Annotated in this window: 48 protein-coding genes and 3 pseudogenes (1 of these 51 cut by a window edge); 26 read left to right on the forward strand and 25 right to left on the reverse strand. The window is 71.4% G+C overall.

The genetic code is table 11. From position 1 onward, the window contains the following. Nucleotides 1-1,539: FAD-dependent oxidoreductase (locus AB0A61_RS17465; protein ID WP_361292551.1), on the reverse strand; the 1,539-nt coding region annotated here is incomplete at its 3' end. A 173-nt stretch (nt 1,540-1,712) separates the two neighbouring features. Here AB0A61_RS17465 and AB0A61_RS17470 point away from each other — a divergent pair. Next, nucleotides 1,713-2,669: an LLM class F420-dependent oxidoreductase gene (locus AB0A61_RS17470; protein WP_361292553.1), complete on the forward strand. Its 957-nt coding sequence runs from the start codon at nt 1,713-1,715 to the stop codon at nt 2,667-2,669. 143 nt (nt 2,670-2,812) lie between these two features. Here the strand turns inward: AB0A61_RS17470 and AB0A61_RS17475 are convergent, their stop codons facing one another. After that, on the reverse strand, nt 2,813-3,298 hold the full coding sequence (locus tag AB0A61_RS17475; RefSeq protein WP_361292555.1) for a phage holin family protein: 486 nt from the start codon (nt 3,296-3,298) through the stop codon (nt 2,813-2,815). Nucleotides 3,299-3,420: 122 nt separating this feature from the next. Between AB0A61_RS17475 and AB0A61_RS17480 the strand changes: the two genes are divergently transcribed. Continuing rightward, on the forward strand, nt 3,421-3,765 hold the full coding sequence (locus AB0A61_RS17480; RefSeq protein ID WP_361292557.1) for a VOC family protein: 345 nt from the start codon (nt 3,421-3,423) through the stop codon (nt 3,763-3,765). 53 nt (nt 3,766-3,818) lie between these two features. Here the strand turns inward: AB0A61_RS17480 and AB0A61_RS17485 are convergent, their stop codons facing one another. The 13 genes from AB0A61_RS17485 to AB0A61_RS17545 form a co-directional block, all read right to left on the reverse strand. Then, the gene (locus AB0A61_RS17485) at nt 3,819-5,783 is read right to left on the reverse strand and encodes a DUF5107 domain-containing protein (RefSeq protein WP_361292559.1); all 1,965 of its coding nucleotides are present in this window, start codon (nt 5,781-5,783) and stop codon (nt 3,819-3,821) included. 147 nt (nt 5,784-5,930) lie between these two features. Beyond that, a complete protein-coding gene (locus tag AB0A61_RS17490) occupies nt 5,931-6,482 on the reverse strand; it encodes a GNAT family protein (RefSeq protein WP_361292561.1) in 552 nt (183 codons plus the stop codon). 34 nt (nt 6,483-6,516) lie between these two features. Continuing rightward, a complete protein-coding gene (locus AB0A61_RS17495; protein WP_361292563.1) occupies nt 6,517-8,304 on the reverse strand; it encodes a CocE/NonD family hydrolase in 1,788 nt (595 codons plus the stop codon). 209 nt (nt 8,305-8,513) lie between these two features. Beyond that, entirely contained in the window at nt 8,514-9,464 is a 951-nt protein-coding gene (locus AB0A61_RS17500; protein ID WP_361292565.1) for an LD-carboxypeptidase, read from the reverse strand. Next, nucleotides 9,464-11,482, reverse strand: coding sequence for an LpqB family beta-propeller domain-containing protein (locus AB0A61_RS17505; protein WP_361292567.1), 2,019 nt, complete (start codon nt 11,480-11,482; stop codon nt 9,464-9,466). Before AB0A61_RS17505 ends, AB0A61_RS17500 begins: the two co-directional genes overlap by 1 nt. A 4-nt stretch (nt 11,483-11,486) precedes the next feature. Next, nucleotides 11,487-12,791 (reverse strand): M20/M25/M40 family metallo-hydrolase, encoded by a 1,305-nt coding sequence (locus tag AB0A61_RS17510; protein WP_361292569.1) that lies wholly within the window; start codon nt 12,789-12,791, stop codon nt 11,487-11,489. After that, complete coding sequence (locus AB0A61_RS17515) at nt 12,784-13,617, reverse strand: M55 family metallopeptidase (protein WP_361292571.1); 834 nt, start codon at nt 13,615-13,617, stop codon at nt 12,784-12,786. Before AB0A61_RS17515 ends, AB0A61_RS17510 begins: the two co-directional genes overlap by 8 nt. Before the next feature lie 115 nt (nt 13,618-13,732). Further along, complete coding sequence (locus AB0A61_RS17520; protein WP_361292573.1) at nt 13,733-14,866, reverse strand: glycosyltransferase family 4 protein; 1,134 nt, start codon at nt 14,864-14,866, stop codon at nt 13,733-13,735. Then, entirely contained in the window at nt 14,863-17,745 is a 2,883-nt protein-coding gene (locus AB0A61_RS17525) for a bifunctional glycosyltransferase family 2 protein/CDP-glycerol:glycerophosphate glycerophosphotransferase (RefSeq protein WP_361292575.1), read from the reverse strand. Before AB0A61_RS17525 ends, AB0A61_RS17520 begins: the two co-directional genes overlap by 4 nt. A 146-nt stretch (nt 17,746-17,891) precedes the next feature. Further along, nucleotides 17,892-18,617 carry a class I SAM-dependent methyltransferase gene (locus AB0A61_RS17530; RefSeq protein ID WP_361292577.1) on the reverse strand — a complete coding sequence of 242 codons (726 nt, stop codon included), beginning with the start codon at nt 18,615-18,617 and terminating at the stop codon, nt 17,892-17,894. 134 nt (nt 18,618-18,751) lie between these two features. Next, on the reverse strand, nt 18,752-21,340 hold the full coding sequence (locus AB0A61_RS17535) for a SpoIIE family protein phosphatase (RefSeq protein WP_361292579.1): 2,589 nt from the start codon (nt 21,338-21,340) through the stop codon (nt 18,752-18,754). Between the two features lie 165 nt (nt 21,341-21,505). After that, on the reverse strand, nt 21,506-23,905 hold the full coding sequence (locus AB0A61_RS17540; protein WP_361292581.1) for an MFS transporter: 2,400 nt from the start codon (nt 23,903-23,905) through the stop codon (nt 21,506-21,508). A 170-nt stretch (nt 23,906-24,075) separates the two neighbouring features. Beyond that, entirely contained in the window at nt 24,076-24,519 is a 444-nt protein-coding gene (locus AB0A61_RS17545; protein ID WP_361292583.1) for an SRPBCC family protein, read from the reverse strand. A gap of 204 nt (nt 24,520-24,723) precedes the next feature. Here AB0A61_RS17545 and AB0A61_RS17550 point away from each other — a divergent pair, with 204 nt between their 5' ends. The 4 genes and pseudogenes from AB0A61_RS17550 to AB0A61_RS17565 all read left to right on the forward strand — a co-directional run bounded on the left by AB0A61_RS17550 (nt 24,724) and on the right by AB0A61_RS17565 (nt 28,273). Beyond that, nucleotides 24,724-25,779 carry an Rv2578c family radical SAM protein gene (locus AB0A61_RS17550; protein WP_361292585.1) on the forward strand — a complete coding sequence of 352 codons (1,056 nt, stop codon included), beginning with the start codon at nt 24,724-24,726 and terminating at the stop codon, nt 25,777-25,779. 135 nt (nt 25,780-25,914) lie between these two features. Next, complete coding sequence (locus AB0A61_RS17555) at nt 25,915-27,519, forward strand: alpha/beta hydrolase (RefSeq protein WP_361292587.1); 1,605 nt, start codon at nt 25,915-25,917, stop codon at nt 27,517-27,519. Nucleotides 27,520-27,647: 128 nt separating this feature from the next. Beyond that, nucleotides 27,648-27,752, forward strand: a pseudogene (locus AB0A61_RS17560) (RidA family protein); the annotation flags it as partial. After that, nucleotides 27,749-28,273 carry a GNAT family N-acetyltransferase gene (locus AB0A61_RS17565; RefSeq protein WP_361292589.1) on the forward strand — a complete coding sequence of 175 codons (525 nt, stop codon included), beginning with the start codon at nt 27,749-27,751 and terminating at the stop codon, nt 28,271-28,273. The pseudogene AB0A61_RS17560 and the gene AB0A61_RS17565, both read left to right, overlap by 4 nt. 4 nt (nt 28,274-28,277) lie before the next feature. On the opposite strand, the gene AB0A61_RS17570 is transcribed toward AB0A61_RS17565, so the two are convergent. Then, nucleotides 28,278-28,853, reverse strand: coding sequence for an adenylosuccinate lyase (locus AB0A61_RS17570; RefSeq protein ID WP_361292591.1), 576 nt, complete (start codon nt 28,851-28,853; stop codon nt 28,278-28,280). A 368-nt stretch (nt 28,854-29,221) separates the two neighbouring features. On the opposite strand from AB0A61_RS17570, the gene AB0A61_RS17575 reads away from it, so the two are divergent. The 9 genes from AB0A61_RS17575 to pssA all read left to right on the forward strand — a co-directional run bounded on the left by AB0A61_RS17575 (nt 29,222) and on the right by pssA (nt 40,311). Beyond that, complete coding sequence (locus AB0A61_RS17575) at nt 29,222-31,027, forward strand: 3-hydroxybutyryl-CoA dehydrogenase (protein WP_361292593.1); 1,806 nt, start codon at nt 29,222-29,224, stop codon at nt 31,025-31,027. 241 nt (nt 31,028-31,268) lie between these two features. Next, a complete protein-coding gene (locus tag AB0A61_RS17580; protein WP_361292595.1) occupies nt 31,269-32,081 on the forward strand; it encodes a TetR family transcriptional regulator in 813 nt (270 codons plus the stop codon). 441 nt (nt 32,082-32,522) lie between these two features. Further along, nucleotides 32,523-33,860, forward strand: a complete 1,338-nt coding sequence (ccrA, locus tag AB0A61_RS17585) for a crotonyl-CoA carboxylase/reductase (protein WP_361292826.1) — start codon at nt 32,523-32,525, stop codon at nt 33,858-33,860. An 18-nt stretch (nt 33,861-33,878) separates the two neighbouring features. Then, nucleotides 33,879-35,948 carry a protein meaA gene (locus tag AB0A61_RS17590; RefSeq protein ID WP_361292597.1) on the forward strand — a complete coding sequence of 690 codons (2,070 nt, stop codon included), beginning with the start codon at nt 33,879-33,881 and terminating at the stop codon, nt 35,946-35,948. Next, nucleotides 35,945-36,907: a CoA ester lyase gene (locus AB0A61_RS17595; protein ID WP_361292599.1), complete on the forward strand. Its 963-nt coding sequence runs from the start codon at nt 35,945-35,947 to the stop codon at nt 36,905-36,907. Before AB0A61_RS17590 ends, AB0A61_RS17595 begins: the two co-directional genes overlap by 4 nt. Before the next feature lie 15 nt (nt 36,908-36,922). Next, nucleotides 36,923-37,435, forward strand: coding sequence for a MaoC family dehydratase (locus AB0A61_RS17600; RefSeq protein WP_019757884.1), 513 nt, complete (start codon nt 36,923-36,925; stop codon nt 37,433-37,435). After that, nucleotides 37,435-38,640 (forward strand): acyl-CoA dehydrogenase family protein, encoded by a 1,206-nt coding sequence (locus tag AB0A61_RS17605; protein WP_361292601.1) that lies wholly within the window; start codon nt 37,435-37,437, stop codon nt 38,638-38,640. The genes AB0A61_RS17600 and AB0A61_RS17605 overlap by 1 nt, the downstream gene beginning before the upstream one ends. 170 nt (nt 38,641-38,810) lie before the next feature. Further along, nucleotides 38,811-39,467: a phosphatidylserine decarboxylase gene (locus AB0A61_RS17610; protein WP_361292603.1), complete on the forward strand. Its 657-nt coding sequence runs from the start codon at nt 38,811-38,813 to the stop codon at nt 39,465-39,467. A gap of 22 nt (nt 39,468-39,489) precedes the next feature. After that, the gene (gene pssA / locus AB0A61_RS17615) at nt 39,490-40,311 is read left to right on the forward strand and encodes a CDP-diacylglycerol--serine O-phosphatidyltransferase (RefSeq protein ID WP_361292828.1); all 822 of its coding nucleotides are present in this window, start codon (nt 39,490-39,492) and stop codon (nt 40,309-40,311) included. Between the two features lie 30 nt (nt 40,312-40,341). Here pssA and AB0A61_RS17620 read toward each other — a convergent pair whose 3' ends face one another. Together AB0A61_RS17620 and AB0A61_RS17625 are read right to left on the reverse strand one after the other, a co-directional pair. Next, nucleotides 40,342-41,160, reverse strand: a complete 819-nt coding sequence (locus tag AB0A61_RS17620; RefSeq protein ID WP_361292605.1) for a hypothetical protein — start codon at nt 41,158-41,160, stop codon at nt 40,342-40,344. After that, nucleotides 41,091-42,209 (reverse strand): glycerate kinase, encoded by a 1,119-nt coding sequence (locus AB0A61_RS17625; RefSeq protein ID WP_361292830.1) that lies wholly within the window; start codon nt 42,207-42,209, stop codon nt 41,091-41,093. Before AB0A61_RS17625 ends, AB0A61_RS17620 begins: the two co-directional genes overlap by 70 nt. A gap of 224 nt (nt 42,210-42,433) precedes the next feature. On the opposite strand from AB0A61_RS17625, the gene AB0A61_RS17630 reads away from it, so the two are divergent. The 9 genes and pseudogenes from AB0A61_RS17630 to AB0A61_RS17670 all read left to right on the forward strand — a co-directional run. Next, nucleotides 42,434-43,645, forward strand: a complete 1,212-nt coding sequence (locus AB0A61_RS17630) for an ADP-ribosylglycohydrolase family protein (protein WP_361292607.1) — start codon at nt 42,434-42,436, stop codon at nt 43,643-43,645. A gap of 38 nt (nt 43,646-43,683) precedes the next feature. Further along, nucleotides 43,684-44,184, forward strand: coding sequence for an NUDIX hydrolase (locus AB0A61_RS17635; RefSeq protein ID WP_361292609.1), 501 nt, complete (start codon nt 43,684-43,686; stop codon nt 44,182-44,184). Between the two features lie 85 nt (nt 44,185-44,269). Next, nucleotides 44,270-44,695: an SseB family protein gene (locus AB0A61_RS17640; RefSeq protein WP_361292611.1), complete on the forward strand. Its 426-nt coding sequence runs from the start codon at nt 44,270-44,272 to the stop codon at nt 44,693-44,695. 173 nt (nt 44,696-44,868) lie between these two features. Continuing rightward, the gene (locus tag AB0A61_RS17645; protein WP_361292613.1) at nt 44,869-45,021 is read left to right on the forward strand and encodes a hypothetical protein; all 153 of its coding nucleotides are present in this window, start codon (nt 44,869-44,871) and stop codon (nt 45,019-45,021) included. 414 nt (nt 45,022-45,435) lie between these two features. After that, entirely contained in the window at nt 45,436-46,173 is a 738-nt protein-coding gene (locus AB0A61_RS17650) for a Sir2 family NAD-dependent protein deacetylase (RefSeq protein WP_361292615.1), read from the forward strand. 254 nt (nt 46,174-46,427) lie between these two features. Further along, nucleotides 46,428-46,580 (forward strand): annotated as a pseudogene (locus AB0A61_RS17655) (RHS repeat-associated core domain-containing protein); the annotation flags it as partial. A gap of 90 nt (nt 46,581-46,670) precedes the next feature. After that, nucleotides 46,671-46,934: a hypothetical protein gene (locus AB0A61_RS17660; RefSeq protein ID WP_361292617.1), complete on the forward strand. Its 264-nt coding sequence runs from the start codon at nt 46,671-46,673 to the stop codon at nt 46,932-46,934. Continuing rightward, nucleotides 46,931-47,392: a hypothetical protein gene (locus AB0A61_RS17665; protein ID WP_361292619.1), complete on the forward strand. Its 462-nt coding sequence runs from the start codon at nt 46,931-46,933 to the stop codon at nt 47,390-47,392. The genes AB0A61_RS17660 and AB0A61_RS17665 overlap by 4 nt, the downstream gene beginning before the upstream one ends. Nucleotides 47,393-47,822: 430 nt before the next feature. After that, nucleotides 47,823-47,990 (forward strand): annotated as a pseudogene (locus tag AB0A61_RS17670) (transposase); the annotation flags it as partial. Between the two features lie 79 nt (nt 47,991-48,069). Here the strand turns inward: AB0A61_RS17670 and AB0A61_RS17675 are convergent. Continuing rightward, the gene (locus tag AB0A61_RS17675) at nt 48,070-48,360 is read right to left on the reverse strand and encodes a lyase family protein (RefSeq protein ID WP_361292621.1); all 291 of its coding nucleotides are present in this window, start codon (nt 48,358-48,360) and stop codon (nt 48,070-48,072) included. Between the two features lie 563 nt (nt 48,361-48,923). Between AB0A61_RS17675 and AB0A61_RS17680 the strand changes: the two genes are divergently transcribed. Continuing rightward, entirely contained in the window at nt 48,924-49,433 is a 510-nt protein-coding gene (locus AB0A61_RS17680) for a CAP domain-containing protein (RefSeq protein ID WP_361292623.1), read from the forward strand. A 166-nt stretch (nt 49,434-49,599) separates the two neighbouring features. Here AB0A61_RS17680 and AB0A61_RS17685 read toward each other — a convergent pair whose 3' ends face one another. Then, entirely contained in the window at nt 49,600-50,085 is a 486-nt protein-coding gene (locus AB0A61_RS17685; protein ID WP_361292625.1) for a methylated-DNA--[protein]-cysteine S-methyltransferase, read from the reverse strand. Nucleotides 50,086-50,097: 12 nt separating this feature from the next. Beyond that, the gene (locus AB0A61_RS17690; protein WP_361292627.1) at nt 50,098-51,609 is read right to left on the reverse strand and encodes an AlkA N-terminal domain-containing protein; all 1,512 of its coding nucleotides are present in this window, start codon (nt 51,607-51,609) and stop codon (nt 50,098-50,100) included. A gap of 252 nt (nt 51,610-51,861) precedes the next feature. Here AB0A61_RS17690 and AB0A61_RS17695 point away from each other — a divergent pair, with 252 nt between their 5' ends. After that, on the forward strand, nt 51,862-52,920 hold the full coding sequence (locus AB0A61_RS17695; RefSeq protein ID WP_361292629.1) for an alpha/beta hydrolase-fold protein: 1,059 nt from the start codon (nt 51,862-51,864) through the stop codon (nt 52,918-52,920). Nucleotides 52,921-52,949: 29 nt separating this feature from the next. Here AB0A61_RS17695 and AB0A61_RS17700 read toward each other — a convergent pair whose 3' ends face one another. The 4 genes from AB0A61_RS17700 to AB0A61_RS17715 all read right to left on the reverse strand — a co-directional run. Then, nucleotides 52,950-53,459, reverse strand: coding sequence for an O-acetyl-ADP-ribose deacetylase (locus AB0A61_RS17700; RefSeq protein ID WP_361292631.1), 510 nt, complete (start codon nt 53,457-53,459; stop codon nt 52,950-52,952). Continuing rightward, nucleotides 53,456-54,865 (reverse strand): NAD(P)/FAD-dependent oxidoreductase, encoded by a 1,410-nt coding sequence (locus tag AB0A61_RS17705; RefSeq protein ID WP_361292633.1) that lies wholly within the window; start codon nt 54,863-54,865, stop codon nt 53,456-53,458. The genes AB0A61_RS17700 and AB0A61_RS17705 overlap by 4 nt, the downstream gene beginning before the upstream one ends. A gap of 238 nt (nt 54,866-55,103) precedes the next feature. Beyond that, on the reverse strand, nt 55,104-55,943 hold the full coding sequence (locus tag AB0A61_RS17710; protein WP_361292635.1) for an inositol monophosphatase family protein: 840 nt from the start codon (nt 55,941-55,943) through the stop codon (nt 55,104-55,106). 283 nt (nt 55,944-56,226) lie between these two features. Then, on the reverse strand, nt 56,227-57,087 hold the 3' end of the coding sequence (locus tag AB0A61_RS17715) for a gamma-glutamyltransferase (protein WP_361292637.1). 966 nt of this gene lie beyond the right edge of the window; 861 of the gene's 1,827 nt are visible here — the last part of the coding sequence; its start codon lies off the right edge, out of view — the gene reads right to left on this strand; it ends in the stop codon at nt 56,227-56,229.

A 57,087-nucleotide genomic window follows, 5' to 3' on the forward strand; every position in this document is an offset into this window, starting at 1 on the left:
GTTCTTGGCGGGCCCGGGACCCGGCCGATCGCGCGCCGGCTCGGGGCCGGCCTGGTTCTTGGCTGGCTCGGGGCCGGGCTGGTTCTTCGCGGGCTCGGGACCCGGCTGGTTCTTGGCGGGCCCGGGACCCGGCCGATCGCGCGCCGGCTCGGGGCCGGCCTGGTTCTTGGCTGGCTCGGGGCCGGGCTGGTTCTTCGCGGGCTCAGGGCCCGGCTGGTTCTTCGCCGGTTCCGGGGCCCCGGGGGACCGGACCAGTTCCGGCGACGCCGTGTCCAGGGGCACCGACCAGGACCGTACGAGGCCCAACTGGACGGCCTGGCGGGGCAGTACCCACTCCAGCAGCCAGTCGGAGGCGACCCGGACGCGGTTGCCGGGCATCGCCGCGAGGTGGTAACCACGGGCGACCGCGCTCGCCGGCGGCCCGGACAGGGGGACGCCGAGCGGGTTGGCGGCGGCCTGCACCCCGCCGAGGTCCACGACGAAGCCCAGGTCCCGGTGGTGGTAGGGGCGCCGTTCTCCGACGCCGAGCGAGGCGACGACGTTGTGCGCGGCGACCTTGCCGTGCCGCCAGGCGTGCTGGGCGGTCATCGGCGTGTACTGGCCGGGGTTGTTCAGATCGGGCACGGCGGCCGCGTCGCCGCACGCGAACACCTCGGGCCGGCCCGGTACCTGCAGGTAGGGGTCGACGATGAGCCGCCCGCGCTCCAGGGGCTGGCCGGTGTTCTCCACCAGCGGGTCCGGCCGTACGCCGACGCACCAGGCGAGCGTGCGGGTCGGCACGAACTCGCCGTCGGTCAGCAGCACCCCGTCGTGCGTGGCCTCCTTCACGGACGTACGCATGCGGACGTCCACACCCCGCTGCCGCAGCACCCGCTCCGCGGTGGCCGACAGCCGCTCGTCCATCTCGGGCATGACGCGCCGCGCGATGTCGAGGAGCATCCAGCGCGGCCGCACCCCGTGGAGCAGCGCATGCTTCCGCACCAGTTCGTCGGTGAACAGCTGCCCGTGCGCGGCGACCTCGGTGCCGGTGTAGCCGGCGCCCACCACCACGAAGGTGCAGCGGGCGGAGCAGCTGTCGCGGTCGTCCTCGGCGGCCGCCAGCTCCACCTGCCGGATGATGTGATCCCGCAGGTAGAGCGCCTCGGGCAGCCCGCGGAAACCGTGCGCGTGCTCGGCGACACCGGGGATGGGCAGCAGCTTGTTGACGCTGCCCACGGCCAGCACCAGCCGGTCGTACGTCAGGGTGCCGCCCTTGCCCTCGGGGTCGGTGTAGCGCACGGTGCGCGCGTCCATGTCGATGCCGTCCGCCTCGCCGAGCACCAGGCGCACCTGGCGCAGCGTGCCGGCCAGGGAGACGGTGACCCGACGGGGCTCCAGGATGCCTGCGGCCACCTGGGGCAGCAGCGGCACGTACAGGAAGTAGTCGGTGGGGTTCAGCAGTGTGATGGCGGCCTTGTTCCGGGTCAGCCGGGACAGGGTCCGGGCCGTCCGGTACCCGGCGAAGCCGGCACCGACTATCACGATGCGGGGTCGACTCACGGTTCGCCTCCGGCGCTGTCACGTACCTCGTACCGAGATTTCCGCGTCCCCCCGGCCGGAGCGGCCAAACGTCCGCCCGGTGGGACGCAGGTGGCGGCGCCCCGCCGGTTTCCGAGGCGGCCCCCGGGTACTCGGACGGCGCCCCACCCGCCAGGTCTCGGAGGTATACGCCCATGCCCGAGTACGGCTACTTCCTGTCGTGCGAGGAGTTCGGTCCGGCCGACCTCGTCGAGCAGGCCAGGATGGCCGAGCAGGCCGGATTCCAAGCGCTCTGGATCTCGGACCACTACCACCCCTGGAACGACGACCAGGGTCAGAGTCCTTTCGTGTGGTCGGTGATCGGTGCGCTGTCCGAGGCCGTGTCCCTGCCCATCGAGACGGCCGTGACATGTCCGACCGTGCGGATCCACCCCGCGGTGGTGGCGCAGGCCGCCGCTACCAGCGCGGTGATGACGGGCGGAAGGTTCCGTCTCGGTGTCGGCACCGGCGAGGCCCTGAACGAGCACATCCTCGGCGACCGGTGGCCGCCCCTGCACGTGCGGCTGGAGATGCTGGAAGAAGCCGTCCAGGTGATGCGCCGGCTCTTCAGCGGTGAGGTGGTCAACCACCACGGCACGCACTACACCGTTGAGAACGCCCGCCTGTACACCGTCCCCGACGAGCCCGTCCCGATCGACATCTCCGGCTTCGGCCCGAAGTCGACGTCGCTCGCCGCACGCGTGGGCGACGGCTACGTCACGATCACGCCGCAGGACGACGCGGTCACCCGCTTCCGCAAGGGCGGTGGGGGCGCGAAACCCGTGAGCGGCGGCACCAAGGTCTGCTACGGGACCGACCGCGACGAGTGCGTGCGCACCGCGCACAGGCTCTGGTACAACGAGCAGCTGCCCGGCGAGATGGGCCAGGTACTGCCCTGCCCGCGTCACTTCGAGCAGCTCCGGCCGCTGGTCACCGAGGACATGGTGCGGGACAACGTGGTGTGCGGCGAGGACGTGGACCAGCACGTGGCCGCGCTCGCCGAGTTCGCCGACGCGGGCTTCGACCGCGTCTACGTCAACCAGATCGGCCCCGAGCAGCGCGCCTTCTTCGACTTCTACCGCACGAAGGTGCTGCCGCAGCTGCCGCAGTGAGAGCGGAACGGAAACGGACCCGCGGCACCTCGAGGGTGCCGCGGGTCCGCGTTGTCGAGCCCTGTCGCTGTACCTGGCCTTCTCCTCGTCGTCGGGCTCATTGTCGTTGTCGGGTCTGTCGACTTGTCGAGGGCGTGTCCGTGTCACGCCCGGTGGTGTGTCTCGGGGTCGATGTCCCCGGGCGTGCCGGTCGCACCGGGGGGCGCGGGCGGCACCGGCGGCACCGGCGGGTAGGGCGCGTGGCCCGGCCCTCCGGCACGCGCGGCGGGTGCGGCGCCGCTACGGGCGCGGTCCCGCTCGGCGGCGAGTGCCGCGGCGCCCTCTGTCGCCCCGGCTCCGGACGGCCGGGCGGCGCCGCGCAGCACGTAGGCCACGGCGCCCAGGATCGCGGCGGTGATCAGTGCGGCCGCCCAGCCGGGCAGACCGATCGCGAGGGCCAGGCCCAGGGCGAGCGCGAGGGCCGCGCCCGCGTACAGGGCGACGGCGCCGGACGCGGCGTACAGCATCGCCGTGCGGCGCTGCCGGCGAGTCTGCTCGCGCAGTTCGTCGCGCACCGTTTCGCGCGCCACCTGCGCCAGCTCGTCGACCAGTTGCTTGTCAAGATGCTCCAGGTGATCCAAGTGCTCCATGAGCCGCGGGTACCCGCACATGCGTGTGCATAACGGCGCCCAACGCCGGACGGGACCGGGCGGGACGATCGTTTGGAAACGATCTACTTCCCCGGCTGCCGACGCCAACTAGGCTCGTGCGCATGGAGATTCTCGGAGCCACGCTGCGCGTCTGCGTCGACGATCTGGAGACCGCGGTCCCCTTCTACGAACGCCTCGCGGGCGGCAGAGCCCTCCGTTTCGAACGCGGCGGCGTCCAGGTGGCCGCGGTCGGCTGCTTCCTGCTGATGAGCGGCCCCGAGGCCGAGCTGGAAGTGCTGCGCAAGGTGGCGGCGACGATCGCCGTGAAGGACGTCGAGGAGGCGCACCGGGTGCTGACCGAGCTCGGCGCCCGCGTCGTCGCCGGTCCGCTCGCGACACCGGCGGGCCGCAACCTGATCGCCGTGCATCCGGACGGGGCGATGTACGAGTACGTGGACCGGGGCTGAGCCGGGCGCCGGGGCCCTCACGAAAGGGCGCAGGGCCTCCGGGAAAAGGCCGCTCAGGCGGAGGGCGGTCGCATCCGGAACTCGTAGCGCTCCGGCAGTTCCCCGTCATCGGCCCGCTCCCAGACCCGGCTGATCCGTTCGTCCCCCTCCCGCAGGTCGGCGACCTCGAAGCCCGCGTCGAAGAGGGCCCGCGCGTCCTCTCGCCGCCCCTCGGCGAGCAGCAGCTCGGCCTCGATCAGCCGGAACCGGCCGCGCTCCCGGATCGGGGCGTGCAGCCGTTCCCACACGGCACGCGCCTGCGCCGGACGCCGGACCCGCAGCATCGCCTCGATCGCCTCGCGGCCGAGCGCGGCGGTGGCCGCCGTCCACTGCTCCCCCTGGTCGCGGCGCTCCTGGCACAGGTCGTCGAACGCCTCGGCGTAACGGTCGGCGGCCCGCTCGTGGTGCCCCGCCTCCTGGTCGGCGACGGCCAGACAGCGCAGCAACGGCCAGATCGACGGCGCGAGTCCGAGCGCCCGCTCCCAGCTGCGCACCGCCTGCGCCCGGTCGCCCGCGTGCCACTGGGCCACGCCGAGGTGGTACTCGGTGAGCGGGGTGGCGGGCGCCGTCTCCAGCATGTCCCGCCAGTGCGGGGCGACGAGTGTCTCGCCGGGCGGCCGGACCCGGCGCGGCTCCGGGAAGGAGCCGGAGCGCAGCAGCTCGCGCCAGGGTGCCTGGGCCTCGCCGAGGGTGGACTCGGGGAAGGGCGTGCCGGGCAGCTTCCAGCCGGCGCGCAGCACTTCGAGCGCGCCCCAGCCGGAGCCGGCGGCGAGGATCTCGCCGGGTTCGGCGTCGGCGCACGCCTTCCAGGCCTCGTAGGCGGCCTCGACACCGGCGCGCGGCAGGGCGGATTCCAGCCGTGCCTCGGTCCGCCGTACGACGCCGTGCCACTCCCCCTGGGGAGGCGGCGCGGTCAGCGGGCCGTACATCTCCAGCCAGGACACCTCGCTCTCCGCCTCCAGCCGTACGTGCTCCAGCTGGGTGCGGGCGAGGCCCGCCTGGATCTCGCAGTAGCCGCCGGTGCCGGGTTCGGTGAGCCACTCCTGCCAGCGCCGCCCGCCGGGTCCGGTGCCCCAGACGAACAGCTTGCGGCCGCGCAGCACGTCGGTCGACGTCTGCACGAGACCCTGGCCGCTGTCGTCCAGCGCGGCGATCCAGCGCCTGCGGCCGTCGGGCACCTCGTAGAAGTAGTCGGCCGGGTAGGTGCTGTTCAAGGGGTACGTGCGGTCGATGCGGTCGTGGGCCGGGACCGGCACCCGGTGCAGGTGGCGCTCGTAGCCGAAGTACCACGCCTCGTCGGCGGGGGCGAGCACCCGGCGCTCCTCGGGGACGGCGATGTTGGACCACCAGTAGGTCGGCACCGGCGTCTCGTGCGGATTGCGGATGCGGACGCCGACGTGGAGGAAGTCCGAGCCCTCCGGCAGCCACAGGTCGACCTGGAAGGGCAGGTCACGCAGCCGCTCCCACTCCCAAAGGCGCAGCATCTCGCCGCCGTCGGGGGCGGGGACGCGGGCGGCGTGCAGGGGCGAGCAGGACAGGGTGGTGTGGCCGGTGGCGCCGATGTTCCATTCGATGCCGCCGGAGAACCAGGCGCCGTTGAGGGCGAAGTTGGCGGGCTGGAACACCGGGTTGCGGTAGAGGAGTTCGCGGCCGGTGGGCTTGTGGACGAGGGAGGCGACGCGGCCGCCGAGGCCGGGCAGCACGGTGACGCGCAGCCGCTCGTTCTCCAGCACGAGGGCGTCGATCCGGTGTGGTGCGCGCGCTCTGCCGTAGCCGTCGCGGACGCGCACCGGCAGCAGGCTGTGCAGCGGTGCGTGTCCGAGCTGCCGGGCCATGTCGCGCGGCAGGTCCAGCTTGTCCCGGTCCTCGATGCGGTGAACCTCGTCGAGCGGCCGCAGCGGGGGCAGCGGGTTGTCCGGCCCCAGCGGCGCGGCGGGCAGCGTCAGTACCTCACGTCGGATCGTCGTCACGATGACCATGGAAGCCGGTCACCGGTGAGCTGACCAGGGGCGCCGCCGGTCAGGATTGCGCAAAGGCGTCCCCGGCGGCGCTGCGGGACCTCGGCTGCGGCTCCCCGCAGCCGAGGTCGACCGGCAGGGCCGCGCCCGGTGACGGCGCGATGAAGATCAGCCGGAAGTCCGCATCTCGGCGGTGATCGCCCATCGCTCGTGGTCCCGCCAGGCCCCGTCGATGTAGAGCATGTCCGGCGAGAAGCCCTCCAGGCGGAAGCCGCAGCTGCGGGCGAGCGCGATGGAGGCGGTGTTGCCCGGCTGCACGTTGATCTCCAGCCGGTGCAGCCGCATCGGGCCGAAGGCGTGGCCGACGACGAGACCGAGGCCCTCGCGCATCAGCCCCCGCCCGGCGGCGTGCGCGAAGGCGCCGTAGCCCAGGGCGCCGGAGAGGAAGGCGCCCTCGACGATGTTGTTGATGTTGATGTATCCGGCGATCGCCCCGCCGTCCTTCTCGCAGACCAGGAATCCGGCCTTCGTCGGGTCCTCGATCAGCCGTGCCGCATAGGCGGTGTACGCCTCGGCGGTGGCCGGCGGGAACAGCCACGGGTGGTGCAGATCCTTGCTCTCCCGGACCCGGGCGGTGAACTCGGCGCCGTCCTCGTGGGTGAAGTGGCGTATGCCCACGCGGGGGCCCTCGGCGAGAAAGCGGGATGCGGTGTGCGGCATCCCGCCACCCTACGCGGGACCCGGCCCCGCCACCTCACCGTCGGGCTCGGCCGTCCACCACCGGCAGTTGAAGCACCCCGGTGTCGCCGGGCGCGCTGATCACCGTGACCGGTTTGACGCCCCGGTTGCCGAAGTAGGCGTCGTCACTTGCGGCGATCACGAAACGCAGCCGGTGGCCCTGTGGGTACCGGTGCACGATCCCCGGCAGGGTCACCGTGAAGGTCCGGGTCGCGTCGGGCACCCGGACGGGTGCGACCAGGCCGTGCACGAGTGTCTGGGTGCCGTCGGGCGCGACGTCGTACAGCTTGGCGAACAGGACGAGCCGGTCGGCGGCGTTCCCGGAGCCCTGTGTCCGCTCCGCCTCCGGCGAGACGACGCGGAGCGTGGCCCGGGGCGCGCCGGCCACGTCGACGGCGGCCCCGAACGGCGCGCCGGTCCAGGCGAGGTAGGTGCCTCGGGTGTCGTACGGCGCCGGGGCCGGCAGGCCGGCCCCGGTGGCCGCTGCGTTCTCCGAATGGCTGGTGGGGTTCGGCCCGTTGGTGTAGGTCCGGCTGCCGCGCACGACGTCCCCGGGGTGGCCGACGAGCCTTCCGTCGCCGGAGAGGTACAGCGTGCGGGTGAGCGCGGGAAGACGGTCGGCCGTCGCGTAGGTGCTGTTCGGGTCGGTGACCCAGTCCCGGTAGTAGGCGAACTCGGGGCCGGTGCCGACGCTCTGCCCGCGCAGGTAGCGGTCGAACCAGGCGAGGACGCGCCTGCCGACATAGCTGGTCTCCAGGTTGTCCCGGCTCAGGTCGAGTTCACCGGGTGCGGGGGCGGTGAGTCCGCTGCTGTGCCCCCCGGCCTGCCAGATGAGCTTCACGGGGGTGCGCCGGGCCTTGAGCGTCCGGTACGTGGCGGTCGCCTCGTTGAGGTTGAACAGGCTGTCGGCCTGGCCCTGGACCAGCAGGGTGGGTGCCTGGACGCGGTCGAGGTACGACATCGGCGAGACGCTGTGCTCGTAGGCCAGCAGCCGGGCGGTCCGGTCCGCCGGGTAGCTGCCTGAGTTGAGGGTGCGCACCATGTCGCAGGCCCCGGTCACGAAGTGCAGACAGGTGAGGGAGTTGATGCGGGCGGGGTCGAGGTTCGACGCCACCGGGGGCCGGCCCTCGCCGACGAGGTAGAAGCCGTTGGTCCACTGCCATTTGAAGACGCCGGGCACGTCGCCGCGGCCGACGGCGCCGGGGGCGAGCGAGTAGGCCAGGTCGTTCCAGGTGATCATCGGGACCAGCGCGTCGACGCGGTGGTCGACGGCGGCCGTGGCCAGCTGGACGGCGCCGCCGTACGAGCCGCCGATCATGCCGAGGCGCGGGTCGCCGGGGCCGTCGCGGGTGACGAAGTCGGCACGGGTGCCGTCGTCGGCGGCCCGCTTGCCGGCCAGGAAGTCGACCAGCTGCGAGGCGGCGCGGCCGTCGATCTCCGGGGCGTCGAGGGAGATCAGGCAGCCGGACTTGCCGAAGCCGAGGCCCGAGTATACGAGTGAGACGTAGCCGCGCCGGGCGAAGGCCCTGCCGACGGCGTCCGTCGCACCCTCGTTCTTGCTGCCGCCGAAGCCGTTGGTGGCGATCACGGCGGGCGCGGGGTGGGCATGGTTCACGTCGGCGGGCCGGTACAGGTCGGCGTCGATGGTGCAGGTGCGCTCACCCGCACGGACGGTGAACTTCAGGGGTGTGACGGTGTAGGGGCCGGTGGCGGCCGCGGGGGCGGTGAGCGTGAGGGGTGTGGCGAGTGCGGCGCCGAGGGCGAGGGACAGCGCGGCGCGGGATCTGGGGACACGACGGGACACGGGACCTCCACACTGAGGACAACGCGACTTACCGACCAGTAAGTACTGGCCGTTTGTCATGTTGTGACACGTGTCAGAAAGCGTCAATCACCGCTACGGGGGTTTCGTGACGGCATTTCAGTGAAGTGCGCGGCGGCTGCCCTGGCGGCGCGCCCCGGTGAAGGGACGAGTCGGCGCAGGGCCCGCCCGGGGCACGGCGCACGGCCCGCTCAGCGCAGGGCCGGCTCGTCCAGCGTCAGGGTGCCCGCGTCCGCGTCGAGTTCGGCGGCGGCTCCGAAGGGAAGTGTCAACGCCCCCTCGCAGTGCCCGAATCCGAACTCCTCGACCACGGGGACACCGAGGCCGCCGAGCCGGTCGGCGAAGACGGGGCGCAGCATGTCGTAGGGACCGCACTCCTGCCACGACCCGAGGGCGATCCCTGCCACGCCGTCCAGCCAGCCGGCGCGCAGGAGCTGGGTCAGGATCCGGTCCACGCGGTACGGCTCCTCGCCCACGTCCTCCAGCAGCAGCAGTCCGCCGCGGGCGCCGGTGCGGGCATGGGGCGTAGCGAGTTCCGCCGCGAGCAGGCTCACGCAGCCGCCGAGCGTGACACCGCGCGCCCGGCCGGGGACGAGCGCGGTGCCGCCGGAGGTGATCGTGCGGACCTGCTCCGGGGCGAACAGGGTCGCCCTGAGGTGCGCCTGGGCCCGCTCGTTCTTGATGAAGTCGATGCCGGCCGCCATCGGCCCGTGCAGAGTGACCAGGCCGAGCCGGGTGGCGAACGCCTCGTGGAGTGCGGTGATGTCGCTGAAGCCGACGAAGACCTTCGGTCCGGCGGCCCGCATCGCCTCCCAGTCCAGCAGGTCGACGACGCGCTGCGCCCCGTACCCGCCACGGGCGCACAGCACGGCGTCGACGGCCGGGTCGCACCAGGCGCTCTGCAGGTCGGCGGCGCGGTCCGCGTCGGTGCCCGCCAGATAGCCGAAGGTGCCGTGCCGGTCGAGCACATGGGGCCCCACCACCGGGTCGAGGTCCCAGCCGCGCAGCACGTCCAGCCCGGCCTGCAGGCGCTCCTCGGGCACGGGCCCGCTGGGCGCCACGACGGCCACGCGGGCACCGGGGGCGAGCCGGGAGGGACGCAGGAGTGGCTTCACGGGGCGGGCTCCGGTATCGGTCGGCATCACTGGGCGGTCTCCGGTGTCAGCTCCAGCGTCGGTATCCCCGCCGGCTCCAGGCCGAAGACCTGCGCGTACAGGGACAGCTCGGCCTCCAGTGCACGGATCATCGTATCGGCCCTGCGGAATCCATGGCCCTCGCCCTCGAAGGCGAGGTAGGCGTGCGGCACCCGGAGGCCGTTCAGCCGGGCCAGGAACCGCTCGCACTGCACGGGCGGGCAGATCACGTCGTCCAGGCCCTGCAGCAGCAGGAAGGGCACCGTGATCCGGTCGGCGTGCTGGGTGGGTGAGCGCTCCGCGTACCGGGCGGGCACCTCGGCGAGCGGCCCGACCAGCGTCTCCAGGTACCGGGACTCGAAGTCGTGGGTCTCCCCCGAGGCCCAGGTGGCCAGATCGAGGATCGGGTAGATGATCGTGCCGCAGGCGTAGACGTCGGTGGCGGTCAGGGAGGCCGCCGCGGTCCAGCCGCCCGCGCTGCCGCCCCGGACGGCGAGCCGGGCGCGGTCGGCGGTGCCCTCCTCGGCGAGGGCCAGCGCCACGGCCGCACAGTCCTCGACGTCGACGACCCCCCACTGCTCGCGCAGCCGGTTGCGGTAATCCCGGCCGTGCCCGGTCGACCCGCCGTAGTTGACCTCCGCGACCCCGATGCCCCGCGAGGTGAAGTAGGCGATCTCCAGGTCGAGCACCAGCGGGGCCCGGCTGGTGGGGCCGCCGTGCGCCCACACGACGTACGGCGGCAGCTCTCCGCCCGGGGCCACGCACCCCGGGTTGTGGGGCGGGTAGATGTGGGCGTGGATCTCGCGGCCGTCCGGCCCGGTGAAGGTGCGGATCTGCGGCTCGGGGTAGTACGCCGGGTCGACCGGGTCGTCGTGGGCCGCCCCGATCACCCGGGCCCGGCCGGTGCGTGTGTTCAGCTCGACGACCTCGTAGGCGCTGCGCGGGCTGGCGCCGACCGCGACGACCCGCTCGCCGTGCGCCGCGAGCGTCGGCTCGAACTCGGTCCACGGGCCCGCCGCGTCGACCAGCTCGCCGGTCTCCGGGTCGAGGATGCCGAGGGCGGTGGCGCCGCGGCCGTGCACGACGGCGATCAGGCCGCTGTCCAGCGGAGCGAACCAGCGCTGGCCCAGCTTCCACAGCGGTCCGCCGAACTCCTCCTCACGCGGGCACAACGCACGGCTGCCCGGTCCGTCGGGTCCGTCCGGTCCGCCCACCGGCTCGCCGTCCCGGTACAGGTTCCACCAGCCGCTGCGGTCGCTCGCGTACAGCAGCGAGCCGTCGGCGGCCCACTCCACCTGGGCGATCGATTCCTCGGGGCCGCCCGCGACGGTCCGCGGGGCGCCGAGACGGCCGTCGGCGCCCACCTGCGCCAGCACGAGTTCGGTGCCGTCCCACGGCATCCGCGGATGGTCCCAGGCCAGCCAGGCCGCACGCTGTCCGTCGGGCGAAAGGCGCGGCCCGGTCACGAACCGGTGCCGCTCGCCGGTGAGTTCACGCACCGCGCTGCGGTCCTCGGCGGCCGAGCCGTCCAGCGGTACGGCGGCCGGCACGCGCCGTACGTCGGTGGCCCCGTCGCCGGTGAACTCCTCGAGGACGCACCAGACCTCCCCGAGCTCGGGCCGCAGCTGCGGATCCGCCCAGCGCAGTCCTCCGCCCACCGGGGAGACGGGGGTGAGCGGCTGCGGCTCGCCGCCGGGTTCGTAGCGGTACAGCCGCTGGTCGGCGAAGTTCACGAACACCACCAGCGGTGCGCCCTCCCGCACGACCCCGGTCCAGGGACGGCCGCCGTACTCGATGACGCGGCTGCGCACGTTCCACTGGCCGGACAGGACGGACTCCTGCGTACCGTCGGTACGCCGCCGCACCAGGGCACGGCGCCCGCCCTCGGCGGGCCGCGGCTCGGTCCACCACACCTCGTCGCCGACGAAGTCCACGAACTCGGGCCTCCCGTCGTGCGCGGCGGCGAGGGCCGCGTCGATGGGTGAGGGCCAGGAACCGTACGGCAGGATCTGCACGCTTTCCCCCATGTGTCTAGGCCGTCCGCAGGAAGCGGTCGAGGACGCGGACGCCGAAGTGGAGCGCCTCGACGGGGACGCGCTCGTCGACGCCGTGGAACATGGCGTGGTAGTCGAAGCCCTCCGGCAGCTTCAGGGGCGAGAACCCGTACCCGGTGATGCCGAGCCGCGAGAACTGCTTGGCGTCCGTGCCGCCCGGCATGCAGAACGGCACCACGTGCCCCTCGGGGGCGAACGCCTCGACGGCGGCCCGCATGGAGGCGAACGTCGCCGAGTCCACGGGCGCCTCGAGCGCCACCTCGCGGTGCTGGAACTCCCACTCCACGTCCGGTCCGGTCAGCCGGTCGAGGGTGACCCGGAACTCCTCCTCACCGCCGGGCAGATACCGCCCGTCGACATGGGCGACGGCCGCCCCCGGGACCACGTTGATCTTGTAACCGGCCTCGACCATGGTGGGGTTGGCGCTGTTGCGGATCGTCGCCTCGACGAGTCGGGCCGCCGGTCCGAGCTTCTCCAGCAGCGCGTCCACGTCCCTGAGGCCGGCATCCAGGCCGTAGAGGTCCGCGAGTTCGGTGAGGGCTGCGCGGACGGTCGGGGTGAGCCGCAGCGGCCACTCGTACTCGCCGATCCGGGCGATCGCACCCGCGAGCCGCGTCACCGCGTTCTCCCGGTTGACCCGGGAGCCGTGTCCGGCCCGGCCGCGTGCGCTCAGCCGGAGCCAGGCCGTGCCGCGTTCGCCGGCGGCCACGGGGTAGATCTGCCGGCCGGCACCGTCGTGGAAGGTGAACGCCCCGGACTCGCCGATGCCTTCGGTGCAGCCCTCGAACAGCGCGGCGTGCCGGTCGGCGAGGAACCCGGACCCGTCCCGGGCGCTGTCCTCCTCGTCGGCGGTGAAGGCGATCACCACGTCCCGCCGGGGCCGCACGCCCAGCCGGGCCCAGGAGCGGACCACGGCGAGGATCATCGCGTCCATGTCCTTCATGTCGACCGCGCCCCGGCCCCACACGACCCCATCGCGGACCTCGCCGGAGAACGGGTGCACGCTCCAGTCGTCGGCCTGCGCGGGGACCACGTCCAGGTGGCCGTGGACGAGCAGCGCGTCCGCCGACGGGTCGCTGCCCTCGACCCGGGCGACCACATTGGTCCGGCCGGGGACACGCTCCAGGAGCTGCGGCTCCAGGCCGGCGGCGGCCAGCTGCTCGGCGGCGTACTCGGCGGCCGGGCGCTCGCGGCAGTCACCGCCACCGAGGTTGGTGGTGTCGATGCGGATCAGGTCGGAGGTGAACCGGACGACCTCGTCCAGCGCCTGCGCGTCAGCCATACTGCTCCTCCACTGCGGCCGAGGCGATCGTGGTGACCGCCTTGAAGGTGCGGATCCCCTCGTACATGGTGGCGCTCGTGTACGCCACCCTGCGCTCCTTGGTACGAGCCACGCCGGGGACGACGGTGGCCGCCATGGCAAGGTGCTCGGCGTCGAACTCGAGCGAGACGGTGAAAGGGCCGCCGCTCACCGGCTCGTGACGGACCGCCAGCGGCGCGGCCTCCTTGGCGGCCGCGCGGATGTCGGCGGCGGTGCGGGCGGGTGTACGGCACACGGCCGCGTACCGGGAGACATGGTCCTTGACGGCGACCTTCAGCGCCTCGGGCGCGTACCCGAGGGCGTCCTCGCAGGCCACGTCGTCTCCGGTGACCAGGACGACGGGCACGCCGAACTCGGCCGCCACGTGCGCGTTGAGGAGTCCCTCGCTCGCCCGTACGTCGTTCAGCCACACCCCGGTGACGGAGTTGGCGAGGTAGGTGTGCGCGAGCACGCCCTCCATGCCGGCGCCCGCGTGGTAGCCGACGAAGGCGATGCCGTCCACGTCGCCGTGCTGCACGCCCTCCACCATGGACAGCGACTTGTGCCGGCCGGTGAGCATCTGTGCTCTGTCGTCCAGCCGCTCCAGGAGGAGGTTGCGCATGGTCCAGTGCGCCTCGTTGACGAGAACCTCGTCGGCGCCGCCGTCGAAGAAACCCAGCACGGCGGCGTTGACGTCCGAGGTGAACATCGCACGGCACCGCTCCCACTGGGGCGTCCCCGGCAGCACGTCGGCAGGCCAGGTCACACCGGTGGCGCCCTCCATGTCGGCGCTGATGAGGATCTTCATGCCGTCTCACGCTACGCGTTCGCACGGATTCGCGGCCAGGCCTGTGGAAAACTCTCACCGGCCCGGACCAGTGACACCCCGGACACGGGGTGCCGGGGTGTCATGGGTGGCGTCGTCAGCGCTCCAGGAAGTCGAAGAGGTCTTCCCAGCGGCGGGTGATGACGTCCGGGTCGAAGCGCTGCACGCTGCGCAGGGCCTGTTCGCCCATGGCGTCGCGCTCCTGTTCGTCGGACATCAACCGCACCAGGTGACGGGCGAGTTCCGAGGTGTTGCCGGGACGGGCCAGCAGCCCGTCCTCCTCGTGGGTGACGATCTCCCGGACGCCGGGCGCGCAGTCGAACGCCACGCACGGCAGGCCGCAGGCCATCGCCTCCAGCAGGACCAGCGGGAAACCCTCACCGCGGGAGGACTGGACGAACAGCGAGGAGGCACGCAGCGCGCCGGGCACGTCCTCGGTCTGTCCGGCGAAGTCCACCGAGTCCTCGATCCCGAGCTCCGCGCACTGCTGCCTGAGCTCCGCCTCGGACTCTCCCCTGCCGTAGATGCGCAGGGTCCAGCCCGGCTGCTTCGGCGCGGCCTCGGCCCAGGCGTCGAGAAGCATGTCGACGCCCTTCTCGTGGGACAGCCGGCCGATGCTGGCGACCACCTTCTCGGTGCGCGCCGACGGTGTGTCGGGCACGATCGGCAGCGGGTTCGGCATGAAACCGAGATTGTTCATGCCCTCGCCCACCCAGCGGTCGGCGTCCTCCTGGGTGAGGACCAGCAGCCGGTCGACGTCCTTGTAGTACTTCTTCACCCGCTCGAAGCGCGAGGACTTGCGGGCCGTCTCGAAGGACTCGTGGGCCATGCCGATGACCCGGTGTCCGGCGGTGTCCGCGAACGCCACCCACTCCATCGCCCACACCTGGGTGACGATGATCATCGCCCCCGGACGGGCGGCGCGGAACAGCGTCGAGAGCCGGTCGGCGGCGGTCCGCATGTGGACCTCGTGGCGGCGCACGGCCGGATCGGCCTTGCCGAGCAGCCGGCGCTGCCGGGGACGGCCGGCCGGCCGCCGGGGGTAGAGCGTCACCGTCTCGAACGGCGGGTTCTCGCCGAGGTCCATCGGGTGGTTGGCCGGGGCGATGCCGACGATCGTGACCCGGTGGCCGCGACCGGCCAGCAGTTTGGCCATTTGTGCCTGCCAGCGGCCCACGCCGCCGAGCTCGTTGACCTCGTTGGCCACGAAGAAGATGTCACGCTTGGTCATCGGGCCTCTCCCGCGGGGCCGAAGAAACGGTCGACGATCTGGGCCGCGGCGTCACCGCGGTCGTACTCCCCGTACTTGTCCACGAACTCCTTCAGCCTTGCCTCGTAGGTCTGCTGTACCTGGGCCAGGTCGTCGATCGCGGCGAACAGCTCGTCCGGGGTGCGCGGGACCGGGCCCGGCGCCTCGGCGAGGAGGTCGAAGTAGGTGCCCCGGGTGTCCTTGGCGTACTCCTCCCAGTCGTAGGCGTAGAACACGATGGGGCGGTGGAGCAGCGCGTAGTCGAACATGACGGAGGAGTAGTCGGTGATCAGGCCGTCGGCGAGCAGCAGCAGCGGCGTGATGTCCGGCTCGGCGCTCACGTTGATCACACGTCCGGCCACCGACGGCGGCAGCGTCAGCCGGTTCAGGTAGTGCGCCCGGACGAGCAGCGTGTACTGGTCGCCGAAGCGGGCGGCGAAGTCCTCGACGTCGAAGGGGAACTCGAAGTCCCGTACGCGCCCGTCGGGATGGGCCCGGAACGTGGGCGCGTACAGCAGCACCCGGCGGCCGGGGTCGATGCCGAGGCGTTCGGCGAGCCGCTGCGCCTCGGGGTCGGGCGCGGCGCCCTCCCGGGCCCGCACCAGGGCGTCGTTGCGCGGGTAGCCGGTGCGCAGCAGCTTGTCCTCGGGGATGCGGTACGCGCGGGCGAGGGTGCGCACGTCGTGTTCGCCGCGGACCACGAAGTGGTCGAACCGGTCCAGCGCCTGCTGGTAGGAACGCTGATCCTGCTCGGACATCATCCGGTACGTGGGCTCGTCGAAGCCCATGCGCTTGAGTGCCGAGCCGTGCCAGGTCTGGATGTAGGTGGTCTCCGGACGCTTGGCGAGCCGCAGCGGGTAGCCCTGGTTGTCGATCCAGAACTCGGCCTGGGCGAGCGCCCGCAGGTAGCGCCAGGACCAGCGGCGCACCAGCTCGACACCCTCGGGGAAGCCTTCCGGGCGCTCACCGGCGTACGACCAGATCGGGGTGATCGGCACTCCGCGGCGCCGCAGCTCCTCGAAGACGGCCCGCGGGCTGTCGCTGTACTGCTTGCCGAGGTGGCTCTCGAAGACGACCGTGCCCTTGCGGACGGGGAGCCTGCTCAGCATCCGCTCGTAGACCTGGATCTTGCGGGCGCCGGAGTTCAGGTCCCGGCGTACGGCCCGCAGCGTGCGGTAGGCGCCCTTGGCGGCCCGCGCGGGACCGCCGTGCAGATTGCGCTCGACGGTGGCTCGCCCGCTGCGGGCGAGCCGGCCGTGCTGGGTGAGCAGGAAGGCGAGGTGGCCCTTGGCGGACACCTGCGCCTCCAGCCGGTCCGCCATGAGCCGGGTCAGCCGCGGCCGGACGGGCACGCTCTCGGCGTGCTCCAGGTCGACGGTGCCGACGGTGAGCCGGCTGGTGGTGCGCTTGCCGTCCGCGGTGAGGTGCAGCCGGACGTCCCAGACGTCGTCGATGATGCCCAGCGGCCTCAGCAGCCGGGCCAGCGGGACCTCGGCGCGCCAGGCGATCACGTCGCCCTCGTGGCGCGGCGTCGGCACCGGGAAGCGGAAGGTCTGCAGGCTGCGGCGCCGGGCGCGGAACTCCAGCTCGGCGGAGAGCCGTGCCTCGGGCGCGACGATGTGCAGCGGGTTGACGATCTCACCGGCGAGCACGACGTCGCCGCCGTTGGCCGTGTAGGTGGTGAGCCGGTTGCGCAGGGACATCTGGTTGAGCGGCTTGGCGTGGTAGCCAAGCGTGGTGACGTCCAGGACCGCGCGCATCTTCGGATCGTCCAGGTAGCGTCCGGTCCAGAAGATCCGGCCGTCCCGCTCGACCAGCGGCGCGGAGATCTTGTGCCGGTTGATCAGCGTGTCGATGGCCGGCATCAGGTCGGTCCAGTCCTCGCGCAGCAGCAGCTGGGCGCAGATGGCGTGGACGCGGTCGAGCTCGGCGTAGGCCTCCTCGGGGAAGTCCTGGACGTAGCCGCGCGCGAGTTCGGCGAAGCGGTGCCGGTAGTCGTCGTCGAGGAAGGGCAGCTCGCGCAGGTACAGCACCAGGTCGTGCTTGAGGAACTTGATGTCCTTGCGCAGCTTCAGCTCGTCCTGGCCCAGGCGGTCGAGGTTGGCGTCGATACGCCGGTGGATCTCGACCCGGTCGGCGAAGTTGCTGATCTCACCGCGCCGGTTGCTGATCGACTTGTTGGCGGTCTTCTCCACGACGTTCCAGAAGTAGACCGTGTTGGGGATCAGGGTGATCCGGCGGGCGGCCAGGTAGGCCTGTGAGGAGAAGAGCAGGTCCTCGTAGTGGATGCCGCGGGGGAAGGTGAGGTCGTTGTCGAGCAGGAAGTCGCGCCGGTAGCACTTGTTGGTCGACAGCGTGTCGAAGACGAACAGGTCCGGCAGCTCGCTGATCGATTCGAGCGTGCGGGTGCTGCGGTACAGCCAGGGGTACCACAGCACGCGCTTGTCGTGCCGGCTGTCGGTGTGCACGCGCACACACAGGCCCGAGACGAGGTCGGCGTCGGTGCGGTCGGCGGCCTCGATCATGTTGCGGCAGGCGTTGACTTCCAGGGTGTCGTCGCTGTCCAGGAACATGATGTACCGGCCGCGGGCCACCTTGACGCCCTGGTTGCGGGGCTCTCCGCAGCCGCCGCTGTTCTCGGCGAGCCGGATCGCGCGAACCCGGTCGGGGTGGGCGGCGGCGAGTGCCTTCGCGACCTCGTGGGAACCGTCCGTCGAGCAGTCGTCGGCGATGATCACCTCGACATTGCCCAGTGTTTGCTCAAGAACGGAACCCACGGCCGTCGGAAGTCGCTCTTCGTCGTTGTAGACGATGACGACAACACTGACGTCCGGTTCGGGCGCGACGGTTGACACGGTCACCTCTCGTCCTTTGTTCCGTTCGGTGCGGCAAGTGAACGCAACCCTACATGTCGTAGGGAACACCGAAACCCCGCCCCCTCAGAACCACGCCAATGCGACAATACGCCACGCCGGACACCGTACTTGCGGGTCCCGTGCCGTGACGGTCACTGCGGGCGCCCCGCCACGAACCACTTCGACGGCAGCTCGATGCGGGTGCCGTCGGGCGCGGACTCCGTCGTCATGAGAGGAAGTTCACCGCCCGCCAGGACCGTGAGACCGGCGGATCGCAGATGTGCGGGAACGGCCTCGTCGGCCACTTCGCCAGGGGCTATGCCGTGCCGGAAGACCGGCGCGAGTCTGGGCGGCGGGCCGTCCGGCCCCTGGGCCAGGCCGACCAGGATGGGGCGGGCGGCCTCGGAGAGCTCGACGAGGAGGGCCCGGCCGCGTTCGCCGAGGAGCAGGGCGAGCCCGTCGATCAGCGGCTGCCGGTCGTCCGGCCCGCACTGGTGCAGAACGCCCCGCAGGTAGACGTTGGCGTCGCCCAGCTCGGCGTGCAGTGTCTCGATCTCGCCCTTCTCCGTGGCGTTCACCACCCGGTACGTGGCCTGGCCCGCCGGGTCCCCGCGGCGGGCGTGGGCGACGGCCGCATGGGCGATGTCGACGCCGACGACGTGCGGGAAGCGATCGGCGAGACAGCGGGTCTGCGTGCCGTTGCCGCAGCCGAGATCGATCATGGGAAGGCCGGGGTCGGTCAGGTGGGGTGCGAGGAGCGGGAGGTGGACCGCCGCGGTCACCGCGGGCTCCGCGTCCCAGAACACGGCGCCCGGTTCGCCGGACGCCTCGCGCCAGAAGTCCTCCCAGGCCTGACGGTACCTACTCGTCACGCTCATGCCCAACTCCCAGGATGCGGCGCCGATCCCTCGTCGACGACAAACCAGTACGGTCTACCGCGATCGGGGCGGGGGCTCAAGCGCCTGAGATGTTCCTTCGCCCGGTCCTCGGCCTGCGCGCCCGGCCGGGCAGGTCAGCGGCGCGGCAGCGTCAGTTCGAACCAGACGGTCTTGCCGGTGTTCGTGCGGCTGGCACCCCATTCCCGCGCCAGGGTGCTGACCACGCGCAGCCCCCGCCCGGCCTCGTCGCCGGGGCCGGCGCTCACCAGCGTGGGCAGGTCGTGGTCGTCGTCGTCCACCTCGCACAGGAGCGTGTCGCCGCGGACGAGCCGCAGCTCGACGGGACGGCCGTGGGAGTGCCGTACGGCGTTGGAGACCAGCTCGCTGACCATCAGCTCGGCGGGGTCGGCGAGCCGGGTCAGGCCCCACGCCCGCAGCTGCTCCCGGATCACGGCACGGGCACGGCCCACCTCGGCCGGGTCGCGGGCGAGCCGCCACTCGGCGACGTCGTCGGGCCCGACGCCGCCGAGGCGGGCCATCAGCAGGGCCACGTCGTCCTTGCGGCCGCCGCGGGTGCCCAGCGCCCGGATGATGGTGTCGCAGGCGTCGTCCATGGACGCGGCCGGGTGGGCGGCGGACTCGCACAGTGTGGCGAGCCCCACACCGATGTCCTCGCCGCGCACCTCGACCAGACCGTCGGTGCACATCACCAGCCTGTCACCGGGCCGCACGCGCACGTGGACCGCCTCGAAGGGCACTCCGCCTACCCCGATGGGCGCGCCCGTGGGCAGGTCGAGCAGCTCGCTGCGGCCGTCCTCGGCGCGCACCAGTACGGGCGGGACGTGTCCCGCGTTGGCGAGGTGCAGCTCGCTCGCGATCGGGTCGTACACGGCGTACAGGCAGGTCGCGAGGTAGGTGTCGCCGAGCCGCTGGGCGAGGTCGTCGAGGTGGCGCAGCAGCTGGGCGGGCGGCAGGTCGAGGGCGGCCATGGTCTGTACGGCCGTGCGCAACTGACCCATCATGGCGGCCGAGTTCAGGCCGTGGCCCATGACGTCGCCGACGACCAGGGCGGTGCGCGCGCCGGGCAGCTTGACCGAGTCGAACCAGTCGCCGCCGACGCGCCCCAGGAGCGTGCCGGGCAGGTACCGGGTGGCGATGTCGCAGCCCGTCCGGCGCGGCGGGATGTGCGGCAGCATGCTGTCCTGGAGGGTCTCGGCGACGCTCTCCTGGTAGGTGTACATGCGGGCGTTGTCCAGGACGAGACCCGCGCGGGCGGCGAGCTCGGCGCCGGTGACCCGGTCCATGTCGTTGAACTCGGCGCGCTCGGGGTGGCGCAGCAGGATCATGAAGCCGAGGACCACGTCGCGCGCCTTCAGTGGCACGACCAGCATGGAGCGGCCCGTGATCAGCGGGCGGATGTCGCGCTTTTCGAACTGCGAGGCGATCGCGTGGCCCATCTCCTCGCTGATCCGCGGCACGAGCACGGGCTCGCCCGTGGTCATGCACTGGAAGAACGGGGTGTGCGCCGGGAACGGCATGGCCTCGCCGACCGGGACGACGTCGTCCCAGCGACCGGGCTCGTCGGTGTGCTCGACGGCGACCCGGTGCCACATCGTGGTCGTGTCGGGCACGCCCTCGGGAAATCCTTCACCGGCGACGACCTGTTCCCGCAGGTAGGTGCCGGCGACGTCGGTGAAACGCGGCACCACGGCCTTGCTGACCTCGACGACGGTCCGCGCCAGGTCGAGCGAGGTGCCGATTCTGCCGCTGACGTCGTTGAGGAACTCCAGTCGCTCGCGGACGGCGGCGTACTCCAGGTCCTCGCCCACGTCGTCGGCGAGTTCATCGGGCACCGGCAGTCCCTGTGCCGCGGCCCGCGCGGCGCGCTCGCGGCGGGCCCTGCGCCCGGCGCGCCGGGGCACGCCCCAGTCGGGGGTGACCGGCACCCGGTCGTGATGGCTGAACTCCAGCACCGGATAGCCCAGTTCGAGGACCTGGGCCACGATGCGGGCGCTCTCGCCGACGCTCATGCTGGGCAGGATCTCGGGCAGCCGGCGAGCGAGGCCCTCGGCGCCGGGGAAGTCGGTGTGCAGGGCGAAGGCGGGCGCGACGCGTTCGCAGGCCGCGGCCGCGCACGGCTCGTCCCCCTCGTCCCCCTCGTCCCGCTCGTCCCCCTTGTCCCCGTCGTCGTGGCGCAGTGCGCGCGTGTCGGCGGCCAGCACCAGCAGCCGCTCCCGGCCGGGGCCCACCAGCGGATAGGCCCACCACAGGATGTCGGCGCGGTCGTGCCCGGGCACGGTGAGGCGGGCGCGGCCCGCGGCCGGATAGGGCAGCCGGCCGTCGAGGGAGGACTCCAGGCCGGGGCCGGGGCCGAGTCCGTCGTGGGCGGTGTGCGTCCGGTGCGGGGCGCCGTCGGCGTTCTCCGCATTGCCAGCGTTGTCGGCGTTCTCGGCGTTCTCGGCGTTCTCGGCGTTCTCGGCTTCATCGCCTTCGTCGGGCAGTGCGCCGGAGACGGGGAGCAGGTCGACCGCGGGGCGGCCGATCGCCTCTTCCTTGGACGTGCCGAACATGCGCCGGGCGCCCCTGCTCCAGTGGGACACCAGGCCGTCGCGGTCCACGACGACCACGGCCAGCGGGACGCGTCCGACCCTGCTGTCCTCCCCCACCACGCCGTTCCCGGCTCCGCGGCTGAGAAGTGCGTCCCTCCCGGTGCCACGGTCCATGACCAGGCCCTCTCTCCCCACGGCTGCACAAGATCTGTTCCCCGTCCACCACGGTACGGCGCCGGCCGGTTGCGATGTGTGGCAATGCCGGAATTGGAGTCGGGGCGCGCACCGGCGCACACCGGAGGCGAACCGACGAGTACGCCGCGCCCCCGCCGGAACGGCTCAGTCCTCGTGCCCCAGCTGAAGATCCCGTTCCGTGCGGCCCCCGCCGGCCACCTGCAGCACGGTGGCCACCGGTGGGTAGCCGGCCGCGATCACGGTGTACTCGCCGGAGGACAGGTCGACGAACCTGAACGTTCCGTCGGGGCCCGTGGTGAGCGTGTCGACGACGTTGCCCGCGGCGTCCAGCAGCGTCACGCGCGCGTCCTCCACGGCCCGTCCGCCACTCGTCCGCACGGTTCCACGCAGCACGGCGCCGCCGGCGAGCTCGACGTCCTGGCGCGTCTCCCGCGAGGCCTGCACGCTGACCGGCAGCGCGGCCGGGCGGTACGCGGGCGCGCTGGCGGCGAGGGTGTACTCCCCGGCGACCAGCTCGGTGATGACGTAGCCGCCCTCACGTCCGCTGCGGGTGGTGGCGACGACCTCGCCGTGCACGTTGGTCAGGGTGACGGTGGCGTCCCGCACGGGGGTGCCGTCCGCGGTGCACACGCTGCCCGCGAGGCGGCCCGCGCCGCCGAGGACGACGTCGAGTTCGACGGGCCGCTCGCCGACCGTGACCGAGACCGCCTGCGGCTGGTGGCCGCCGGCCGCGGCGATCAGCACGTACGGCCCCGACCCTGGCGTGGCCAGGGCGTACCGCCCGTCCTCGCCGCTCGCGCCCCGCCCGATCTGCACACCGGTGACGTCGATGAGGGTGAGCGCCGCGCGGGGCACCACGGTGCCGTCGGCGTGCTGCACCGTGCCGCAGACGGGGACGCCGACGGCATGCGGCGAGCGGGCCGGCGGCACGGTGGCGTGCGGCTGGGCGGCCCGGCCGGGGGCTGGGGCGTTGTGGGGCGCGGAACTGTTCACCAGGGGGGTCTCCTTGAAGAAGAAGGCGATGACCAGGCCGAGGGCGAGCACCGGTACCAGGTAGAGGAAGATGCGCGGCATGGCGTCGGCGTACGCCTGTACGTAGGCGTCGCGCAGGGCCGGGGGCAGCGCGTGCACGAGCTGCGGGGTGATGGACTCGGCGTCGGGGAGCGGCGCGTCCGCGCGCGTGGGGACGCGTTCCTTCAGGGCGTCGGTGAGCCGGCCGGCGAACAGGGTGCCGAAGACCGCGGCGCCGACGCTGCCGCCGATCTGCCGGAAGTAGTTGTTGGCACTGGTCGCGGTGCCGAGGTCGGCGGGCCGTACGGAGTTCTGTACGGCGAGGATCAGGACCGGCATCACCAGGCCGATTCCGGTGCCGAGGACCGCCATCCAGACGCTGTAGTGGAGGCGCGGGGTGTCGACCCGCAGCCGGGACAGCAGCCACATGCCGAGGGCGGACAGGGCACAGCCGAGGACCGGGTAGATCCGGTAGCGGCCGGTGTGGCTGATGAGCTGCCCGGAGATGATGGACGCCCCGACGACGCCGCCCATCATGGGCAGCATCAGCAGGCCCGACTCGGTGGCCGAGGCACCGTCCACCATCTGCAGGAAGGTCGGCAGGTAGCCGGCGGCGCCGAACAGCGCGACGCCGACGACCAGGCCCACCAGGCCGCTGACGTTGAAGACGGAGTCCCTGAACAGCCGCAGCGGGATGAGGGGTTCGGCCGCGAAGCGCTCGGCGACCAGGAAGAGCACGCCGGTCACCGCGGCGCCCGCGCCGAGGCCGACGACGACGCGTGAGCCCCAGGCGTACTCGTGGCCGCCCCAGCTGGTCAGCAGCACCAGGCAGGTCGAGGCCGCCGCGAGCAGCAGGGCCCCCGGCAGGTCGAGGCGGGCTCTGGTCACGGGTTTCGGCAGCTTCAGCACGGCCGTGACGACGGCCAGCGTGACCAGGCCGAAGGGCACGTTGACGTAGAAGCACCATCTCCAGGAGAGGTGGTCGGTGAAGTAGCCGCCGAGCAGCGGTCCGGCGACGGAGGCGAGGCCGAACGCGGCGCCGATGAGACCCATGAACCGGCCGCGCCTGCGGGGCGGCACGATGTCCGCGATGATCGCCTGTACGCCGGTCATGAGTCCGCCCGCACCGACGCCCTGGACGGCACGGAAGGCGATCAGCTGGTCCATGCTCTGCGCCCGGCCGGCGAGCGCGGAGCCGGCCACGAAGACCACGATGGCGAACTGGAAGACGCCCTTGCGGCCGAGGAGGTCGCCGAGCTTGCCGTAGACCGGCAGTCCGACGGTGGCGGTGAGCAGATAGGCGGTGATCGCCCAGGACATCCTGTCCAGGCCGTGCAGCTCGCCGACCACCTTCGGCAGCGCGGTGGCGACGATCATCTGGTCCAGGGCGGCGAGGAGCAGCGCCAGCATGAGCCCGAAGAACACCAACAGCACCCGGCGCGGGCTCGGTTCGGCCGTCCGTTTCGGTGCGGCGGCAGGGAGCTCGCGGGGCACGGCGGCCGCTTCGTCCTTCACCAGAGTGATCCCGCCCATGTACCGCTCTCCTCGTCGCGCTTGCCGCACAATTCCCGCATAAGGCGACAACTACGAACAAGCGCGACGAGTTACGGCACACGTCCGGTCGAACAGGAGATCCACCCGGACCAGGGAAGCTTCAACAGCCCCTGAGGTCAGCCCTGTTGGGCGCCGCCGTACGACAGGTCCTACTTTTCGACCTCGGCCGCAAGCCTGGCCAGCATCGCGTCGTAGATCCGGGCGAGACCCTTGGGCGCGAAGGTCTTCTCGAAGAAGCCGCCGATGCCGCCGGCGCCCTTCCAGGTCGTGCTGACGACGACCCGGGACCTGCCCTCGCCGGCCGGAGTCACCCGCCAGGTGGTGACCATCGAGGAGTTGCGGTCCTTCTCCACCAGCTCGCCGTCCGTGGGCTCACTGACCTCCATGAGGCAGTCGCGGACCCGCTTGCTGGTCGCCTGGAGCTTCCAGTGGACGAGGGTGCCCTCGCCGTCTCCGCCCTCGCGCACCTCGTACTCGCTGAAGTGCTCGGGCAGCAGCCTCTCGCGGGTGCCGCTGTAGTCGGCGAGGGCGTCGAACACCTTCTCCGCGTCCGCCGTGACGACCCGCTCGGTCGTGGCTTCCACCTGCGCCATGAGTTCCTCCAGGACATCCGTTCTCGGGGTTGGGGCAAGCCAACCACCCCGCCGTACGGCCACCCAAATCGGGGTCTCGCAAGTGATCGCCCGGGGTGCGTCCGGCGATCGGAAATGGCGCCCGCGCGGTCACCCACGCGGTCACCCGCACGATCAAGGGAACACGTGTTCTATTCTGTGGCCAGGGCCTACCGAGGAGGCGTCATGCGCTGGGAGAACCTCACCGTCGACAGCGGGGCCACCGGGGACGCCGGACACGGCCGGGCCGACGCCGCGCTGTTCGGCGCGGACGCGGTGACCACCCGCACCTTCGGCACGCCGGAATTCCGCGGGATCACCTTCCACGAGATCCGGGCGCGCTCGATCATCAACCGGGTGCCGGGTGCCTCGCGCATGCCCTTCGAGTGGACGGTGAACCCCTACCGCGGCTGCACGCACGCGTGCGTGTACTGCTTCGCCCGCAAGACGCACAGCTATCTGGACCTCGACACGGGTATCGGCTTCGACACCCAGATCGTGGTCAAGGTGAACGCCCCGGACCTGCTGCGCCGCCAGCTGGCCTCGCGGCGGTGGCGGGGCGAGCACATCGCGATGGGCACCAACGTCGACTGCTACCAGCGCGCGGAGGGCCGCTACCGCCTGATGCCGGGCATCCTGGCCGCCCTGCGCGACCACGCCAACCCCTTCTCGATCCTGACCAAGGGCACCCTGATCCTGCGGGACCTCGACCTGCTGAAGCAGGCGGCCGAGGTCACGGACGTCGGCATCTCGGTCTCCGTGGGTTTCACCGACACCGAGCTGTGGCGCACCGTCGAGCCGGGCACGCCCTCACCCGAGCGCCGCCTGGACGTCGTCCGCACCCTGGGCGAGCACGGCATCGGCTGCGGTGTGCTGATGGCCCCGGTGATCCCCTTCCTGAGCGACGACCCGGCCCAACTGCGCGCCACCGTACGGGCCATCGCGGCGGCCGGGGCCACGTCCGTCACCCCGCTGACGCTGCATCTGCGGCCCGGCGCTCGCGAGTGGTTCATGTCCTGGCTCGGGCAGCACCACCCCCACCTGGTCCGCCGCTACGAGCGGCTGTACGCCGAGGGGGCCTACGCCCCGAAGTGGTACCAGCGCCGGATCACCCGTCAGGTCCACGACCTGGCACGGGAGTACGGCATCGGTCCCACGCGCGCGGGGATGCCGCGGCGTATCCGGCCGCCCGAGCCGGCCCCGCGCGCACTGTCGGAACCCACCCAACTCACGCTCATCTGAGATCGTTCGAGGGCATCCCGCGACCCAATTGGGTCAAGAATTGCCGGAACGCGTTCTTCCAGGAGGCCTTTCCGGGACGATGCGGCGAGGACCACGAGACTCGCGGTCCGCAGCCTCTCCGTCCTGGGAGCACGTATGAGAAAACGCGCTGCCGTGCTGTGCGGCGCCGCCGTCGTCGTGGCCGGATCGTTCACGGCCGTCCCCGCCGACGCGAGCACGTCCCGTACCGCCGTCACCGCTCAGGCCGCGAAGGTCGCCTGGAAGAAGTGCGGCACCACCGCCTATCCGACCCTGCAGTGCGGGTCCCTGCAGGTACCGCTCGACTACCGGCACCCGTCCGGACAGAAGATCACGCTGGCGCTGTCCCGCGTCCCGCACACCGCGACGACCTCCCAGGGACCGCTGCTGGTCAACCCGGGCGGCCCCGGTGGCAGCGGCCTGACGCTCGCCGGATTCGTCGCCTCCTCGCTGCCCAAGACGGTCGCGTCCCAGTACGACGTCATCGGCTTCGATCCGCGCGGGGTGGGCGCCGGCAAGCCGGCCCTGGACTGCAAGCCCGGCTACTTCAAGCCGGTGCGCCCGAACTCGCTGCCGAGCACGCCCGCGATCGAGAAGGCCAACCTCACGCGCGTGCAGTCCTTCGCCGCCGCCTGCGGCACCAAGTACGCGAGCCTGCTGCCGCACATCGACACGGTCGACGCCGCCACGGACATGGACTCCATCCGGCAGGCCCTCGGCGCGCAGAAGATCAGTTACTTCGGCTACTCCTACGGCACCTACCTGGGCGCGGTGTACGCCAAGCTCTTCCCGGAGCGGGTGCGACGCCTGGTCCTGGACTCGATCGTCGACCCGACCGGTGTCTGGTACGACGACAACATCCAGCAGGACTACGCCTTCAACGACCGGCACCAGGCCTTCATGGCGTGGGTCGCCAAGTACAACGCGACGTACAAGCTGGGCACCGACCCGGCCGGCGTCGAGGCAAAGTGGTACGCGATGCGGGCGGCGCTGGTCAAGAAGCCCGCGGGCGGCAAGGTCGGGGCCTCCGAGCTGGAGGACACCTTCATCCCGGGCGGCTACTACAACGGCTACTGGCCCGCTCTCGCACAGGCGTTCGCGGCCTACGTCAACGACCGGAACTCCACCCCGCTGATCCAGGCCTACGACGCGCTCGCCGCGGTCGACGCCTCGGGCGACAACGGCTACAGCATCTACACGGCCGTGCAGTGCCGGGACGCCTCCTGGCCGCGCGACTGGCAGCAGTGGCGCAAGGACAACTGGGCGGTGTACGACAAGGCCCCGTTCATGGCCTGGAACAACGCCTGGTACAACGCGCCGTGCGCGTTCTGGCCGGCCTCCGCGCAGCGTCAGCATCCGTTGAACATCGCCAACAGCAAGCTGCCGCCGGTGCTGCTGTTCCAGGCGACCGACGACGCGGCCACCCCGTACCAGGGCGGTGTCACGGTGCACCACCTGCTGGCACGCTCGGGCCTGGTGGTCGAGCAGGGTGGCGGGAACCACGGCATCACACTGAGCGGGAACGCCTGCCTGGACAAGTACCTGGCGACGTACCTGACCAACGGCGCCGTGCCGCGCGGCCACCACAGTGACGCGGACGCGGTGTGCCAGAAGCTGCCCGACCCCAAGCCGCAGAGCACGAAGGCGATGTCGGCCACCTCGACCGCCTTCGCCACCTCTCACGGCGCCACGCTCCACGAGCTGGTGGGCTTCCGCAACTGAGCGGCCTGCCGTCGGGGCCGCCCGGTGCGGCCCCGACGGCCCGTCAAGGAGCGGGCACTGTCGGACCCGTGGTCCACCATGGACGCATGAGCGAGTCGACCAGATTCCACGCCCCCGACGGAGTTGCCGTCCCCGACGACCACCTCCCGGCCGCCTCCGCCGGCCGGGTCACCTCCCTGGTCCGCCCCGGGTTCCTGATGGGGATCGAGGCATTCGCGGTGGTGAACGCATGACGGGCCTGCGAGTGCGGGACATGGCGCTCGCCGACTGCGAACGCGTCGCCGAGATCCGGGTCCGGGGCTGGCAGACCGCCTACGCGGGCTTGATGCCGCAGTCCTACCTCGACGCGCTCAGCGTGCGCCAGGATGCCGAACGACGCCGCACTTTCTGGGAGCGGGGCGACGCCTACGGGGTGAACCTGATCGCCGAACTGGACGGCGAGATCACCGGCTGGGCCTGCCACGGACCGTACCGCGACGGCGCAATACGCACCGCCGACGCCGAGTTGTACGCCCTCTACGTGCATCCGGAACGGTGGGGCCGGGGCGTCGGGCGGGCCCTGCTGACGGAGGCGGTGCGGCGGTGCGCGGATGCCGGGCACGCGCGCATGGCCCTCTGGGTCCTCGAGGAGAACACCCGGGCCCGCCGGTTCTACGAGCGTGCGGGATTCGCAGCCGACGGCGCCGCGGAGTCCTTCGAGGTGGACGGGGTCCCGGTGCCCGAGGTCCGCCACACCAAGATCCTGCGGGGCTGACGCGTCACCTCGGCCTGGGGATTCTGGCCAGGGCGTGTACCGCCGCCTCCGCGAGGGTCGGGTGGGCCAGGGCCTCGTTGAGGACGGGACGGGCGCGGGCGTCGCCCAGGGTGCCGAGGCCCTCCACGCAGGCGAGGGCCACCCGCCGGTACGGGTCGCGCGGACGCAGCCGGCGCTCCAGGGTGGCGATCAGCGCGGGCACGGATTCGGGGGCGCGCAGCTCCACCAGCAGCCGTACGGGATGGAGGGCGTAGGCCACCCGCAGTTCGTTGGTGGCGAGGGCGGCCGCCGCGCGGGCCGTACGAGGATCGCCGAGCCGGGCCAGGGCGTGGGCGGCGGAGGCACAGCGCTGGGGGTCGCGGTGGTTGAGGAGAAGCACCAGGGACTCGAAGGCCCGCCGGTCACCCGCCAGCCCCAGCCGGAACGCGGCCACCTCCCGGGCCCACAACGGCTGCCCCGGAGCCGTGAGCACATCGGCCAGCTCGTCCAGGTCCTCCGTCGCCGCCAGATGCTCGTAAGCCGCCGAACCGCCCGACTCCTGCCGTAGACGCTCCGTTAGTGATCGCAACTCTTCGTCCACGAAGCCCAGCTTAGAGGGGTTGCCGCAGACACGGGACCTACATCACAAACTCGGGGGCTGGCGCGCTCGTTACCCACGGGTTAAGCTCAGACGAGCGAGTTACCCACTCGCACCGCCTCGCAGTGGCCTGGTGACGCAGCCGCCGCGAGTGTTGTCGGTTCGGTACACCGCGTACCTCAGTACGACTCGGCTCCGGGACAGAGCCGGTCGGTCCAGCCGCTGCCCAGGGCGCGTGAGCGCCCGCGGCGAACGGCACCGGGCGTGTGCGCTCGCAGCCCGTCAACACCCGCACTCCTTCCGCGTCCGGTGCGCCCTTCGGCGTACCGGGCCGCGCTCCCAGTCGTCACCCTCATTCCTGGAGTCCCGCGATGGCCACTCCCCTCTCCGACACCCCTCTGTCCCCCCTGAAGACGATCGCCGTCGTCGGCCTCGGCACCATGGGCACCGGCATCACCGAGGTGCTCGCCCGGGCCGGCCGCGAGGTCGTCGGCATCGACATCAGCGAGGCCGCGGCCGCCAAGTCCGTCGCCGCCCTGGAGTCCGCCACCGCCCGTGCCGTCGAGCGCGGGCGCCTGACCGAACAGGAGCGCGCGGACGTCCTCGCCCGCGTGCGCACCTCCACCGACCTCCGGGCCGCGGCCGACGCCGACCTCGTGATCGAGGTGGCGCCGGAGTCCTACGAGGTCAAGCAGCAGATCTTCCGCGAGCTGGACGGCATCGTGCGGCCCGGGACGATCCTGGCCACGGGCACCAACGCGCTGTCCGTGACCCGCCTCGCCGCCGACTCGGCCCACCCGGAGCGCGTGCTCGGCCTGCACTTCTTCAACCCCGCGCAGGCGATGAAGCTGACCGAGGTGGTCTCCTCGGTGCTCACCGCGCCGCAGGCCGTCGCCGCGGTCACCGACCTCGCCCTGGAACTGGGCAAGGAGCCGGTCGCGATCGGCGACCGGCCCGGATTCGTCGCCGACGGGCTGCTGTTCGGCTACCTCAACCAGGCCGCCGCGATGTACGAGGCGAAGTACGCCTCGCGCGAGGACATCGACGCCGCCATGCGGCTCGGCTGCGGCCTGCCGATGGGCCCGCTGGCGCTGCTGGACCTGATCGGTGTCGACACCGCGCGCACGGTCCTGGAGGCCATGTACTCCGCGTCGCACGACCGGCTCCACGCCCCCGCACCGATTCTCAAGCAGCTCAGCGAGGCGGGCCTGACGGGCCGTAAGGCGGGCCGCGGCTTCTACACCTACGACGCCCCGGGCAGCGGCACCGTGGTGCGGGACGCCCTGACTCCGCTGGAGGGCGACACCCTGGTGCCCGGCCGTCCCGTCCGCTCCGTCGGTGTGGCGGGTTCGGGCACGATGGCCTCCGGGATCGCCGAGGTGTTCGCCAAGGCGGGGTACCAGGTCGTGCTCGCCGCCCGCAGCGAGGAGAAGGCACAGGCCGCCAAGGCCCGTATCGGCAAGTCCCTTTCGCGCTCTGTCGACAAGGGGCGGCTGACCGCCGAGGCCGCCGCGCAGACCCTGGACCGGATCGTCGCGACGGGCACCTACGACGACTTCGCCGACGTGGACCTGGCCGTCGAGGCCGTCGCCGAGGACCTGGCGGTCAAGCAGCAGCTGTTCGCGACCCTGGACAAGGTCTGCAAGCCGGGTGCGGTCCTGGCCACCACCACCTCCTCGCTGCCGGTGGTCGCCTGCGCCCGGGCCACCTCGCGTCCGCAGGACGTGATCGGCATGCACTTCTTCAACCCGGCGCCGGCGATGAAGCTGGTCGAGGTGGTCCGTACGGTGCTGACGGCCGACGACGTGCACGCCACGGTCCGCGAGGTGTGCGCCAAGATCAGGAAGCACGCCGTCGACTGCGGCGACCGGGCCGGGTTCATCGTCAACGCCCTGCTGTTCCCGTACCTCAACAACGCGATCAAGATGGTGCAGGAGCACTACGCGTCGCTGGACGACATCGACGCGGCGATGAAGCTCGGCGGCGGCTACCCGATGGGCCCCTTCGAGCTGCTGGACGTCGTCGGCCTGGACGTTTCGCTGGCCATCGAGAAGGTGCTCCACCGCGAGTTCCGCGACCCGGGCCTGGCCCCGGCGCCGCTGCTGGAGCATCTGGTGGCCGCGGGCTGCCTCGGCCGCAAGACGGGCCGCGGCTTCCGCGAATATGCCCGCCGCTGAACGTCCCGGCGACTGGTCCCGGGAGGAGCGGGAGTGGGGCGGACTGCTCGACCCGGGCAGGTACGCCCCGCCGGCCCGGCGGCGCTCGCCCCCGCCTTCTCCGGCCGACTCGCCCCCGCCCTCCCCGCCGGCCCGGCACGACTCCGCCCCCGCCTCGCGGCCCGGGGACGTGCCGCCCGCGGAGGGCGGGGGAAACCGGGGACATGCTCACCAAGCTGCGTACATGCAGTACGTTCGGGTCATGTCCCAGCCCGCCAGGTCCTCACGTACACCAGCCACGTCCGACGCGCCGGAAAGTGCCGCAGGCTCCCGCGCCGCCGCCCAACGGCTCAAGATGCGCCGGGAACTGGCGGCCGCCGCGATGGAGCTGTTCGCGACCAAGGGGTACGAGGCGACCACCGTCGACGAGATCGCCGCGGCGGCCGGGGTCGCCCGCCGTACCTTCTTCCGCCACTTCCGCTCCAAGGAAGAGGCGATCTTCCCCGACCACGACGACACCCTGATCCGCGCCGAGGCGGTCCTCAACGCCGCCCCCGCGCACGAGCATCCGCTCGACACGGTGTGCCGGGGCATCAAGGAGGTCATGAAGATGTACGCGGCCCGGCCGGAGATCTCGGTCGCCCGCTACAAGCTGACCCGCGAGGTGCCCACGCTGCGCGAGGCGGAGATCGCCTCCGTGGCCCGCTACGAGCGCCTCTTCACGCGCTACCTGCTCGGCCACTTCGACGAGCACGCGCACGCCGACGACGCCAACGACGACCCCCTGCTCGCCGAGGTGGCCGCGTCCGCCGTGGTCACCGCCCACAACCACGTGCTGCGGAGATGGCTGCGGGCGGGCGGTCAGGGCGACGTCGAGGCCCAGCTGGACCATGCCTTCGCGATCGTCCGCAAGACGTTCGGCACCGGGATCGGGGCGGGCCGTACCGGCACGGCGCCCAAACAGGCCGCCGCGGCGGTGTCCCAGCAGGGCGAGGTCCTGGTGACGGTCGCCCGCACCGACGCGCCCCTGGAAGAGGTCATGCGGACCATCGAGGAGGCGCTGAAGGACCGCTGAACGCCGTCCGGCGTGCTGATGGCCGGCGTCCGGCCGGTGTGAGAACGGCCACCCCACGGGGTGGCCGTTTTGGCATGTCGGAGCACGTTTTCGTACGGCTCACAGACCCCGTTCGATCGATCATCGCTCATTTGTTACGTAAAGATTTCATCTGAGAGAAAGTCCTGGCACTCAGTGCCTTGCCACCTGACACGGGGTGTCATACGTTGAAGGAGTCCGGGCGGCCGGCGTGCAGAGACCGTACGCACGCCGGCTGTCCCAGCAAGCCAATGGCCTGCGCGCCCGGACGCCTGCGTCACAGGCAACCTCCCGCGCCACAAAGCGCTGCCGAAACACCATCAGCCGAACCGACGGCAAACCCTCACCAAACCCTCAGCAGCACCGACGTAACCCTCAGCGCCCCTCCCCGGGCCGCTCATCGCCGGAGGCAACACCGTGACCGTGAAGGACATCCTGGACGCGATCCAGTCGTCGGACTCCACGTCCGCCGACTTCGCCGCTCTGCCGCTCCCCGAGTCGTACCGTGCGATCACCGTGCACAAGGACGAGACGGAGATGTTCGCGGGCATGCCCACCCGCGAGAAGGACCCGCGCAAGTCGCTGCACCTGGACGAGGTGCCGCTGCCCGAGCTGGGCCCGGGCGAGGCCCTGGTGGCCGTCATGGCCTCCTCGGTCAACTACAACTCCGTGTGGACCTCGATCTTCGAGCCGCTGTCGACCTTCGGCTTCCTGGAGCGCTACGGCAAGGTCTCGGAGCTCACCAAGCGCCATGACCTGCCGTACCACATCATCGGTTCCGACCTCGCGGGCGTCGTCCTGCGCACCGGCCCCGGCGTCAACGCCTGGAGGCCCGGTGACGAGGTCGTCGCCCACTGCCTGTCCGTCGAGCTGGAGTCCTCCGACGGCCACAACGACACCATGCTCGACCCCGAGCAGCGCATCTGGGGCTTCGAGACCAACTTCGGCGGCCTGGCGGAGATCGCCCTGGTCAAGTCCAACCAGCTGATGCCGAAGCCGAACCACCTGAGCTGGGAGGAGGCCGCGGCCCCCGGCCTGGTCAACTCCACCGCCTACCGCCAGCTGGTCTCCCGCAACGGCGCCCAGATGAAGCAGGGCGACAACGTCCTGATCTGGGGCGCCAGCGGCGGCCTCGGCAGCTACGCCACCCAGTTCGCCCTGGCCGGTGGCGCCACCCCGATCTGTGTGGTCTCCAGCGACCAGAAGGCCGAGATCTGCCGCAGGATGGGCGCCGAGCTGATCATCGACCGCAACGCCGAGGACTACCGGTTCTGGAAGGACGAGCACACCCAGGACCCCAAGGAGTGGAAGCGCTTCGGCAAGCGCATCCGCGAGCTCACCGGCGGTGAGGACGTCGACATCGTCTTCGAGCACCCGGGCCGCGAGACCTTCGGCGCCTCCGTGTACGTCACCCGCAAGGGCGGCACCATCGTCACCTGCGCCTCGACCTCGGGCTACCACCACGAGTACGACAACCGCTACCTGTGGATGTCGCTGAAGCGCATCATCGGCTCGCACTTCGCCAACTACCGTGAGGCCTGGGAGGCCAACCGGCTCATCGCCAAGGGCAAGATCCACCCGACCCTGTCGAAGGTCTACTCCCTGGAGAACACCGGCCAGGCGGCCCACGACGTGCACCGCAACGTCCACCAGGGCAAGGTCGGCGTGCTCTGCCTGGCCCCCGAGGAGGGCCTGGGCGTGCGCGACGAGGAGATGCGCGCCAAGCACATCGACGCCATCAACCGCTTCCGGAACATCTGAGGACGGCGGAGGTCATAAATGACAGAGCGTCAGCCTGCTGACCAGCGGCGGGAGTCGTCGCAGGCGCAGAGGGACCGGGACCGGCCGTGGCTCATGCGTACCTACGCAGGCCACTCCACGGCCGAGGCGTCCAACGAGCTGTACCGGCGCAACCTCGCCAAGGGCCAGACCGGTCTGTCGGTGGCGTTCGACCTGCCGACGCAGACCGGTTACGACTCCGACCACGTCCTCGCCCGCGGCGAGGTCGGCCGGGTCGGCGTCCCGATCGCGCACCTCGGTGACATGCGCCGGCTGTTCCAGGACATCCCCCTGGAGCAGATGAACACCTCGATGACGATCAACGCCACGGCCATGTGGCTGCTGGCGCTCTACCAGGTCGTCGCGGAGGAGCAGGGCGCGGACATCACCCAGCTCCAGGGCACGACCCAGAACGACATCGTCAAGGAGTACCTCTCCCGCGGCACGCACGTGTTCCCGCCGGGGCCGAGCCTGCGCCTGACGACGGACATGATCGCGTACACGGTCTCCCACATCCCGAAGTGGAACCCGATCAACATCTGCAGCTACCACCTGCAGGAGGCGGGCGCCACGCCGGTGCAGGAGATCGCGTACGCGATGTCCACCGCGATCGCCGTCCTCGACGCCGTGCGCGACGGCGGCCAGGTGCCGCAGGAGCGCATGGGCGATGTCGTCGGGCGCATCTCCTTCTTCGTGAACGCGGGCGTCCGCTTCATCGAGGAGATGTGCAAGATGCGGGCGTTCGGCCGCATCTGGGACAAGGTCACGCGTGAGCGGTACGGCATCGAGAACCCCAAGCACCGCCGCTTCCGCTACGGCGTCCAGGTCAACTCCCTCGGTCTGACCGAGGCACAGCCGGAGAACAACGTCCAGCGGATCGTGCTGGAGATGCTGGCCGTGACCCTCTCCAAGGACGCACGCGCGCGTGCCGTGCAGTTGCCCGCCTGGAACGAGGCGCTGGGTCTGCCCCGACCCTGGGACCAGCAGTGGTCGCTGCGCATCCAGCAGGTGCTGGCGTACGAGTCCGACCTGCTGGAGTACGAGGACATCTTCGAGGGCTCGAAGGTGATCGAGGCCAAGGTGGACGAGCTGGTCGAGGCGGCGCTCGCCGAGATCGACCACATCCAGGAGCTGGGCGGCGCGATGGCCGCGGTCGAGTCCGGTTACCTGAAGTCGCAGCTGGTCGCCTCGCACGCCGAGCGCCGGGCCCGGATCGAGTCGGGCCGGGAGAAGATCATCGGCGTCAACATATTCGAGGGCACCGAGCCCAACCCGCTGACGGCCGACCTGGACACCGCGATCCAGACGGTCGACCCGGCGGTCGAGGCCCGCGTCATCGCCTCGCTCCAGCAGTGGCGGGACACCCGCTACCAGCCGCCGTTCAACCACCCCCGCCCCTGCAAGGCGCTGGAGCGGCTGAAGGAGGCGGCCAAGGGCACCGACAACCTCATGGAGGCCACCCTGGAGTGCGCCCGCGCCGGGGTCACGACCGGCGAGTGGGCCGGGGCCCTGCGCGAGGTGTTCGGCGAGTTCCGCGCCCCGACCGGTGTCTCGTCCGCACCGGTCGCGGTGGCCGCCGAGGAGGGCACCGCGCTGGCCCAGGTCCGCCGCAGGGTCGACCTGACCGCCCGGGACCTCGGCGTCGGCAAACTGCGCTTCCTGGTCGGCAAGCCGGGCCTGGACGGTCACTCCAACGGCGCCGAGCAGATCGCCGTGCGGGCCCGCGACGCCGGGTTCGAGGTGGTCTACCAGGGCATCCGCCTGACCCCCGAGCAGATCGTGGACGCGGCCCTCGCCGAAGACGTGCACGCGGTCGGCCTGTCCATCCTCTCCGGCTCGCACGCGCAGCTGGTGCCGGACGTGCTCGAGCGACTGCGTGTGGCCGGTGCCACAGATATACCGGTGATCGCCGGTGGCATCATCCCGAATGGTGACGCCGAACAGCTGCGGGCCGCCGGAGTGGCCGCGGTGTTCACCCCGAAGGACTTCGACATCACCGGCATCATCGGCCGCATCGTCGACGAGATCCGGAAAGCGAACAAGCTCGACCCCCTGGAGGTCCCCGCATGACGACCGTCAACCGCCTTCGCCCCCGCCGCTCCTGCCTGGCGGTCCCGGGAAGCAACCCCCGCTTCCTGGAGAAGGCGCAGGGCCTCCCCGCCGACCAGGTCTTCCTGGACCTGGAGGACGCGTGCGCGCCGCTGGCCAAGCCCGAGGCCCGGCACACCATCGTCAAGTTCCTCAATGAGGGCGACTGGACGGGCAAGACGCGGGTCGTGCGCGTCAACGACTGGACGACCGAGTGGACGTACCGCGACGTCGTGACGGTGGTCGAGGGCGCGGGGCAGAACCTCGACTGCATCATGCTGCCGAAGGTGCAGGACGCCCAGCAGATCGTCGCCCTGGACCTGCTGCTGACCCAGATCGAGAAGACCATGGGCTTCGAGGTCGGCAAGATCGGCATCGAGGCGCAGATCGAGAACGCGCAGGGCCTGAACAACGTCAACGCGATCGCGCAGGCCTCCCCGCGCGTCGAGACGATCATCTTCGGCCCGGCCGACTTCATGGCGTCCATCAACATGAAGTCGCTGGTCGTGGGCGAGCAGCCGCCCGGCTACCCGGCGGACGCCTACCACTACATCCTGATGAAGATCCTGATGGCCGCCCGCGCCAACAACCTCCAGGCGATCGACGGCCCCTACCTGCAGATCCGCAACGTGGAGGGCTACCGCGAGGTCGCCCAGCGCGCCGCCGCCCTCGGCTTCGACGGCAAGTGGGTGCTGCACCCGGGCCAGGTCGAGGCGGCCAACGAGATCTTCTCGCCCTCCCAGGAGGACTACGACCACGCCGAGCTGATCCTGGACGCGTACGAGTACTACACGTCCGAGGCGGGCGGCAAGAAGGGCTCCGCGATGCTCGGCGACGAGATGATCGACGAGGCGAGCCGCAAGATGGCCCTGGTCATCTCCGGCAAGGGACGCGCCGCCGGCATGCAGCGCACCAGCAAGTTCGAGATCCCCGCCAACTAAGGAGCCCTGAGCACGATGCAGTTCGGACGGACCTACGAGGAGTTCGAGGTCGGGGCGACGTACAAGCACTGGCCGGGCAAGACGGTCACGGAGTACGACGACCACCTGTTCTGTCTCCTCACCATGAACCACCACCCGCTCCACATGGACACCAACTATGCGGAGAAGACGACGGACTTCGGCAAGAACGTCGTCGTGGGCAACTACATCTACTCCCTGCTGCTCGGCATGTCCGTCCCGGACATCTCCGGCAAGGCGATCGCCAACCTGGAGATCGAGTCGCTCAAGCACGTGGCGCCGACCTTCCACGGCGACACGATCTACGGCGAGACCACCGTGCTCGACAAGTGGCCGTCCAAGTCGAAGAACGACCGCGGCATCGTCTACGTCGAGACCAAGGGCTACAAGCAGGACGGCACCCTGGTGTGCGTCTTCCGCCGCAAGGTCATGGTGCCCACCGAGACCTACATCAAGGAGCGCGGCGGCGAGCAGCCCGGCCGCCCGGAGTTGAAGCAGCAGGAGAAGTAATGGCGCGCCTCGCCCAGACCGCCGGTCTGACCGACGTCCAGCAGGAGATCGTCTCCACCGTTCGGGACTTTGTCGACAAGGAGATCATCCCGGTCGCGACCGAGCTGGAGCACCGCGACGAGTACCCGCAGCAGATCGTGGACGGCCTGAAGGAGCTGGGGCTCTTCGGTCTCATGATCCCCGAGGAGTACGGGGGTCTGGGCGAGTCGCTGCTGACGTACGCCCTGTGCGTGGAGGAGATCGCCCGCGGCTGGATGTCGGTGTCCGGCATCATCAACACGCACTTCATCGTCGCGTACATGCTCAAGCAGCACGGCACGCAGGAGCAGAAGGACCACTTCCTGCCGAAGATGGCGCTCGGCGACATCCGCGGCGCCTTCTCGATGTCGGAGCCGGCTCTGGGCTCCGACGTGTCGGCGATCACGTCGAAGGCGGTCAGGGACGGCGACGAGTACGTCCTGACCGGTCAGAAGATGTGGCTGACGAACGGTGGCACGTCCTCGCTCGTGGCCGTGCTCGTCCGCAGCGACGAAGGCCACCCGGAGGGCACCGCCCCGCACAAGTCGATGACGACCTTCCTGGTCGAGAAGGAGCCCGGCTTCGGCGAGGTCCGCCCCGGCCTGACCATCCCGGGCAAGATCGACAAGATGGGCTACAAGGGCGTCGACACCACCGAGCTGATCATGGACGGCCTGCGCGTACCGGCCGATCGGGTGCTCGGCGGCGTCACGGGCCGAGGTTTTTACCAAATGATGGACGGGGTCGAGGTGGGCCGCGTCAACGTGGCCGCGCGCGGCTGCGGCGTCGCTCAGCGCGCCTTCGAGCTCGGCGTCCGGTACGCCCAGCAGCGTCACACCTTCGGCAAGCCGATCGCCCAGCACCAGGCGATCCAGTTCAAACTCGCGGAGATGGCCACCAAGGTCGAGGCCGCGCATGCGATGATGGTGAACGCAGCGCGCAAAAAGGACTCAGGAGAACGAAACGACCTTGAAGCAGGCATGGCAAAGTACCTCGCCTCCGAGTACTGCAAGGAGGTCGTCGAGGATGCCTTCCGGATCCACGGCGGCTACGGATTCTCCAAGGAGTACGAGATCGAGCGCCTCTACCGCGAGGCCCCGATGCTGCTCATCGGTGAAGGCACCGCCGAGATCCAGAAAATGATCATTGGCCGCAGGTTGCTCGAAGAGTATCGGTTCCAGGGCTGAATGTCCGGACACGGGGTGTTTTCTTCGAGAAGAAGATCACACCCCGTCAGCGGTCATCCCCCGCCGACTCGACTGCTCGACTTACCCAGTTGCGGGCCTTAGCCGCTACGATCGCCGGAAAGCCGCCGTCCCCCGTCAGAGCGCGGCATCATCCGCTACGAAGGTCATCCATGCCCCACAGCCAAACCTCTGCACCACGCGACAGCCTGGTCGGCACACGCCTCGCGCGCGGAGCATCGCCGTGGCTTCTCCCGACCGTCGCCACCGCAGCCCTCAGCCTGGCCCGTGCCCGCCGCTCGGGTGCCGCCAAGGCCGTTGCCGTCCCCGCCACCGCGCTCGCGGCGGGGATGCTGTGGTTCTTCCGTGATCCCGAGCGCGAGATCGCCCAGGGCCGGGTCATCTCCCCCGCCGACGGTGTGGTGCAGAGCATCATGCCGTGGAAGGACGGCCGCACGCGCGTCGCGATCTTCATGAGTCCGCTGAACGTCCACGTGAACCGCGCCCCGCTCTCCGGCACGGTCACGTCGGTCGAGCACATCCCCGGTGGCTTCGTTCCGGCGTTCAACAAGGAGAGCGAGAACAACGAGCGGGTCGTCTGGCACTTCGACACCGAGCTCGGCGACGTCGAGATGATCCAGATCGCCGGCGCGGTGGCCCGCCGCATCGTCCCCTACATCCCGCGGGGCACCAAGGTCGAGCAGGGCGACCGGATCGGTCTGATCCGCTTCGGCTCGCGCGTCGACCTCTACCTCCCCGAGGGCGTCGAGGTCGCGGTCGAGGTCGGCCAGAAGACCGTGGCTGGGGTGACTCGCATTGACCGTGATTGATCCCGAGACACAGGCGGGCTGGGTGCCCGAGGCCGACGAGGTGGACGACGAGGAGGAGATGCCCCTCTCGCTCCGCCTGTCGATAGCGGACACCCTCACCCTGGGCAACGCCACGTGCGGCTTCATGGCGGTGTACTTCACCACCACCGGCATCCTGATCCCCCACCTGACCGGGAACGACGAGTCCGCGGGCATGGCCCGGCACAGCGCCGCCACGGCGGTCATCCTGATGCTGTGCGCCGCGGTCTTCGACCTGTTCGACGGCCTGGTGGCCAGGAAGCTGCGCTCCTCGCCGATGGGCGCGGAGCTGGACAACCTGTCGGACCTGATCAGCTTCGGTCTGGCCCCGGCGTACTTCGTCCTCGTCTACGGCATGGTCGCGGACGACGCGCACCAGCGGATGGCCGCACTGGGCGCGATCGTGGTGCTGCTCGCCGTGGTCCTCAGACTCGCGCGCTTCTCGTGCGTGACGCCGACGAACGGCATGTTCCAGGGCATGCCCTCGCCCTTCGGCGCGCTCACCGTGGTCTCGATCGTGCTGCTGGAGCTGCCCTTCGTGGCCACGCTGCTGGCAATCCTGGGCACCGCCTGGCTCATGGTCAGCCGGGTCGAATACCCGAAACCGCGGGGCCGCCTCGCGGTGGCGATGCTGTCCTGGATCGTGCTGTCGATGGGGCTGCTGGCGGCCTGGGCCCTCGACGCCCCGAGCGGCCAGCTCCTCCTGCAGACCGGCTGCGCGCTGCAGCTGGTCATGGGCGCGGTGATCCCGCTGTTCGCCACGGCCCGCCGGGTGAACAACTTCCGCGACACCCGGCGCGAGGCGCGGGCGGCGCAGCTGCCGTAGCGCGAGCGGCGACCGCCGACGACGCCGCGGTCACACGACGGGAAGGGCCCCGAACCTTGAGGTTCGGGGCCCTTTGGCGGCTATGGGCGTTCTTGCGGTACATGCGGTTCCCGCGGTACATGCGGTTCCCGCGGTACATGCGGTTCCCGCGGTACATGCGGTTCCCGCGGTGCATGCGGTGCATGCGGTGCATGCGGTGCATCCGGCCCATGGGTCCGGTGGGGTGTCCGGGGGTGATCGGCCACTTCGGGGTGATCGGGCTGGTGCGGCGCCGCGTCGCCCCGCGAGGCGGCGAGACTGCCCAGGATCCGCAGCAGCTCGGCGTTGCGGGTCCCGGGCTCCGCGTGGAAGACCACGAGGGTGAGCCCCTCGGTACCGGGTACCGTCAATGGACAGCTTGTCCGAGTGCAGCTCGATGTCGCCGACCCGCGGATGGCTGAGCCGCCTCACCAGACCGCTCCGGGGCAGCACGTCGTGGCGGCCCCACAGCCGGCGGAAGCGGTCACTGCGGACCGACAGCTCTCCGACCAGGTCCTGCAGCCGCGGTTCGTCGACGTCCGGCCCGACCCGCGCCCGCAACGTGGCCACCGCCACCGGGCCGGAGGGGCGAAGCCCCGGGGCCCGGGCAGCCCCTGCCCCGACCGTGTGGGCCGGGCGGGCGAAACGCAGGTCGGACCAGCCCTGATCCGGGCGGCGGACCAGCAGGCCCCCGGGCGTCACACCAGCAGACCCCGGCGTCACACCAGCAGGCCCCGGCGTCACACCACCAGATCCCAGTGTCAGACCAGCAGATCCCGGCCGATGCGTTCCGCCACGCGCTCCAGAACCGCTCCCGCCTCGGCGATGCACTTCGCCACGTCCGGCTCGACCTCCGTCAGCGCGTAGGCCCGCCGGATCCCGGCCAGCGCCAGCGCCTCCGGCGCCAGTGCCAGCCGCCCGCACACCGCGACGACCTCCTTGCCCGCCGCCCGCGCGGCCGCGGCGACCCCGGCCGGCGCCTTGCCGTGCAGCGTCTGCTCGTCCAGCGAACCCTCCCCGGTGATCACCAGCGACGCCCGCTCCAGCGCCGGCGCGAATCCCAGCACCTCGAGCATCACCTCGATCCCGGCCCGGAAACGCGCCCCGAGGATCAGTGCCCCGTAACCGATACCCCCCGCGGCCCCGGCCCCGGGCGACACCGCGTACTCGGCCGCCCTGGCCCCGATCGCCCCCTGCAGCACCTTCGCGTAGTGCGCGAGCGCCGCGTCCAGCGCCTGGACGTCGTCCGGCGCGGCCCCCTTCTGCGGCCCGTACACCGCCGGCGCGCCCTGGGGTCCGGTCAGCGGATTGTCGACGTCGCCGGCCAGCACCAGGTCGACGGAGGCGAACCGCGGGTCCAGTCCGGACAGGTCCGCGTGGGCGAGCTCCGCGAGCCCGCCACCGCCAGGAGTGATCGGCTCCCCGTCGGCGCCCAGGAACCGCGCCCCCAGCGCGGACAGCATCCCGGCGCCGCCGTCCGTCGTGGCGCTCCCGCCGACGCCCAACACGATCGTCCGGGCCCCGGCGTCCAGCGCCGCCCGCAGCAGTTCTCCGGAGCCGTACGTGGACGCCGTGAGCGGTGCGAACACGCCCAACGGCAGCCGCTGCAGCCCGCTGGCCTCCGCCATCTCCACGACCGCCGTGTCACCGCGCAGTGCGAACGCGGCCGTCACCTCGTCACCGAGGGGCCCGGCGACCCGCACCTCGCGCCGCTCGAACCCGGCCGCGACCGCCGCGTCCACGGTCCCGTCGCCGCCGTCGGCGACGGGCAGCGCCTCCACCTCGACATCCGGCACGACCCGGCGCAGTCCGGCCGTCACGCACCGTGCGACCTGCACGGCCGTCAGCGACCCCTTGAACTTGTCCGCGGCGACGAGCACCCGCCGTGCCGTCGCGGGTCCGCGCTCTGCAGCCTCCGCCACCTTGCATTCCCCTTGCTCTCCGGGCCCCGCGCACGTCGGGGCCAGTCGCGCCGCTGCGACCCTAACCGGAGACCGCCGCCGCCGTCATGCCCCGACCGGACCCTGAGAAGACCACGGCCCGACCGCGATAAGACCATGGCAAGTCCCGCACGGTGGCCCCCGGATTTGGGTAAACCGGTGCTATGACCCCTGTGGGCACTGAGCCAGGGCTCGCCGACCGCATCCTCGGGGGCTGGCTGGGCCGGATCGCGGGCAACATGCTCGGCAAGCCGGTCGAGCAGGGCGAGGTGTGGACGCGCGGCCGTATCGACCGCTACCTGCGACAGGCCGCCGCGCTGCCGCTCACCGACTACCTTCCGGAGCCGGCCGGCGGCGACGACGACGGTCCCGAGCTGCGCCCCGAGTGGCGCAGTTGCGTCCGGGGCCGCATCCACGGCAGCTGCCGTGACGACGACGTCGACTACGCGATCCTCGGCCTGGACCTGCTGGAGACACACGGCTTCGGCTTCAGCACCGAGCAGGTCGGCGACCTGTGGCTGCTGCGGCTGCCGTATCTGCAGACGTTCACCGCGGAGCGGGCCGCGTACCGCAATCTCGCCAACGGCCTCAAGCCGCCGCTCACGGCCACGTACGACAACCCGTACCAGGAGTGGATCGGCGCCCTGATCCGGGCCGACATCTACGGCTGGACCAGCCCCGGCCGCCCGCGCCGCGCGGCCTCGCTCGCCCGCCGGGACGCGGTGCTGTCCCACACCGGCAACGGGGTGTACGGGGCGATGTGGGCGGCGGCGCTGATCGCGGCGGCGTTCACGGCCCCGACCGTGCGCAGCGCCGTCGACACCGCGCTGACGGTGATCCCGGCGAGCAGCCGTCTGGCCCGCACCGTGCGCCGGGTCGTCTCGCTGCACGAGACCCGGATGCCGTGGGAGGACACGCTCAGCACGGTCGCGGACGAGACGGCGGGCCTCGGCTGGATCCACACCATCCCGAACGCCGCCGTGCTCACCGGCGGTCTGCTGTACGGCGACGGCGACTTCACCCGCACCATCGCGCTGACCGTCCGGGGCGGTCTGGACACCGACTCCAACGGCGCGACGGCCGGCTCGGTGGCGGGTGTCCTGACGGGCGCGGACGCCATTCCTGCCCAGTGGAAGGACCCCTTGGAGGACACCGTCCGCAGCGCGTTCTTCGGCTTCGACGGCATACACATCAGCGAGCTGGCGGCCCGGACCCTGCGGCTGGCGGAGACGGAACCCGATGCGGAGGCGAAGGCAGCGCCGGGGGCGGCGGCCCGGACGAACGGAAGGGCGGGCGCACAGCCGGAAGCGGGGGCGGAGGCAGCGGCGCAGGCAGAGGTGCAGCGACCTTCCTGTGGGGGCCTCCCGGACGCGTGATCCGCTCGTGCGGCCGGGGAGCTGGATACTCTTCCAGGGTGACCGCTCCGAATACTCCAGACTTCGCCACGTACATCGCGGGCCTGCCCCGCGTACTCGCCGGTGCCGCCGCCCTGTTCCGCGACGCGGAGGGCAGGGTGCTGCTGGTCGAGCCCAACTACCGTGAGGGATGGGCGCTTCCGGGCGGCACCGTCGAGTCCGACGACGGTGAGACTCCCCGTCAGGGCGCGCGCCGCGAGACGCTGGAGGAGATCGGGCTGGACGTCGAGCTGGGCCGGCTGCTCGCGGTCGACTGGGTGCACGGAAGGGGACGCCCGCCCCTGGTGGCGTATCTCTACGACGGCGGGGTCCTCGCCGAGGACGACCTGAAGGCGATCCGTCTTCAGGAGGAGGAGCTGCTGTCCTGGCGGCTCGTTCCGCGTGAGGAGCTCACCGCGCATCTGCCGGGTGCCCTGGGCCGCCGGGTCCTGGCCGGCCTCGACGTACTCGCCGAGGGCTGTGGCACGGCGGAACTGGAGAACGGGCACCGCGTCGGCTGATAGATCTGGTCTGTCCTGTTTTGGGTGGGTGGAATGCAGGCACTCGGGGACCGTCCGGTGATCATCGCCGACAGGAGAACAGCCCATGAGCACCGAGAACCCCCACGAGAACGACACCCAGGCCGCTCTGCTCGCCCTCGCCGACGCACTGGTGATGGTTCCACAGGCGGCGCCGTCCGAAGACGGGGACGAGGTCCCCGAGGGCGCGATCACCCTGCCGGTGATCGAACAGGAGGGCAAGCGGTTCATCCCCGTCTTCACCTCCCGGGCCTCGCTGGAGGCGGCCGGGGCCGACCCGACCCAGGCCGTGACGATCCCGGTCGCCGAGCTGGCCGCCAACTGGCCGCCGGACGATCTGTGGCTGGCGGTCGACCCGTCCACGGAGGAGGGCCTCGCCCTTCCCTCCGACGTGGTGCGAGCCCTGCCCGGCATCAGCCGCGCGGGCCGGACCGGACAATCCGGCGGCGAGGGAGGCGATACCGGAGAGCCGGGCCGGAGCCCCACCGCGTGACCGGCCGGATCGCGCCCGCATGGTCGGCGTGAGCAACCCTTCCCGGGTGTGCGGCGGTCTCAGCAGGCGTCGTGCTCGGAGTACCAGCCGGCCTCTGACCACTCGCACAGCGCCCGGAGCAGATCGCCGCGGCCAAGGCGGCGGTCGGTGCGGCATCCAGCAGCGGAAACCTGGTGGAGGGACTGGGCGAGGAGTGCAAGGCCCTGGGCGCGGTGTATCCGGCGCCGGACGCGGTGGTCGAGCGCATGCGCGCTGCCGTAGAGGCCGGTGCGCAGACCCGCGAAGGCGAACTCGACCTGGAGGCCTCACTGGATCGCGTCGCCTGAGAAAAACCGTGACGGGAACCGCCCCGGTCGTCATCGGCCGTCGGGGGCTGGTTCCCGTGGCGCATCCGTGCCGAGGGCTCTCGCGGCGAACGCCGTCGGGTGCGCCCGCATCTCGTCGCACCTCCCTTGCGACCCGGACCGCGGACCGGGTCGCAAGGGACGGGAGAACCAGCCCTGGTGTGCGGCGGTCATGGATCCCATGAACATGACCGCACGCCGCCTGCTCAACCCCCGGCCCAGGCTCGCCATCACGCGGTTGAGTCGGCCGGAGACGACGCTCGGCGGTGGTGTGCGGTGGTCAAGGGCCCGCAGCGCCGTGCCACGACCTCCCCGGGGGACTGGCGTTTGGAGCCGCCGTCCGCGGCGTTGGTGCCGCCGCTCGCTCCGAGCAGGCAAGCGTCCTAGTCTCGGCCCATGAACAGGCCACTCGTCGCCATCCTCAGTGGTGCAGGGATCTCCACCGATTCCGGCATCCCCGACTATCGCGGTCCGAACGGGCTGTGGCGGCGGGACCCGGAGGCCGAGAAGCTCGTGACGTACGAGTACTACATGGGCGACCCGGAGATCCGCCGACGCTCCTGGCAGATGCGGCGCAAGAACCGCACGCTGAAGGCCGAGCCGAACGCCGCGCACCTCGCCGTCGCCGAGCTGGAGAAATCCGGGATCCCGGTGCGGGTGATCACGCAGAACGTGGACGGGTTGCACCAGCTCGCCGGGATGCCCGCCCGCAAGGTGCTGGAACTGCACGGCACCGCACATAGTGTCGTGTGCACGAAGTGTCATACCCGCGGGCCCATGGAGGACGCCCTGGCCCGGGTCGAGGCCGGCGAGGAGGACCCGCCCTGCCTGGAGTGCGGTGGGATCCTCAAGTCGGCGACGGTCATGTTCGGCCAACGGCTCGACCCCGTCGTCCTCGGTGAGGCACTCGCCGTCACCAAGGCCTGCACCGTGTTCATCGCCGTCGGCACCAGCCTCCAGGTGCAGCCCGCCGCCGGGCTGGCCGGCGTCGCCGCCGACAACGGCGCACGGCTCATCATCGTCAACGCCGAACCGACCCCGTACGACGACCGCGCCGACGAGGTCGTCCGCGAACCCATCGGCACTGCTCTGCCCACCCTGCTACGACGGCTGAACACCGAAAGCGGCGACTAGCAGACTCGCACGGGGAGTGCGCCGCCTGTGCCGTTGGGCTGATACATCGAACACCCCCAACGGCACGGGAGCCGGCTTTCACGACAGGCTTGCGACTCCTGGCTTGATCTTCAACGTCCGGCGTCGAATGGCGTGTCGAACTTGATCACTCGGTCTGGTAATCGCCGTACGTGGAAGCGGCCTTCGTCTGAACATGTGCTCCGACCAAGGAACACACACGTCCAGCACGAAGGCCGTGAGGATGAGTCTGCTGCATCACGTACGCCGACCCCGAGACCGGCCTGCACTGCAACCTGCACCGGTACTACGATCCCGAGACAGCGCGGTACATCAGCGCGGATCCGCTGGGCCTCGCCCCCGCACCGGATCACCACGCCTATGTACCGAACCCGCTGAGCCGGAGCGACCATCTCGGCCTCGCCGGGAAGGGACCGAAGGGCCCGCCGAATCCCCTGGACTTCGGACAGGGGTATACGGGCCGGGCTGACATTTTCCCAGTGAGCAACAAGGGCATGGACGTGGAAATCCACGTCTACGACAAGGCCATGCGCGAAGTGGGGTTGCACAACAGCCAGGGATGGTTCAATAAGCACGGCATCAAAGCCTCGGAAGTCGAGGTCCCACCTGGCGTGGAAAATGCCATCAAGGGACGAGTCATCTACGAGTTGCGGAAAGTAGGCCGCATCGGCCCGAAGGGTACCGAAGACATCTCGGGAGACAAGTGGAGGCAACCGCCTCTCGCCGCGGAAGGTTGCAAATGAAGTACGTGACGGCCGTTTGGGACGATGGCGGATTCTACGTCGATCCGAGGGCCTACCTGGCCGAATTCCCGAAGTTTCGCGATCAGCTGCCGGCCGGGGCAAGGGAATTCGCGTCGGATCCGGCGCATTATGCTCTCGGGCACGGCAATGGCCGCTGCGTCAAGGATCTGGAACTGTCCGACATCCAGGTGGTCACCGACAAAAGCGGAGGGCTGACCTTGGAATTTGCCCCGAATCAGTGGAAGCACGACGCCGGGCTGCGCATCAGCTACTCAGGAGTGACGCACTTCTCCATCGACTATGAGCACTCCATTGACTGGATGCTGGTCGACACCGTGCTCCTCGACGAGATCCTCCCGGGCGAAGACGGGGGTTGCGTGCACGAGATCGCGCTCACCGACGCGTCGATCACCGTCCGCTGCAAGGACCTGCAAGCCGTTTGGGTAGACGTGGGCTGAGGAGTCAACCGGGATCACCGACTCACAAGGTATCGGCTCATCGTCGACTCGGCAGACGGGAACCACGTCAACATCTTCATCCCGCGCAAGAGATCTACATCCGGTGATCACCGTGCAGTTCACCGTACGGCCCGGCCAGGGCGACGCCGGCGGGTTCGATCTGGGCGACATGACCGTCACCGGGGACCTCGGCACGGCGGACTCGGCCGGGCACGTCCCCGATCAAGGGATGATGATCTACCCTTCGGTGGTCCAGTTACTGGACAGCCTGGGCGACTTTCTCCGGGGCAACGCCCGCGTCCTCACCTTTACTGGTGCCGACACCTCGTTCAGTCTTGTGGTACGCCGAACGAAGGACGGTCTGTCGGTCGCCGGCAAGGACGGCCTCGTCGCCCGGACGACGGCAACAGTCATCTGCCCCAAGACCGCCTGCCCGGCCCAAGCACCGAAACCCAGCCGGCCCGGACCCGGACGGCCACCAGGCCGCAAGAACACCCGGCCCACCCCACGCCATGACGTCCACACACCCCGCACGAAACAGCCAGCGAAGCAGCGAGCGAAGAAATCGACCACCCCACGACCCCGCCGCACAGGTTGAAGATCAAGCTAGGGGGTGTCGTTGAGGTCCTTTCGGAGCCGCTGCGCCAGGGCTCGTCCCCGCTTCGCTCCCGCGTGGGTCAGCTGGGTGGACTGTCCTGTGTGTGCCAGGGAGCGCCACCGATGAGGGCGACGAACAGCCGTGGTTCCAGTTGCCGCAACCGGATGACGTTCCGGTTCGTCGCGTCGATCCACGTCGCGGCCCTGAGGCCGAAGGTGATCGGTACGGCGTGCTGACCGTGGGTCCGCCCGGCCATGACCATGTCCGCGCCGCGCTCGGCGAGTTCGGCAAGTGCGTCCAGGAGCCGGGCCCGTTGGGCGAGGATGGTCCGGTGGGCGTCGCGCAGGACCAGGACGTCTCCGGTCCGCATGACGTTCTGTGTGTGTGACACCCCAGTGCACCCAGCCGCCATGGGGTTCGCCGACCGCACGGGACAGTTCGGTGATGAGCGCCATCAGCGGGTGGCTGGTGCGTAATCCACTTCGTGCCACCTCTGCCAGCGGGACTACGTGGTGAAAGAGGTGATCGATGCAACGCCGTGTCACGGCGCGACCCCGCGGTCCGTTCCAGGTGCCGGGCCGACGGGCTGCGGCAACGGCGGGGCCGCGGCGGATGGGCGCGCCTGCTGGAGTCGTGGCGAGGCCGGACCCGGGTTACGGTGGAGGCGTTGGGAGCGCAGGTGCCGGGCACACTCCGCCGGAGCCGCCGGTCATGGAGGTCCGCCCGAGCGGTTGCGCTCCGTGCTGCCGCCGTGCCGTGGGCCCGCGACGACCGCCGTCGTCCGGCAGGCCGCCCAGCGGACCGGACTCGTCCGGTGCAGCACACAGCCGGGCCGCGGCGCGCGGGCCCCGCACACGTCTCGCGGCCTCCCCCGGCGAGGAGTCCCCACCCTTCCGGACCCTTCCGAACCTCGCAATAAGGAAGGTATTCGCCATGCGGACGACCACCACCCGAATACGCCGTCTGTGCGCTGCCGCCTGCGCGGCTCCCCTGCTGGTGCTTGCCGGAGCGGTCGGCGCCGGAGCCACGGCGGCCGCGCCCGCCCCCGCTTCCGTACCGAGGGCCCTGCAAGCCTCGCCCAGCGAGATCCTGCAACTGGTCAACTCCGAACGCGCCAAGGCCAACTGTCCCGCGCTGAAGGAGAACGCGCAGCTGACCAAGGCTGCCCAGACCTTCGCGGACGACGCGAGCAAGCACAACCTGACGAACCACACCGGCTCCGACGGCTCCACCGTGCAGCAGCGGATCAAGGACGCCGGCTACAACGCGGGTCCGACGGCGGAGAACATGTCCTGGGGGACCACGGACGCCAAGCAGATCGTCGACGGCTGGTTGAAGAGCACAAAGGGCCACAAGGAGACGATCCTCAACTGCAGTTACACCGACACCGGTGTCGGTGTCAGCGGCAACTACGCGGTACAGGTGTTCGCATCGCCTGGGTGACGGTCAGCCCCGCAACGGCTCGGAGCCGGCCGACCCTGGCAGGACACGTGCCTGCGGTCGGCCGGCCCTCCACCGGTTCCAGTACGGCCTTCGGAAAGGCCTGATCTTCGGAACGGGCCTGACCTTCGGAAGAGCCTGACCGTCAACCTCCGGAAGAGCCTGACCGTCAGAAGAGCCCCGCTCCCCGTTCGAAGTCCAGCAGTCGGCGTTTGCGGGTCAGCCCGCCGCCGTAGCCGGTCAGGCTGCCGCTCGCGCCGATGACGCGGTGACAGGGGACGATGATGCCGATGGGGTTCCTGCCGTTGGCGAGGCCGACGGCGCGGGAGGCACCGGGGTTGCCGAGGGCGTGGGCCAGATCGCCGTAGGAGCGGGTCTCCCCGAAGGGGATGCGGCGGAGCTGTTCCCACACGGTGCGCTGGAACGACGTGCCGTTCAGCCGCAGTTCGAGGGTGAACTCCGTCAACTCGCCTGCGAAATACGACTCCAGCTGTTCCTGTGCCGCCTTGAACGAGGCCGCGTCGGCGCGTTCACCGAAGCTCTGCTGCGGCGGGCGGTGGCGCTGGTCGGTCATGTAGAGGCCGCACAGGACGCCGTCGTCGGCGACGAGGGTGAGGGGGCCGTGGGGGCTGTCGATCACGGTGTGCTGCTTCATCGCGGAACGTCCTCAGACGGGAAGGAAGTTGATCGGGTGGTTGTCCGTGGCCCACAGGTACTGCACCGCGTAGGCCCGCCAGGGCCGCCAGGCCGCCGCGCGGGCGGTGAGTGCGGCGGGGGTGGACGGCAGGCCCAGCTCCCGGGCGGCTCGGCGGATGCCGAGGTCGGTGGGGAGGAAGGCGTCGGGATCGCCGAGGGCACGCATGGCGATGACGTCGGCCGTCCAGGGTCCGAAGCCGGGCAGGGCCAGCAGGCGGGCGCGGGTCTCCTGCCAGTCGCTGTCCACCCCCAAGTGGAGCGTGTCGTCGGCGAGTTGGCGTACGAGTGTGGTGAAGGTGACCTGGCGGGTGCGTGGCATCGCGAGCGACTGCGGATCGAGGGCGGCCAGCGCCTCGGGGGCGGGGAAGAGGTGGGTGAGTCCGCCCTCGAGGTCGTCGACCGGCTCACCGTGCGCGGTGACCAGGCGGGCCGCATGGGTCCGGGCCGCGGCGGTGGAGACCTGCTGGCCGAGCACCGCGCGCAGGGCGAACTCGGCCCCGTCCACGGTGCGCGGCACGCGGCGGCCCGGCGCCTTGTCGACCAGTGGCTGGAGTACCGGGTCGGTGCGCAGCTGGTCGTCGATCGCGACGGGATCGGCGTCCAGGTCGAGCATGCGTCGGCAGCGGCTGATGGCCACGGGCAGGTCTCGCAGGTCGCTGAGAGTGAGGCGGCAGGCGATGTGGTCCGAGGCGGGCGTCAGGGCGGCGACGGCGTGTCCGTACGGCAGCCGCAGGGTGCGCCGGTAGGCACCGTCCCGCCATTCCTCCACGCCCGGTACGGCGGTCGCCGCGAGGTGACCGAAGAGGTTGTCGGGGTTGAGCGGAGCGCGGAAGGGGAGGCGGAGGCAGAGGACACCGGGGGTGGCCTGTGGCGCTCCGGGAGTCCTTCCGGTCTTCCCGGTCTTCTTGCCGGGCGGGCGGGTGCGCAGCTCGCTGGGCGAGAGGGCGAAGACCTCGCGCACGGTGTCGTTGAAGGTGCGGATCGAGGAGAAGCCGGCGGCGAACGCGATCTCCGCCATCGGCAGTCCCGTCGTCTCGATCAGCAGCCGGGCCGTCTGGGCGCGCTGGGCGCGGGCGAGCGCGAGCGGGCCGGCGCCGAGCTCGGCGAGCAGCTGGCGCTCGATCTGGCGGGTGCTGTAGCCGAGGCGGGTGGCGAGTCCGGGCACGCCCTCGCGGTCGACGACGCCGTCGGCGATCAGCCGCATGGCGCGGGCCACGAGGTCGGCCCGCTGGTTCCACTCCGGTGAGCCGGGGCTGGTGTCCGGGCGGCAGCGTTTGCAGGCACGGAATCCGGCCTGCTGGCAGGCGGCGGCGCTCGGGTGGAAGGTCATGTTCTCCGGCTTGGGCGGCACCACCGGACAGCTGGGCCGGCAGTAGATGCGGGTGGTGAGGACGGCCGTGAAGAACCATCCGTCGAACCGCGCGTCCTTGGACTGGACGGCGCGCACGCAGCGCTCCCGGTCGGTGTGCATCCCGTTCTCCATGCGTCCAGCATCGGCCACCGGACGGACCGAGGGCTGGCGAGAATCCGACATCAACCTCGCGTGTGCTGCACCAGCCCGGATCACCGGCGCGACGGACGGGCGCGGCACCGAGCGGTCCTTGATCCCCTGGAGGGTACTTGCCAGTACGCTGCGTAGAAAGCGGAGTCCTGGCGGAACTGTCCCGAAATCCTCCGCTTCGTCATTGCCGGGTGGTGGTCCGGTGACGGTCCACCGGTTCGGGGAGGTGACCATGTGGACCTGACCGGCACGGCTTTCTTCGTCGTCCTCGTCGTCGTGACGGGCCTCGTGATGATCGGCACCATCGCCGTGTGGTCCCGGGTGCGCGGGCCGAGGCCGGTGCGCTGGCTGGTGCACGCGGCGATGATCGCCCTGTGCCAGCTCACCGCCGTCTGTGTGGTGGCGACCTGGATCAACAACAGCTACGGCCTGTACGCCTCGTGGTCGGACCTGTTCGGCACCACCCGCAGCCCCAATGCGGTGGCGATGCCCGGACCGCCGGTCCAGCGGGCGAAGTTCAACCACGGCAGCCAGGGCATGCTGGACACCTACTTCCACGGCGCGCGCTCGGCGTTGTCCGGGCAGGTACTGGTGTGGATCCCGCCCGAGTACGGCCGGGCCGCCTACCGCACGAAGCGGTTCCCGGTGCTGATGCTGCTGCACGGCGTCCCGGGTTCGCCGCAGTCGTGGCTGGAGCACGGCGGCATGCCCGGGGCCTTCGCGGACCTGCTCAAGCAGGGCAGGGTGCACCCCTTCATCCTCGTGATGCCGGTGGTCGACCCGGGCAGCGTGGACACCGACTGCACCGACCTGCCGCACCGCAAGGTCGCCTCCTGGCTGGCCTACGACGTCCCGGACCTTGTCCGGCACAAGTTCCGCACCCTGAACGGGCCCGACGGCTGGGGTCTGATGGGCTACTCGACCGGCGGATTCTGCGCCGCGAAGCTGCCCCTGCAGTACCCGAAGGTCTTCGGCGCGGGTGCCGCCCTGGATCCCGACCGGCTGTCGGGCGACCCCGCCGTCCTCACCGACCACGAACTGCGCCGGAGCAACAGCCCGACCCATCTGGTCGCCGGCACCCGGGCCTCCGTCAGCCTGTTCCTCGCGACGTCCCGCCAGGACCGGATCAGCCCGCCGTCCGCCATCGAGGCGTTCGTGACGGCCGCCGCGTCGTCGCCCGTGCGGGTACGCACGCTGGTGCTGCCCAGCGGCGGACACAACTACAAGACCTGGACCGCGCAGTACCCGGCGGCCTTCGGCCGGCTCAGCGAGTGGTTGTCGGGGCCGCGTTGAGCGGGCCGCTCAGAGCCGCCGGCGTCACGTCAGCCTGCCTGCGCGGCGAACGCCTCGTAGGCCCGCTCGTCGAAGAGCACGAACCTGACTTCCTCGACCGCCGTCCGCGTGGACCGGACCGTCTGCACGGCGATGCGCGCCGCGTCGTCCATGGGCCAGCGGTAGACGCCGGTGGAGATGGCCGGGAACGCCACCGTGCGGGCGCCCAACTCGTCGGCGACGCGCAGCGATTCGCGGTAGCAGGAGGCCAGCAGGTCGGAACGGTCCTCGGTGCTGCTGTGCACCGGACCGACCGTGTGGATCACCCAGTGGGCGTCCAGTTCGCCGGCCGTCGTGGCCACTGCCCTGCCGGTGGGCAGGCCTCCGCCGTAGTGCGCGGCCCGGAGCCTGCGGCACTCCTCCAGGATGGCGGGCCCGCCGCGGCGGTGGATCGCGCCGTCGACTCCTCCGCCGCCGAGCAGTGAGGAGTTGGCGGCGTTGACGATCGCGTCGGCGGTCTGCCGGGTGATGTCGCCCTGGACGAGGATGATGGTGGTCATGTCTGTCGCAGCCTCCTCCAGACGGCCTTCGCCGCGTTGTGCCCCGACATGCCGTGCACGCCGGGGCCCGGCGGGGTGGCCGACGAGCAGATGAAGACGGCCGGGTGCGGGGTGCTGTAGGGGAGCAGCGACACCTTGGGGCGCAGCAGGAGCTGGAGGCCGGAGGCCGCGCCGGTGGCGATGTCGCCGCCGACGTAGTTGGCGTTGCGGGCGGCGAGTTCGGGCGGGCCGGCGGTGGCGCGGGCCAGGACACGGTCCCGGAAGCCCGGGGCGAAGCGCTCCAGTTGGCGTTCGATGGCGTCGGTGAGGTCGCCCGTCCAGCCGTTCGGCACATGGCCGTACGCCCAGAACACGTGCTTGCCGGCCGGGGCACGGGTGGGGTCTACGACGCTGGGCTGGACCGTGATGAGGAACGGCGGGTCGGGGGCGCGGCCCTCACGGGACGCGGCACGCAGGGCCGTGCCGACCTCGGCGCTGTCCGCTCCCACCTGCACGGTGCCGGCGACGCGGGCCTGCTGGGCGGTCCAGGGCACCGGGCCGTCCAGAGCGTAGTCGATCTTGAAGACGCCGGCGCCGTACCGGTACCCGTCGTAGTAGCGGCCCAGGCCGGCGATGCGGGCCAGGGCGGTGGGTGAGGTGTCGAAGACGTAGGCCCGCGCGGGCGGCAGGTCGTCGAGGCGTTTGACCTCGTAGTCGGTGTGGACGGCGCCGCCGAGGTCCTTCAGGTACGCGGCGAGGGCATCGGAGATGGCCTGGGAGCCGCCGCGGGCCACCGGCCAGCCGCGGGCGTGCGCCGCCAGGGCGAAGACCAGGCCGACCGCGCTGGTGGCGAGGCCGCCGAGGGGGGCGATCACATGCGCGACCAGACCGGCGAAGAGGGCCTTGGCGCGTTCGTCGCGGAAGCGGCGCATCAGCCAGGTGGAGGGCGGCAGGCCGACCAGGCCGAAGCGGGCGAGGGTGAGCGGGTCCCGCGGGAGCGCGGTGAGGGGCAGGGACATGAAGTCGCGGGCGAGGGTGTCCCACCTGGGCAGGAACGGTGCGACCAGTCTGCGGTACGGGCCCGCGTCGCGCGGTCCGAAGGAGGCGGCCGTCTCGGCGACCGACCTCGACAGCACCGCCGCGGTGCCGTCGGGGAAGGGGTGCGCCATGGGCAGCTCTGCGTGCAGCCAGTCGAGGCCGTAGCGCTTGAGGGGCAGGGCGCGAAAGGCGGGTGAGTTGATGCCGAGGGGGTGCGCCGCGGAGCACGGGTCGTGCCGGAAGCCGGGCAGCGTCAGCTCCTCGGTGCGGGCGCCTCCACCGACGGTGTCGCGGGCCTCGAACACGGCCACGGAGAACCCGCGGCGGGCGAGCTCCACGGCAGCGGTCAGTCCGTTCGGCCCCGCACCCACCACGACCGCATCGAGCATCGACGGCACCTTCGGACCCCTTCGTCAGCCGATGGCCACTCGGGGCCAGGATATGCCGCAGGACTGACGCATTCGGCCCGCGGGCCGGGATGCGACCCGGGGTCCGGGGCAGCGGACGGGCGCGGCCGACCGGGCCCTCGGCCGGTGCGGGCCGGAGACCGGTGCAGGCCGGAGACCGATGTGGACCGGCGGCCGGTGGGCGCGCTCGGGGGGACGCGCGCTCGGAGGGGGTGGTGGGTCAGGCCGTGAGCAGGCTCAGCACCCGGTGGGCCGTCGTTGCGTCGCGGGCCGCGGTGAACGGCAGGGTGTTGCCGCCGGTGATGCGGAAGGGGGCGCCCGTCAGGGTCAGGTGGGTGCCGCCCGCCTCCTCGACCAGCAGCAGACCCGCCGCGTGGTCCCAGGCCGCCTCCCAGGAGAAGGCCGTGGCGTCCAACTCACCGCGCGCGATGGCGAGGTACTCTAGGCCGGCCGAGCCGCAGGGGCGGGGCGCGACACCGTCCCTCCACAGGCCGAGCAGGGCACGCTTCTGTTCGTCCGTCGTGTAGTCCGGGTGGGACGTGGCCACCCGCAGGTCACGGCCGGGCTCCACCGCGCCGGAGCGCAGCGGTTCGCCGTCGAGGAAGGCGCCCCCGCCCCGCACGGCCGTGGCGAGTCGGTCGTGTACCGGTGCGTACGTCCAGGAGGCGAGCACGACTCCGTCCCGGGCCAGCGCGACCATGGTGCAGAAGCCGGGGTCGCCCTGCACGAACTGCCGGGTCCCGTCCACCGGATCGACGATCCAGACGGGCGCCTCCCCCCGTACCGCCGCGTAGACGGCCGGGTCGGCGTGGACCGCCTCCTCGCCGACCACGACGGAGCCGGGCAGCAGGGCGCCGAGCGTGTCGGTGAGGTACCGCTCGGCCAGCCGGTCGGCGTCCGTCACCAGGTCGTGCGGTCCGGACTTCTGGTCGACCTCGTGGTCGGCGAGCCTGCAGAAGCGGGGCATGATCTCGGCCGCGGCGGCCTTGCGGACCGCCTCCTCCACGTCGGCCGAGTGACGTACGAGAAACTCGTCGATGGTTTCCATCTCTTCGATCATGCCTCCATGAGAGCATGCGCCTCTGACAATCCCCGCCCACCCCCGGTGTACTGCGAGTGGAATCGGGATGAACACCCGTCGTCGGACATCATGAGCGTTTGTGCCCTTCAGCGATCCTGCTGGCTTATTCCGGGCCCAGCGGTGCTGGCGGCTCGTTGGTCGGGACAGCAGCGGCCGTCTTGGCGTTCCCGGTCGCGGGTGGGGTGTGGAATGGACCCGCGTCAGCCACCTTGCCAGCCTCAGCCTCTCCCTCGCCGCGTGACCGGGTAAGCCAGCAGGATCTTCAGCGCCCGACCGCGTACCCCTGCATCCCGCGCGGGTTCGCCGCCGCCGAGAGGATCCCGGTCCGCGGATCCCTGGCGACCGCACACAGTCGGCCCTCGGACCACGGGTGGCCGAGCGTCACGTCGTGGCCGCGGCGCCGCAGCTCCTGGACGACCTCCCGGTCCGTCCGGGACTCCACCGTGACGCTGCCGGGCCGCATCCCGCGCGGGTAGAAGGACCCGGGGAAGGCGTCGTTGTGCCAGTTCGGGGCGTCGATTGCACCCTGCAGGTCGAGCCCGCCGCGTACCGCGCCGCGCAGGGCGACCGCAAGGAAGAAGTGCAGCTGCCACTGGTCCTGCTGGTCCCCGCCGGGCGTGCCGAACGCCATGACCGGCACCCCGTCGCGCAGCGCGATCGAGGGGCTGAGGGTGGTACGAGGGCGGCGCCCCGGCGTGAGGGAGTTGGGCAGGCCCTCTTCCAGCCACGTCATCTGCAGCCGGGTGCCGAGCGGGAAGCCCAGTTCGGGTACGACGGGGTTCGACTGGAGCCAGCCGCCGCTGGGTGTGGCGGCGACCATGTTGCCCCAGCGGTCCACGACGTCGAGGTGGCAGGTGTCGCCCCGGGTGCCGCCGTCGGCGGCGACGTCGGGTCCGCCCGGTACCGGTGACGTCGCACTCTTGGCGACCGTCGGTTCGCCGGCGCCCATGACGCGGAACTCCGGCTCGCCGGTGAGCACCGCGTGCGCGTGCGCGCTCAGCCGCGGGGCGCGCCCGCCGGGGCTGCCCGGCCGCAACTCGTGGGAGGCCGTGTCTGCGACCAGCTGCCGCCGGGCGGCGTTGTACCGGGCCGACAGGAGGTCGGCCAGCGGCACCTCGGCGGC

This window comes from Streptomyces sp. NPDC046197 (assembly GCF_040646295.1).
Taxonomy (GTDB): Bacteria; Actinomycetota; Actinomycetes; order Streptomycetales; family Streptomycetaceae; genus Streptomyces.

Excerpts from the sequence above, each read along its gene's own strand:
- AB0A61_RS17470 (WP_361292553.1), top strand. The coding sequence starts at position 1,713 with ATGCCCGAGTACGGCTACTTCCTGTCGTGCGAGGAGTTCGGTCCGGCC.
- AB0A61_RS17475 (WP_361292555.1), bottom strand. The coding sequence starts at position 3,298 with ATGGAGCACTTGGATCACCTGGAGCATCTTGACAAGCAACTGGTCGAC.
- AB0A61_RS17480 (WP_361292557.1), top strand. The coding sequence starts at position 3,421 with ATGGAGATTCTCGGAGCCACGCTGCGCGTCTGCGTCGACGATCTGGAG.
- AB0A61_RS17485 (WP_361292559.1), bottom strand. The coding sequence starts at position 5,783 with ATGGTCATCGTGACGACGATCCGACGTGAGGTACTGACGCTGCCCGCC.
- AB0A61_RS17490 (WP_361292561.1), bottom strand. The coding sequence starts at position 6,482 with ATGCCGCACACCGCATCCCGCTTTCTCGCCGAGGGCCCCCGCGTGGGC.
- AB0A61_RS17500 (WP_361292565.1), bottom strand. The coding sequence starts at position 9,464 with ATGCCGACCGATACCGGAGCCCGCCCCGTGAAGCCACTCCTGCGTCCC.
- AB0A61_RS17505 (WP_361292567.1), bottom strand. The coding sequence starts at position 11,482 with ATGGGGGAAAGCGTGCAGATCCTGCCGTACGGTTCCTGGCCCTCACCC.
- AB0A61_RS17510 (WP_361292569.1), bottom strand. The coding sequence starts at position 12,791 with ATGGCTGACGCGCAGGCGCTGGACGAGGTCGTCCGGTTCACCTCCGAC.
- AB0A61_RS17515 (WP_361292571.1), bottom strand. The coding sequence starts at position 13,617 with ATGAAGATCCTCATCAGCGCCGACATGGAGGGCGCCACCGGTGTGACC.
- AB0A61_RS17520 (WP_361292573.1), bottom strand. The coding sequence starts at position 14,866 with ATGACCAAGCGTGACATCTTCTTCGTGGCCAACGAGGTCAACGAGCTC.
- AB0A61_RS17530 (WP_361292577.1), bottom strand. The coding sequence starts at position 18,617 with ATGAGCGTGACGAGTAGGTACCGTCAGGCCTGGGAGGACTTCTGGCGC.
- AB0A61_RS17535 (WP_361292579.1), bottom strand. The coding sequence starts at position 21,340 with ATGGACCGTGGCACCGGGAGGGACGCACTTCTCAGCCGCGGAGCCGGG.
- AB0A61_RS17540 (WP_361292581.1), bottom strand. The coding sequence starts at position 23,905 with ATGGGCGGGATCACTCTGGTGAAGGACGAAGCGGCCGCCGTGCCCCGC.
- AB0A61_RS17545 (WP_361292583.1), bottom strand. The coding sequence starts at position 24,519 with ATGGCGCAGGTGGAAGCCACGACCGAGCGGGTCGTCACGGCGGACGCG.
- AB0A61_RS17550 (WP_361292585.1), top strand. The coding sequence starts at position 24,724 with ATGCGCTGGGAGAACCTCACCGTCGACAGCGGGGCCACCGGGGACGCC.
- AB0A61_RS17555 (WP_361292587.1), top strand. The coding sequence starts at position 25,915 with ATGAGAAAACGCGCTGCCGTGCTGTGCGGCGCCGCCGTCGTCGTGGCC.
- AB0A61_RS17565 (WP_361292589.1), top strand. The coding sequence starts at position 27,749 with ATGACGGGCCTGCGAGTGCGGGACATGGCGCTCGCCGACTGCGAACGC.
- AB0A61_RS17575 (WP_361292593.1), top strand. The coding sequence starts at position 29,222 with ATGGCCACTCCCCTCTCCGACACCCCTCTGTCCCCCCTGAAGACGATC.
- AB0A61_RS17580 (WP_361292595.1), top strand. The coding sequence starts at position 31,269 with ATGTCCCAGCCCGCCAGGTCCTCACGTACACCAGCCACGTCCGACGCG.
- AB0A61_RS17590 (WP_361292597.1), top strand. The coding sequence starts at position 33,879 with ATGACAGAGCGTCAGCCTGCTGACCAGCGGCGGGAGTCGTCGCAGGCG.
- AB0A61_RS17595 (WP_361292599.1), top strand. The coding sequence starts at position 35,945 with ATGACGACCGTCAACCGCCTTCGCCCCCGCCGCTCCTGCCTGGCGGTC.
- AB0A61_RS17600 (WP_019757884.1), top strand. The coding sequence starts at position 36,923 with ATGCAGTTCGGACGGACCTACGAGGAGTTCGAGGTCGGGGCGACGTAC.
- AB0A61_RS17605 (WP_361292601.1), top strand. The coding sequence starts at position 37,435 with ATGGCGCGCCTCGCCCAGACCGCCGGTCTGACCGACGTCCAGCAGGAG.
- AB0A61_RS17610 (WP_361292603.1), top strand. The coding sequence starts at position 38,811 with ATGCCCCACAGCCAAACCTCTGCACCACGCGACAGCCTGGTCGGCACA.
- AB0A61_RS17630 (WP_361292607.1), top strand. The coding sequence starts at position 42,434 with ATGACCCCTGTGGGCACTGAGCCAGGGCTCGCCGACCGCATCCTCGGG.
- AB0A61_RS17640 (WP_361292611.1), top strand. The coding sequence starts at position 44,270 with ATGAGCACCGAGAACCCCCACGAGAACGACACCCAGGCCGCTCTGCTC.
- AB0A61_RS17650 (WP_361292615.1), top strand. The coding sequence starts at position 45,436 with ATGAACAGGCCACTCGTCGCCATCCTCAGTGGTGCAGGGATCTCCACC.
- AB0A61_RS17665 (WP_361292619.1), top strand. The coding sequence starts at position 46,931 with ATGAAGTACGTGACGGCCGTTTGGGACGATGGCGGATTCTACGTCGAT.
- AB0A61_RS17675 (WP_361292621.1), bottom strand. The coding sequence starts at position 48,360 with ATGCGGACCGGAGACGTCCTGGTCCTGCGCGACGCCCACCGGACCATC.
- AB0A61_RS17680 (WP_361292623.1), top strand. The coding sequence starts at position 48,924 with ATGCGGACGACCACCACCCGAATACGCCGTCTGTGCGCTGCCGCCTGC.
- AB0A61_RS17685 (WP_361292625.1), bottom strand. The coding sequence starts at position 50,085 with ATGAAGCAGCACACCGTGATCGACAGCCCCCACGGCCCCCTCACCCTC.
- AB0A61_RS17690 (WP_361292627.1), bottom strand. The coding sequence starts at position 51,609 with ATGGAGAACGGGATGCACACCGACCGGGAGCGCTGCGTGCGCGCCGTC.
- AB0A61_RS17700 (WP_361292631.1), bottom strand. The coding sequence starts at position 53,459 with ATGACCACCATCATCCTCGTCCAGGGCGACATCACCCGGCAGACCGCC.
- AB0A61_RS17705 (WP_361292633.1), bottom strand. The coding sequence starts at position 54,865 with ATGCTCGATGCGGTCGTGGTGGGTGCGGGGCCGAACGGACTGACCGCT.
- AB0A61_RS17710 (WP_361292635.1), bottom strand. The coding sequence starts at position 55,943 with ATGATCGAAGAGATGGAAACCATCGACGAGTTTCTCGTACGTCACTCG.